This is a genomic window from Aggregatibacter kilianii, assembly GCF_003129965.1.
GTDB classification, from domain to species: domain Bacteria; phylum Pseudomonadota; class Gammaproteobacteria; order Enterobacterales; family Pasteurellaceae; genus Aggregatibacter; species Aggregatibacter kilianii_A.
Genome location: NZ_NRCJ01000018.1, coordinates 1 through 48,869 on the forward strand (window position 1 = coordinate 1; position 48,869 = coordinate 48,869).

General features: G+C 45.3%; 59 protein-coding genes and 1 tRNA gene. 15 read left to right on the forward strand and 45 right to left on the reverse strand.

The genetic code is table 11. The annotated features are described in order from the left end of the window. Window positions 1-30: 30 nt before the first annotated feature. The 27 genes from DK430_RS11685 to DK430_RS11800 form a co-directional block, all read right to left on the reverse strand. The gene (locus tag DK430_RS11685; RefSeq protein WP_109079237.1) at window positions 31-231 is read right to left on the reverse strand and encodes a hypothetical protein; all 201 of its coding nucleotides are present in this window, start codon (window positions 229-231) and stop codon (window positions 31-33) included. Further along, window positions 224-982, reverse strand: coding sequence for a hypothetical protein (locus tag DK430_RS11690; RefSeq protein WP_109079238.1), 759 nt, complete (start codon window positions 980-982; stop codon window positions 224-226). The genes DK430_RS11685 and DK430_RS11690 overlap by 8 nt, the downstream gene beginning before the upstream one ends. Before the next feature lie 11 nt (window positions 983-993). Next, entirely contained in the window at window positions 994-1,263 is a 270-nt protein-coding gene (locus DK430_RS11695) for a DNA helicase UvrD (protein WP_109079239.1), read from the reverse strand. Beyond that, entirely contained in the window at window positions 1,256-1,630 is a 375-nt protein-coding gene (locus DK430_RS11700; protein WP_109079240.1) for a hypothetical protein, read from the reverse strand. Before DK430_RS11700 ends, DK430_RS11695 begins: the two co-directional genes overlap by 8 nt. Then, on the reverse strand, window positions 1,627-2,049 hold the full coding sequence (locus tag DK430_RS11705) for a hypothetical protein (RefSeq protein WP_109079241.1): 423 nt from the start codon (window positions 2,047-2,049) through the stop codon (window positions 1,627-1,629). Before DK430_RS11705 ends, DK430_RS11700 begins: the two co-directional genes overlap by 4 nt. Next, entirely contained in the window at window positions 2,049-2,201 is a 153-nt protein-coding gene (locus tag DK430_RS13240) for a hypothetical protein (protein WP_162616847.1), read from the reverse strand. Before DK430_RS13240 ends, DK430_RS11705 begins: the two co-directional genes overlap by 1 nt. Window positions 2,202-2,208: 7 nt before the next feature. Next, window positions 2,209-2,562 (reverse strand): hypothetical protein, encoded by a 354-nt coding sequence (locus DK430_RS11710; RefSeq protein ID WP_162616848.1) that lies wholly within the window; start codon window positions 2,560-2,562, stop codon window positions 2,209-2,211. After that, window positions 2,559-3,179 (reverse strand): DUF4376 domain-containing protein, encoded by a 621-nt coding sequence (locus DK430_RS11715; protein WP_109079243.1) that lies wholly within the window; start codon window positions 3,177-3,179, stop codon window positions 2,559-2,561. The genes DK430_RS11710 and DK430_RS11715 overlap by 4 nt, the downstream gene beginning before the upstream one ends. Window positions 3,180-3,181: 2 nt before the next feature. Next, window positions 3,182-5,185 carry a phage tail-collar fiber domain-containing protein gene (locus DK430_RS11720; RefSeq protein WP_109079244.1) on the reverse strand — a complete coding sequence of 668 codons (2,004 nt, stop codon included), beginning with the start codon at window positions 5,183-5,185 and terminating at the stop codon, window positions 3,182-3,184. Between the two features lie 21 nt (window positions 5,186-5,206). Continuing rightward, on the reverse strand, window positions 5,207-5,731 hold the full coding sequence (locus DK430_RS11725; protein ID WP_109079245.1) for a phage tail protein: 525 nt from the start codon (window positions 5,729-5,731) through the stop codon (window positions 5,207-5,209). Then, window positions 5,728-6,897, reverse strand: coding sequence for a baseplate J/gp47 family protein (locus tag DK430_RS11730; RefSeq protein ID WP_109079246.1), 1,170 nt, complete (start codon window positions 6,895-6,897; stop codon window positions 5,728-5,730). The genes DK430_RS11725 and DK430_RS11730 overlap by 4 nt, the downstream gene beginning before the upstream one ends. Further along, a complete protein-coding gene (locus tag DK430_RS11735) occupies window positions 6,890-7,228 on the reverse strand; it encodes a DUF2590 family protein (protein WP_109079247.1) in 339 nt (112 codons plus the stop codon). Before DK430_RS11735 ends, DK430_RS11730 begins: the two co-directional genes overlap by 8 nt. A 3-nt stretch (window positions 7,229-7,231) precedes the next feature. Further along, the gene (locus tag DK430_RS11740; protein WP_109079248.1) at window positions 7,232-9,367 is read right to left on the reverse strand and encodes a phage tail tape measure protein; all 2,136 of its coding nucleotides are present in this window, start codon (window positions 9,365-9,367) and stop codon (window positions 7,232-7,234) included. A 23-nt stretch (window positions 9,368-9,390) separates the two neighbouring features. Beyond that, complete coding sequence (locus DK430_RS13425; protein WP_275425151.1) at window positions 9,391-9,513, reverse strand: DUF6890 family protein; 123 nt, start codon at window positions 9,511-9,513, stop codon at window positions 9,391-9,393. A 56-nt stretch (window positions 9,514-9,569) separates the two neighbouring features. Then, a complete protein-coding gene (locus tag DK430_RS11745; RefSeq protein ID WP_109079249.1) occupies window positions 9,570-9,881 on the reverse strand; it encodes a putative phage tail assembly chaperone in 312 nt (103 codons plus the stop codon). A gap of 21 nt (window positions 9,882-9,902) precedes the next feature. Then, window positions 9,903-10,109, reverse strand: a complete 207-nt coding sequence (gene lysC, locus DK430_RS13475; RefSeq protein WP_429696975.1) for an Rz1-like lysis system protein LysC — start codon at window positions 10,107-10,109, stop codon at window positions 9,903-9,905. Next, window positions 10,009-10,398, reverse strand: coding sequence for a hypothetical protein (locus DK430_RS11750; RefSeq protein WP_109079250.1), 390 nt, complete (start codon window positions 10,396-10,398; stop codon window positions 10,009-10,011). Before DK430_RS11750 ends, lysC begins: the two co-directional genes overlap by 101 nt. Further along, window positions 10,398-10,958 carry a lysozyme gene (locus DK430_RS11755; RefSeq protein ID WP_204352545.1) on the reverse strand — a complete coding sequence of 187 codons (561 nt, stop codon included), beginning with the start codon at window positions 10,956-10,958 and terminating at the stop codon, window positions 10,398-10,400. Before DK430_RS11755 ends, DK430_RS11750 begins: the two co-directional genes overlap by 1 nt. Next, entirely contained in the window at window positions 10,945-11,208 is a 264-nt protein-coding gene (locus DK430_RS11760; RefSeq protein WP_109079251.1) for an HP1 family phage holin, read from the reverse strand. Before DK430_RS11760 ends, DK430_RS11755 begins: the two co-directional genes overlap by 14 nt. 78 nt (window positions 11,209-11,286) lie before the next feature. After that, on the reverse strand, window positions 11,287-11,745 hold the full coding sequence (locus tag DK430_RS11765; protein ID WP_109079252.1) for a phage protein: 459 nt from the start codon (window positions 11,743-11,745) through the stop codon (window positions 11,287-11,289). A gap of 3 nt (window positions 11,746-11,748) precedes the next feature. Beyond that, complete coding sequence (locus DK430_RS11770) at window positions 11,749-12,882, reverse strand: DUF2586 domain-containing protein (protein WP_109079253.1); 1,134 nt, start codon at window positions 12,880-12,882, stop codon at window positions 11,749-11,751. 23 nt (window positions 12,883-12,905) lie between these two features. Next, window positions 12,906-13,628, reverse strand: coding sequence for a phage virion morphogenesis protein (locus DK430_RS11775; RefSeq protein ID WP_109079254.1), 723 nt, complete (start codon window positions 13,626-13,628; stop codon window positions 12,906-12,908). Next, window positions 13,597-14,109, reverse strand: coding sequence for a phage tail protein (locus DK430_RS11780; protein ID WP_109079255.1), 513 nt, complete (start codon window positions 14,107-14,109; stop codon window positions 13,597-13,599). The genes DK430_RS11775 and DK430_RS11780 overlap by 32 nt, the downstream gene beginning before the upstream one ends. Next, complete coding sequence (locus tag DK430_RS11785; protein ID WP_109079256.1) at window positions 14,097-14,549, reverse strand: head completion/stabilization protein; 453 nt, start codon at window positions 14,547-14,549, stop codon at window positions 14,097-14,099. Before DK430_RS11785 ends, DK430_RS11780 begins: the two co-directional genes overlap by 13 nt. Continuing rightward, the gene (locus DK430_RS11790) at window positions 14,542-15,396 is read right to left on the reverse strand and encodes a phage terminase small subunit (protein WP_109079257.1); all 855 of its coding nucleotides are present in this window, start codon (window positions 15,394-15,396) and stop codon (window positions 14,542-14,544) included. Before DK430_RS11790 ends, DK430_RS11785 begins: the two co-directional genes overlap by 8 nt. A 5-nt stretch (window positions 15,397-15,401) precedes the next feature. Beyond that, window positions 15,402-16,409, reverse strand: coding sequence for a phage major capsid protein, P2 family (locus DK430_RS11795; protein ID WP_109079258.1), 1,008 nt, complete (start codon window positions 16,407-16,409; stop codon window positions 15,402-15,404). Window positions 16,410-16,413: 4 nt separating this feature from the next. Continuing rightward, window positions 16,414-17,298, reverse strand: a complete 885-nt coding sequence (locus DK430_RS11800; protein WP_109079259.1) for a GPO family capsid scaffolding protein — start codon at window positions 17,296-17,298, stop codon at window positions 16,414-16,416. A 195-nt stretch (window positions 17,299-17,493) separates the two neighbouring features. On the opposite strand from DK430_RS11800, the gene DK430_RS11805 reads away from it, so the two are divergent. The 4 genes from DK430_RS11805 to DK430_RS11815 all read left to right on the forward strand — a co-directional run bounded on the left by DK430_RS11805 (window position 17,494) and on the right by DK430_RS11815 (window position 20,711). Further along, window positions 17,494-19,308, forward strand: coding sequence for a terminase large subunit domain-containing protein (locus DK430_RS11805; RefSeq protein WP_109079260.1), 1,815 nt, complete (start codon window positions 17,494-17,496; stop codon window positions 19,306-19,308). Beyond that, window positions 19,309-20,343 carry a phage portal protein gene (locus DK430_RS11810; protein WP_109079261.1) on the forward strand — a complete coding sequence of 345 codons (1,035 nt, stop codon included), beginning with the start codon at window positions 19,309-19,311 and terminating at the stop codon, window positions 20,341-20,343. Window positions 20,344-20,430: 87 nt separating this feature from the next. Further along, window positions 20,431-20,577, forward strand: coding sequence for a hypothetical protein (locus DK430_RS13385; RefSeq protein ID WP_239496820.1), 147 nt, complete (start codon window positions 20,431-20,433; stop codon window positions 20,575-20,577). Continuing rightward, complete coding sequence (locus tag DK430_RS11815; protein WP_239496819.1) at window positions 20,508-20,711, forward strand: ogr/Delta-like zinc finger family protein; 204 nt, start codon at window positions 20,508-20,510, stop codon at window positions 20,709-20,711. The genes DK430_RS13385 and DK430_RS11815 overlap by 70 nt, the downstream gene beginning before the upstream one ends. A 12-nt stretch (window positions 20,712-20,723) precedes the next feature. Here DK430_RS11815 and DK430_RS11820 read toward each other — a convergent pair whose 3' ends face one another. From DK430_RS11820 to DK430_RS11870, 12 genes are all read right to left on the reverse strand, one after another. Further along, entirely contained in the window at window positions 20,724-21,134 is a 411-nt protein-coding gene (locus DK430_RS11820) for a type II toxin-antitoxin system HicB family antitoxin (RefSeq protein WP_109079263.1), read from the reverse strand. Between the two features lie 60 nt (window positions 21,135-21,194). Continuing rightward, window positions 21,195-21,377, reverse strand: a complete 183-nt coding sequence (locus tag DK430_RS11825) for a type II toxin-antitoxin system HicA family toxin (RefSeq protein ID WP_109079264.1) — start codon at window positions 21,375-21,377, stop codon at window positions 21,195-21,197. A gap of 49 nt (window positions 21,378-21,426) precedes the next feature. Then, complete coding sequence (locus DK430_RS13430) at window positions 21,427-21,555, reverse strand: hypothetical protein (protein WP_275425152.1); 129 nt, start codon at window positions 21,553-21,555, stop codon at window positions 21,427-21,429. Further along, window positions 21,552-22,088: a phage N-6-adenine-methyltransferase gene (locus tag DK430_RS11830; RefSeq protein WP_109079265.1), complete on the reverse strand. Its 537-nt coding sequence runs from the start codon at window positions 22,086-22,088 to the stop codon at window positions 21,552-21,554. The genes DK430_RS13430 and DK430_RS11830 overlap by 4 nt, the downstream gene beginning before the upstream one ends. Continuing rightward, a complete protein-coding gene (locus DK430_RS11835) occupies window positions 22,081-22,374 on the reverse strand; it encodes a hypothetical protein (RefSeq protein WP_109079266.1) in 294 nt (97 codons plus the stop codon). Before DK430_RS11835 ends, DK430_RS11830 begins: the two co-directional genes overlap by 8 nt. A gap of 7 nt (window positions 22,375-22,381) precedes the next feature. Continuing rightward, window positions 22,382-24,643, reverse strand: coding sequence for a replication endonuclease (locus DK430_RS11840; RefSeq protein WP_239496818.1), 2,262 nt, complete (start codon window positions 24,641-24,643; stop codon window positions 22,382-22,384). Between the two features lie 47 nt (window positions 24,644-24,690). Continuing rightward, window positions 24,691-25,878 (reverse strand): YadA family autotransporter adhesin, encoded by a 1,188-nt coding sequence (locus DK430_RS11845; protein ID WP_109079267.1) that lies wholly within the window; start codon window positions 25,876-25,878, stop codon window positions 24,691-24,693. Between the two features lie 84 nt (window positions 25,879-25,962). Next, a complete protein-coding gene (locus DK430_RS11850) occupies window positions 25,963-26,364 on the reverse strand; it encodes a hypothetical protein (RefSeq protein ID WP_109079268.1) in 402 nt (133 codons plus the stop codon). A gap of 11 nt (window positions 26,365-26,375) precedes the next feature. Next, entirely contained in the window at window positions 26,376-26,594 is a 219-nt protein-coding gene (locus tag DK430_RS11855; RefSeq protein ID WP_109079269.1) for a hypothetical protein, read from the reverse strand. After that, window positions 26,575-26,988, reverse strand: coding sequence for a hypothetical protein (locus DK430_RS11860; protein WP_109079270.1), 414 nt, complete (start codon window positions 26,986-26,988; stop codon window positions 26,575-26,577). The genes DK430_RS11855 and DK430_RS11860 overlap by 20 nt, the downstream gene beginning before the upstream one ends. Window positions 26,989-26,998: 10 nt before the next feature. After that, window positions 26,999-27,370 carry a hypothetical protein gene (locus tag DK430_RS11865; protein ID WP_109079271.1) on the reverse strand — a complete coding sequence of 124 codons (372 nt, stop codon included), beginning with the start codon at window positions 27,368-27,370 and terminating at the stop codon, window positions 26,999-27,001. 58 nt (window positions 27,371-27,428) lie between these two features. After that, the gene (locus DK430_RS11870; protein WP_109079272.1) at window positions 27,429-27,641 is read right to left on the reverse strand and encodes a hypothetical protein; all 213 of its coding nucleotides are present in this window, start codon (window positions 27,639-27,641) and stop codon (window positions 27,429-27,431) included. A 102-nt stretch (window positions 27,642-27,743) separates the two neighbouring features. Here DK430_RS11870 and DK430_RS11875 point away from each other — a divergent pair, with 102 nt between their 5' ends. The 7 genes from DK430_RS11875 (at window position 27,744) to DK430_RS11905 (ending at window position 37,785) form a co-directional block, all read left to right on the forward strand. Beyond that, on the forward strand, window positions 27,744-28,334 hold the full coding sequence (locus tag DK430_RS11875) for a phage repressor protein CI (RefSeq protein WP_109079273.1): 591 nt from the start codon (window positions 27,744-27,746) through the stop codon (window positions 28,332-28,334). A 2-nt stretch (window positions 28,335-28,336) separates the two neighbouring features. Then, window positions 28,337-28,831, forward strand: a complete 495-nt coding sequence (locus DK430_RS11880; protein WP_109079274.1) for a hypothetical protein — start codon at window positions 28,337-28,339, stop codon at window positions 28,829-28,831. A gap of 8 nt (window positions 28,832-28,839) precedes the next feature. Then, a complete protein-coding gene (locus DK430_RS11885; protein ID WP_109079275.1) occupies window positions 28,840-29,871 on the forward strand; it encodes a site-specific integrase in 1,032 nt (343 codons plus the stop codon). 243 nt (window positions 29,872-30,114) lie between these two features. After that, window positions 30,115-30,190, forward strand: a tRNA-Lys gene (locus DK430_RS11890). Between the two features lie 595 nt (window positions 30,191-30,785). After that, window positions 30,786-35,090 (forward strand): DUF4332 domain-containing protein, encoded by a 4,305-nt coding sequence (locus DK430_RS11895; RefSeq protein WP_109079276.1) that lies wholly within the window; start codon window positions 30,786-30,788, stop codon window positions 35,088-35,090. A gap of 102 nt (window positions 35,091-35,192) precedes the next feature. Continuing rightward, window positions 35,193-35,492: a hypothetical protein gene (locus DK430_RS11900; RefSeq protein WP_109079277.1), complete on the forward strand. Its 300-nt coding sequence runs from the start codon at window positions 35,193-35,195 to the stop codon at window positions 35,490-35,492. Window positions 35,493-36,399: 907 nt separating this feature from the next. Next, window positions 36,400-37,785: a cytochrome-c peroxidase gene (locus DK430_RS11905; protein WP_109079278.1), complete on the forward strand. Its 1,386-nt coding sequence runs from the start codon at window positions 36,400-36,402 to the stop codon at window positions 37,783-37,785. An 87-nt stretch (window positions 37,786-37,872) separates the two neighbouring features. On the opposite strand, the gene rnd is transcribed toward DK430_RS11905, so the two are convergent. From rnd to yoaA, 5 genes are all read right to left on the reverse strand, one after another. Then, window positions 37,873-39,030 carry a ribonuclease D gene (rnd, locus tag DK430_RS11910; RefSeq protein WP_109079288.1) on the reverse strand — a complete coding sequence of 386 codons (1,158 nt, stop codon included), beginning with the start codon at window positions 39,028-39,030 and terminating at the stop codon, window positions 37,873-37,875. Between the two features lie 71 nt (window positions 39,031-39,101). After that, on the reverse strand, window positions 39,102-40,790 hold the full coding sequence (gene fadD / locus DK430_RS11915; protein WP_109079279.1) for a long-chain-fatty-acid--CoA ligase FadD: 1,689 nt from the start codon (window positions 40,788-40,790) through the stop codon (window positions 39,102-39,104). Between the two features lie 30 nt (window positions 40,791-40,820). Continuing rightward, window positions 40,821-41,378, reverse strand: coding sequence for a Slp family lipoprotein (locus DK430_RS11920; protein ID WP_109079280.1), 558 nt, complete (start codon window positions 41,376-41,378; stop codon window positions 40,821-40,823). Between the two features lie 108 nt (window positions 41,379-41,486). Continuing rightward, window positions 41,487-42,209, reverse strand: a complete 723-nt coding sequence (gene tsaB, locus DK430_RS11925; RefSeq protein ID WP_109079281.1) for a tRNA (adenosine(37)-N6)-threonylcarbamoyltransferase complex dimerization subunit type 1 TsaB — start codon at window positions 42,207-42,209, stop codon at window positions 41,487-41,489. A 2-nt stretch (window positions 42,210-42,211) separates the two neighbouring features. After that, a complete protein-coding gene (gene yoaA / locus DK430_RS11930; RefSeq protein WP_109079289.1) occupies window positions 42,212-44,158 on the reverse strand; it encodes a DNA repair helicase YoaA in 1,947 nt (648 codons plus the stop codon). Window positions 44,159-44,230: 72 nt separating this feature from the next. Here yoaA and DK430_RS11935 point away from each other — a divergent pair, with 72 nt between their 5' ends. Beyond that, window positions 44,231-45,052 carry a D-hexose-6-phosphate mutarotase gene (locus DK430_RS11935; protein ID WP_109079282.1) on the forward strand — a complete coding sequence of 274 codons (822 nt, stop codon included), beginning with the start codon at window positions 44,231-44,233 and terminating at the stop codon, window positions 45,050-45,052. A 416-nt stretch (window positions 45,053-45,468) separates the two neighbouring features. Here the strand turns inward: DK430_RS11935 and DK430_RS11940 are convergent, their stop codons facing one another. Continuing rightward, window positions 45,469-46,488: a LacI family DNA-binding transcriptional regulator gene (locus tag DK430_RS11940; RefSeq protein ID WP_109079283.1), complete on the reverse strand. Its 1,020-nt coding sequence runs from the start codon at window positions 46,486-46,488 to the stop codon at window positions 45,469-45,471. A gap of 184 nt (window positions 46,489-46,672) precedes the next feature. On the opposite strand from DK430_RS11940, the gene DK430_RS11945 reads away from it, so the two are divergent. The 3 genes from DK430_RS11945 to ulaA are packed head-to-tail and all read left to right on the forward strand — an operon-like array spanning window position 46,673 to window position 48,774. After that, on the forward strand, window positions 46,673-47,113 hold the full coding sequence (locus DK430_RS11945; RefSeq protein ID WP_109079284.1) for a PTS sugar transporter subunit IIA: 441 nt from the start codon (window positions 46,673-46,675) through the stop codon (window positions 47,111-47,113). 18 nt (window positions 47,114-47,131) lie between these two features. After that, on the forward strand, window positions 47,132-47,407 hold the full coding sequence (locus DK430_RS11950) for a PTS sugar transporter subunit IIB (protein ID WP_109079285.1): 276 nt from the start codon (window positions 47,132-47,134) through the stop codon (window positions 47,405-47,407). 8 nt (window positions 47,408-47,415) lie between these two features. After that, window positions 47,416-48,774: a PTS ascorbate transporter subunit IIC gene (gene ulaA, locus DK430_RS11955; RefSeq protein ID WP_109079286.1), complete on the forward strand. Its 1,359-nt coding sequence runs from the start codon at window positions 47,416-47,418 to the stop codon at window positions 48,772-48,774. The last annotated feature ends 95 nt before the right edge of the window (window positions 48,775-48,869 follow it).

Sequence of the window (48,869 nt, forward strand, 5' to 3'; positions counted from 1 at the left end):
AGGTTTGAAACGGCTTACGCCGTTTGTGCCTTATATCTCCGCCCTGAAGGACGGAGTTTTACGGCACGTTGGATAAATCGGCGTGCCGTTCAAAGCTAGTTGCACGCTTGGATTGCGTTTGTTTTCCTGCTCCTGCTGTTGGCGCTCGCGCTCTTGCTGTTGTCGTTCAAGTTCCCGCCATGCCTGCATATCTTTTTCGAATTGTTTTTCCATTTGGCTTTTTTCAGTCATTTAGCATCCCTTTTATTGCGCTCAGGTCGCTTCCGATGTACATCACGCAAGCCGTGAACACGTTTTGCGCACTCGGCACGTTGATTTTTATTTTTGTTTCGGCGATCTCCAGTAGATCGCTTGCGGAAAACGCCTGCACCGTCACGACGGTTTTTAGCAATGTATCAACCAGTTTTTTATTTTCCGCTTCTCGCTCCGCTTTCATTTTTAAAAGATTTTTAATCACGGCGGACGGGTCGCCCGTTTTAATCGCATTGGCGCCCGCAATGGCATTACGAAGCACCGATTGCATAATGCGCCCCGATCCCGGTGTAATGTCCGCGCCATTGCCAAAAGCGGGGCTTGCGATAGTCGGGGTTTTCGTCATCTTGGTTTGTTGTAAGTCCTTACTTGATTTTGCGTAATCATAAGCCTGTTTAAAACACGGCTCGGGCAAAAGCACCCGCACTTTATCTAAATCCGCAATAAATTGTTCGATGCTCGGGCTTGTCACCATGATCGCGATCACGTCCTGCATTCCGCGCGGGCGGTTCGGGTCGCCGTAGTCGATCAGCTTTGCCGCTAACGCTTTAACGGCGTTTTCCGGAGATAAATAGCGGTTTGATTTTTCTTCGATGCCGTGGGTCCAGTTATGCACCCCGATTTTTGTGCCGGAAACAGATAGCGAAAAAGGGGAAATGATCCCCCTTTGTGCGTCATCAAGTGTTTTTTTGGCTTGCGGGGAGAGTTTTAATAATTGTTTTTTCCACATAGCCGCCCCGATTAAATTTGTGAAAATTCCTGCGGGTATTGTCTGCGCGTCACTTCGCTTTCGTATGCTTCTCGGCAGTGATTGCGATCAAAGAATAACCCGTTAATCAGCCGATATAACACGCGCCAACGCTTGCGCGGGTGCGGGACTAACATTGCGCCGCGATATGTGCGGCTTGAAAGGGTTTCGTCCGCCGCACCGCCGATCAGTGCATTAAAAAGCTGGTCGATGGCAATCACCACATGATAGCCCCATGTTTTCAGTTTTGTTTTTTTAATCATTGCTTGATTCTCCGATGTAAATTGCTTCGTAATATAGCTCTTTCAAAAGTCCTTTATTCGCCACGTTTTTGACGTTCATACGGATTTTAAATCCTGTGCGCGTGAGGTCGTAAATATTAAACACAAATGATGTTTGCGTTAGTGCGTTAAAAATCGGGTGCAACCGCACCAGAATTTTTTCATTCGGGAAGTTGGTTTTGAATGGTATTTCTGCGCGGGTGAACGGGTAGCCGTTGGTAAAATCAATCAACGAAAACGGGACTGCGCCGATTTCCGATTGTTTTTTGTCATTGCTCGGCAGGGTTTCTTTTATTTTATGCACTTCCTGCGCCACTGCTTCGATTGCTTGTTGTATTGGGTGCGTCATTCTGCCGTTCCCGTGCTTAAAATTTTCGTAATGCGTTCCGGCAACGCGGAAAAATCCAATGCGTCAACGGCAGACTGCAAGCCTGCAAGTTTAGTTAAAATCGCTTGACTGGCTAAGTCGTCTTTTGAGAGTTCGGCGAGGATTTTTTTAATTTCTGCCGCGACTTCCTGCAATGAGTCGAGTTCTTCCGGTGCGCCGTTAATCCACGCTTTTAATTTTTCATCGATGATTTTGCCGACTTCATTTTTATCCACGCCCGCGCTTTGTGGTGCGGTCAGAATTTCATTCAGCGCGGCAACTAGGTTTGATTTTGTGCCTGTGTCTAATTGCGACAAGTCGCCGATCAGCTTGCGCGTTTCAAAAGCGTGTTGCGCTAGCTGTTCAAAGGCTTTTTCGATTAGTTCTTTCGATGTTTTCATTATTTTGTTCCATTTTCGAGCCAAAACGCCACTAAATCGGGCAGGCTTTCTGCTATTTTTATTTCTTCGTTGATGATCAGCTGTCGCCCGATTTCGACGTCAACGATTATCTGGGCGTCTATGATAATATCTATATCAATACATTCGCTCATACTCCCCTCACTCTATGATTGGGTCAAACTCAATCGCGCCTTGCAATACCGTTTTAAATTTGTTGTCCGCCGTGATTAAGTGCAAATTGTATTCGGCAACAATTTTCGGGATTTCCCGCGTCATTGCGCGGGTGATTGGTATTTTTGCTAAATTGCCGTCATAAATCATAATCCCGCCGTTTTCGGTGGTTAGTTTTAGCAACGGCTCCGCGTCGGATTGGTTGCGCTTGACGACAAATAGCAACTTGCACCCGGTTAAATCATACGGCGTACCGTTGCGGTATCTAACTCGCGCGGTTACATCTACGTCATTCCCGCGCGGCATGACTAGATTTCTTATTCGTGGTATGATTTCGGTCATTTTTCCGCGTCCTCGCTTATGGCTTCAGCGTATGTTTGCGCCCAACCGATTGACCAATCATAATTCATCGGGTCTTCCGCTTGCTCTAATAAGACTTTGTGCATATAGGCGTTTTCAAACATCTTTTCTTTTAATGTTTTCACCGCGTCCCACACCGCCTTAAATTCTTCAAAATTAATAGTTTTTGCGCTGTTGTCGGCACAAATTAGCGTGTAAGTGTTGTCTTTGCCGTTTAAGTCAAAATCCGCTTTGATTTCGACTAACGTCGCGCGCCCCTTTTCGTCGCTATCTACCCATTTGCCAATGGCGGCGACGTATGTTCCTCCGTTAACACATTGATCACGCTTGGCGTTGATTTTGGCGCGGATGATGGCGCGTTGCTCGGCTAAAAGTGCGGTCTGGTTTTTCTTTAAAAGCGTCCAGCGTTGCCCGTTCCACGTGTAAAACTCGTTTTCGGGTGCTTCAACAAGCGTCATCTTGCCGTTTTTCTCAACTAGCCGCTTAGTGTCTAAATCTACGTCGTCCGCAACGTCGATTTCATGATATGCGTCTTTATCTTCTGGTTCCGGATAAATTACATATTCGTTTGTGTTTTCTTTTTTAAAAAATACCTTCATTTTTAACCTCCCAATAAAATCACTTTGCGAATCTCAATACCCCGTTCAAATGTAATATGCGTCCCGTTGCGCGTAACGTACGATACGGCAGAATAGTCTTTGTCCGCGTTTTCGCCGCCATATTCAATCCCTCCTATAAATGAGCCGTTACAGTGGGCGATTGATATGGTGCTAGTTAAAAGTCTGCCGCGATACATATACATAACAACCATTATCCCGCTATTCGTTCCCGCGTCTATTGTTAATCCGTTTTGTGCACCCATCCAAATTAATTTTTCATTGCGCACATCGTCTAAAAATGCAATTACGCCAGCTCTATCTTGCATCCAGATTTCGTATTTATCCTCGATCCAAAATTTCCATTGTTTGTTAAATAGTTCAAAGCGAGCTAATTTCCCGTCATTTCTGTTTATGTTTATCCCCGCTAAATTATTGTCTCCCTCTTTTACAAAAACGTAATCTTTCCCCCCGTGATGGAAGAAATCTCTTATCCAACCATACCCTTTAGTCCATATCTCGCCGCCATGCGTAAGTGTAAATGTGTGTTCTCTTCGATCTTGTGCGTATGTTGTACCCGGGGGGGTCGTCCAGATTCTTAGTTCGTCGGCATATCCTCCCACATCAACCGCTTCAAGTGTTACTTGCGGGTGAGAACCGTCCCAATTAATAAAATCGACTGATGACGCGTGATATGATTTGCTTTTCACCGCTAAATTTGCATGATTTCTTTCAGCTCTAAAGTGAGGCGCGACAAGATCGCCAGTCATCCAGTCGCCTGATTTTGATACTTTTCTGTTTGCGTTGTTATTTGCCTCTTCTGCGGTATTTTGCGCTTTATCAGCGGCGTTTTTTGCTTCGACGCCCTTGTCATACGCCGTCTTCACCGCCACACTGGTCGCTACGTCGTCCGCGCTGTTGCTGTCGATTGCGTTCGATTTTTTGCTGTTCGGAATGTAATTTGTCAGATTCCGCGTGATCGCGTCGATAAAGGCTTTCAGGGTTTTGATTGCCTTCGGCGTGGCGGCTAAGTCCTCGGAGTCAGAATCATAACCGGAATACAATTTAGCGATCCCGCGTTTAATCAGGCTCGCCAACGGCAAACGGTGCGTATGTCCGCGCTTGTCGGCTTTGTTCGGCGTGGTGTCGTCCAAGTCTAGCGGGTTGATGCCCAAAAACGGCGACAACAATCGGCGGTCGGTTACGACGCCGTTGCGGTCAATGTCCGCCAAAATTTGCACATAGTGCGGGCGGTTTGCGGTGTCCGTGTAGTCCGCTTTGCTGACTTTTAAAAATTTGAGTTCGGTTTCATACGCGCCCGTGACGGTGCAATGATGCACCACGTCTAAATAAATTGAGCACGGCAAATTTGCGGCATTGATTGTTTCAAGTGCGGTCATATTGGCGCGCACACCCTCAACATACGCCACACCCGGTTCAATGGTGTAATCATTGCCGCTTTTTCTTTTAACTAAAAAGCTGTCATCAAAAAACACCGCGCGCCCGTATAAATCACGGTTGGTTAAGCGGATCTTTTCGTCGATTCCGTGCAAACGCACGGTAAAATCAATCTGCCACGTTTGCGCGGTCACATTGATATTTGTCAAGGCTTTCGCGCCCGTAAACTCCAGTAACACGTTGCGCGTGATGCTGTTGCCCTGCACGTTGTTTTTGTTGCGTGTTTTTTTGACTGGCGTCGTCTGGATTGCCACGGCAAGCATATTTTTCGACTTGTTCACCAAGCCAATAAAATTAAAATCAAAATCGCCGACTTCCGTTCCAATGGTGACGGAATACACCACGGCATTTTCATTAATGACGCCGCTTTGTGACACTGCCTGACGGTGCACAATGTGCGCCGCCTGCGGCATGGTTAAATGATTTTTTAAGTTATCGGCAGTCAAGCCGGGGATATTTGCAAAAACAAATTCATCAAAAACGACCGTGCTTTTCGCGGCTGTTTGCTGTGCGATGTATTGTTCAAATTGCGGAGTGATTAAACTTGCCATAAAACACCTTTTTAATTGTCATTATTGGTATTTGATATAAAAACTTTGATAGTCGTGCTCAAATTCGCCGTGGTGAATTGTCACTGTTTCCGCCGTGATCACGTCGAACGTATAGCGGCGACAAGTGCGCCCATATTTGCGGATAATTAAATTCAGTAAGTCGATATTTTTCGCCAGTTGCTTGTCGGTTAACCTGATTTTGATCACGTCCCAATTTTCTAAATCGAAACGTTCTTCCAACTCCACATAGCCAATGCCTAAACGATCAAAAATACGAATAAACCCCGCTTTGCTTCCGGCGTCCTTGGCGTTGATAAAGGCATATTTGACGCGCTTGCGGAAAAGCTCCAACGGCTCATTTTCGAACCGTTCGACGTCGCGCTGATACGCAATCAAATTCAAAATGCGCTCACTGCATTTTTCTTCGTCTAAAATTTCAAACGGAAATTTGACCGCACTTTGTACGTAGTCCCACCACTTGCCGAACAAGGCGGCGATTTTCGCAAGCTCGCCCTTATCCATCCAAAACGGTAATTTAATGATCATCGTTGCACGCTCACGGTTAAGCGCGAAATGCGCGGAATAGAAAGATCACTTTGAATATCCGTCTGCCCCCAAACAATCGAATCAATCTCATTGAATCGGTCGTGGATTTCCTCGCCCAATTTCGACCAAGAGAAACGGCTGAACGGGTAGGTTTTCGTCACGCTGTAATTATTGTTTTCGCGGAATGCACACCGAATCATATTTTCCACTGCCAGCACGATTTCCGCCTTGCGCGTGTCGCCGATGGCTTGCGACGGGCGGAAATACACACCGCACGTGATCACGTGTTGCGTTTCCGGCATCGCAAAGCAGATCAAATCATCGCCGTGCCCGTGGTTGCCCTCGGTTTGTACGTAATGATTCACTTTGTCGATAAAGGGCTGACTGGTCACGCCTGTGTCAAGTAATAAATACGCGTTGGCTGTGCCCGGTCCACGCGGGGCGTCATGTTTAAAATAAATGCGGTCAACGGATAAGCCCGCCACTTTGGCGATCATCCCTTTGTAAACGCTGTCAATGTGATGTTGCCCAACACTGGAAAACTGGGTGCGATAGCGTTCGCGTAATTCTTCGTTGCTTTCTCGGTCGGAACCCGGGGCGGTCAGCCAGTCGTCTTTGTTTTCAACGGATCGCACGCCCGCGATGTTTTCCGGTAAAATGCGGTAATAGCCCGCCGCCAAGTTATAATCCGCGCCCGCATTTTCCGCAATCACGGGCACAGGGGCGGAAAGCGTGCCTTTCGGAATCGGCGTATCTTGCGTCACAATCAGTCGAAAAATCACGTCGTTAATGCGTTCAGTTTGCACCACGGTTCCCGCTTTGATCGTTAATTCGGTAAGTTCGCTTTCTTTCGTGAAGTGGATCACGCCTTCCGCTTTAGTGGCTTGTTTAAAATCGATGCCCACTGCCCACGCGTGAAGCTGTAACCACTTTTCTTTTGCGGTTTTTACAAACAGATTCGGCAAGATTTCGCCGATTAAATGATCCGTAAGCCATTTCACGGGTTTAACCGCAATCGCGGTGATCAGTCGCCAAAACGGCGACATTTTGGATGTATTGGTAACAAGGTTTTCTTGCGCGGTTAATTCCTCGAATTTTTGACGGATCTGCACTTCTTCCACAGGCAAGCCCGTTTCAGCCAGCATTTGTTTAAAATCTTCAGCCATTTAATTGGATCCCCATGTTGTCAATTTTGCCGAAATCGTAAGTTTCGGCGGTCAAACGTAACCGCCCCTGACTTTCGTCATCAATAAAAATCGTGCCGGGAATCAGTCGTTCGTCTTCTTCTACCAGTAACACGATTTGCAAAATAATATCGCGCCGTAAAATGCGGCTTCTTTCAGCGATCAACAACGTCGCCAAGCCGCTTTCTAAAATGGCGTGCTTGATGTCCTGCGCGATGGAAACGCGGTTATCACAGATCATCGGCTGATTGCCGCTATCCAGTGTTAAATCCTCGCCATTAATCCACAGATCCAAATACCGTTTTTCAGCCATTTATCACCCCGCCGCCAGTTGTTGTTTATCGCGCAAATACTGTTCGAACTGTTGCGGATCGTTAGCGTTAATCGTGATTCCACCGTAAATCTTCAGAGATTTATCGGTGGTTTGATTTTGCGAAACGGTTTTGCTTATTGTGCCGGGTTGCATTTGCGTTAGTTTTGGTTGTGCCGATTGCGGCAATTGTAAAATTTGCCCGCTTTGCGGTTGGGCGGTCGCGCCATTCGCCAGATTCGGCAATGACATCGCCGCGCCTGCAATGCCCGCGACACCCTGCATTCCGCCTAGGCTTCCGCCTTGCGGTGTTTGCATGGTCGCGATAAGCGGGATCTCAATGCCGATTAAGCCGCTGATTTTGTTCGCTTGGGTAATTAACCAGTTGAGCATATCAATAAACATTTTTTTGATTCCGCCCGTCACAGTGTTAAAAATATCCAGTAAACCGCCGAACAGGGCGCCGAAAATCTGCACGGGGTCGCCGTTTTGCCACCCTTGAACCACGCCTTGCCATGTGCTAATCAGAATATCCGCGACGCTAACAAAAATATCTGCCACATTGGCGATCTGTGTCGCGATTAACTCAATGACGCCGATAATTAAATTCATCGCCGTGGACACCGCCACGCCAAGATCAACGCCGAATTGTTGGAAACTATATGCGGAAGTTGATGCGCCCGTGAATAACGCGATAATGCGCCCGATTGCCTCGCCCACTTTTTTGATCGCACCCCAAACAAGGTTAAATGCGTTAAATAGCGGATCGAACGACACGCCCACGGCTTTAAATCCCGCGATAAAGCCGCCGACGAAATCGGCAACCTGCGCGCGGAATTTGTAAATCAACACGCCAAGCCCCACAATTAACGCCACCACGGCGCCGATAGGACCCAAGATCGCACTAAAGGCGATACCGATTGCGGCAATAACGCCGCTCATTAATGTGATCGCGGCAGTCAGCCCCGTAAAGCCAAGCAATGCGCCCACCACATAGCCGATCCATCTTGCAATGTTTTTATAAGTGCGAAGCCATTTCACGAACTCTTGCCCCATATCGGCGATCCGGTTCGTAATCGGTTCAAGTTTTGCAAGAATCTGTGTGCCGATGGCGATTTTGATATTTTGGAAAATCGACTGGAAGCGCATCCAAGAATCCGTCACGGTTTTTGAAATTGCCATGGCTTCATCAAGGGATTTCATTCCGTCTATTTCATCAATATCGGTTTTTAACGTATCTAGTTTAGGTAAAAGTGTAGAAATCATTTCTACCGCGTCTTTTGTACCGAAGGCATCTTGTAATTCTTTCAATGCTTTCGACTTGCCTTTTAAGTCGCCGTACTTGCCTTTTATTTTTTCCAGAATATTCACAACCGGAAGCATTTTCCCTTGTGAATCCAGGAATGAAAGCCCTAATTTATCTTGCGCTTTGACGGCTGTTTTTAGGAATGCGGCGTATTTTGTCCCCGCAAGTCCGCCCTCGAACACATTTTGCAAGTTGCCGATTACGGCTAATTGCTCGGCGGATTTAATCCCGTGTGCTGTTGCTGACGATCCCAAATTAGTGTAAGCCTGCATCAGGGATTCGCCCGATGATTTGAATTTATTCGCGGTGACGGTGGCTTGTGCGGCGATTTGTTCGACCCACTTTTCTTTCCCGATTTTCGCGGCTTCATCGCCAAAAATGCCGTATAACTGGGAAATATACGAACCCATGGCTTTGACGTCGGAACCGGTGGCTTTGGCAAGAATATTCGAACTCTTAGAAAATGCGATTAGCTCGCTGTCGGTCAGCCCGTCGATTGCGCGGGCGATCTCGTTTGTGGAATTGACGACATCTGTCGCGGCGCCGCCGTAAGTTGCGCTAAAATCTAGGGCGAAATCGGTGATTTTGTTTAGCCCCGCTTCTTCTCTGCCCGTGGCTTTGATTTCGTTTAAAGCGCGGTTAAAGTCAATGGCGGGATCTAATGCGGCTTTGAGTGACGCGCCGGCGGCAACGACACCCGCCGCGCCGAAAGTAATTTTGCGCATGGCTTTTTCGCCACGGTTGCCCAAGTCATCAATAGACTTCATGACGCCCTTAAGGGGCGCGGAAATTTGATCCGTAAGGCTGATGATATACTCAAGTCCCTGAACTGCCATGCGTAAAACTCAAAAAAGAAAGGTTAAAAACATTTTGCGATGCCGCTTGCCACGGCGTCGGCTAAATTCTCAAAATACTGGTTATTTAACCAGATAGCGCGGGCAAGATTGATCTCGCTGTTGTCGTCGTGCGGTAAGTAGTGCATTCGAAGCGCAATAGCTTGTGATAAGCCGTTGCGCTTGATTGCTTCTACCCGCGACGTTAGTTTTTTACAGTGATTTCGATTTCCGGCACCAACACTTTATTGACGGTTCCGGCAATTTTTAGCGCAAGCCCCGGAACGTTGATGATGCTTAATAATTCATCACGTTGGGCGCGCTCAACGATTGCCAATAAATAATCTTTGATCGGCGTGATTTTGTTGCCTGATTCGATTTCGTTAATCATCGAATCGTATGCGGCGGCGTCTTTTGTGAATGTAAATTCAGCACCTTGAATTTCAATGGTGACGGTGCTTTTCGCGCCTGCGGTCAATTTTTCAAGTAATGATTGAGCGGTGTTTTTTTCGGTCATTTTGTAGTTTCCTTATTGTTTCTACTGGTTGTTAAAATCGGTAATGCATTTTTGCGTCGATTGCTGTGCGATTAAGCAAATATCAATCATATCCAACGCGTTATTTAAACTTTGTACTAATTGCCCGTTAGTGCGTGTGCGGGTTTTGATTGCCTTGCATTCGGTTGTTTGCGGGCAAATTAACCGCACTTTTGCCGGGGGCGGCGTTGCGTTGTTCGAACAGGCGATTAATGTCATCAGGCACGCGCTGACTAGTCCAAGTTTGATTTTGTTCATGTGTTAAAACCTCGTCTAATTGTGCTTGACGACTTTGCGCCAATTCGTTTAATTCGTTCAGTTGCGCCGATAATGCGGCGGCTTGTAACTGGTAATTCGCCAACATTGCCACATTTCGCGCGTTGGCTTGGCTGACACTGACTAACTCGGCGGATTTGGCTTGCAACTCGTTTTTGTAATGTTGCGAAAAGCCCATTACGACCCACAACAAGCCCAATAAAACGGCGATGATATAAGGCATTATTTATCCTCCAAACCAAGGCATAAGCGGCGTTCTTGTTCGCGACGGACGACCAAGCCTTTTAATACCCTGCCGCCTGCGCGGTTAAAATCCCCGATGCGTAAACACATCAAGTTAAACTGTTCCGCTTGCGCTAACTTATAAAGCGTGGTCGGCACGCGTTTTCCTTTCGCTTGGCTGTAAAACGTGCGGGCGTTTTCGCACCCGATGTTAAACACTAACGACGTCATTGCGTCGAACTGGTTTTGATTCAGCTTCGCGCCTTTAAAATACCTATTTACACAGGTTTCGGCGGTTTTCAGGTTACGCCGTAAATCAAGCACCACTTGTTCCATGGTGATTTTTTTATTTGGATCTACGCCGTGCGTATTGCCGACGCCGTTCGTCCATTTGTCCGCCGCGCATTTGTACGGGGTCAATGCACAATTTTCGGCGTTTGTGACCAATGCCACGCCCTTTTCACTGGTGCGGGTTTCTAAGCCCTCTGGGGCTTGCTGTGACACATACAACGCAATCACCGCGCCCACGGCACAATAAATCATCTTTTTACGCAAGCTCATTGACGGGCACTCCGTGTTTGACTGCGTCGATTTTTGCCATCAACATTCGATAGCTTGCTTCGCGTTCTTTTGCGATAATTTCGCGCTCTTTCACTTCCATTTCTTTTTTATATTTTTTGTAGGTGATCACGACGGAGATCGCGCCGAATAAAATACCTGCAAGGCTTGCCCAATCGCTCAACGCCAACCCCGAAAAAAACGCGACCACAGAACCGATAAACGGCACGGATTCTTGCAATCTGTGAAACATAATGATTCCTTGAAAAATAGTTAGAAAAACGACCGCACTTTATTATTATTGTTATCGGCGGTCGCTCCTCTAAAACCGCTAACCGATAAGATCGCGGGTGTCGCTTGCGGACAAGTACGGCACGCCGTTAATCTTGACGAAATCCGGGGACGTTACGAAATATTTGATTTTTTTCGTGGCTTTCGCACCGCCTTTCGGATCGATGTTGATAATATCGGTCAAAATCAGTTTATTGCCGAAAGATTCCACTTTGTCGCGCACGCCGCCGCGTTGGGCAAAGTACACGAAATCCGTTTCCGGGATGTCGCGGTAACTGCCCGCCGATGCGGCGACTTCGGATAATTTCGCGAAGTTTTTGGAATCCAGTTCGATTTCACCTTCTGCCATCACGTCGCCAGATACCCAACCGTCAGGGATTCCGCGTGTTTGTGCCACGGCGGAATTGTCGGTAATGCTTAAACTGACGCTTTCCGCGTGGATCGGCTCGCCCAACATATAAAAGTCGAACGACATTCCGCTGATTCTTTCTGTGCTCATTGATTAATCTCCCAAGGTTTCCAAATCTAAGAAAATGTTCACGGTGATTTCTTTCGGGCAATCGTACGGGCGAACTTTGATGTAAATCGCCACTTTGGTTTTTGATTTCCAAACGATTTCAATATCGCCCTCTTTCGGCGGCATACATTCGCCCGGGAAAGTTTTGCCCGCGATGGTCGCCGATTTGCTCATTTCGCGTAAAACCGCCGTGAAATAAGTCTTGTGATATTCTGTGCTTGCGCTTGTTGAGTTAAACGACCGATCGCCGATTTTTGCGATGGCTTGCAAGCGGATTCGGCGCGCGGCTTTGTCAACGATTCGCACATATTCGATCACTTGGTAATCACCGCCTTCGGCGTCTAATGTGCGACCGTCCGCCCAATAATAGCCGTCATAATCGGGATACCACATCGGAACGGAGTAACGCGCCATTTCTAACGCTTTCAAGTGCGCCAGTGTGATTTCCGCGCCGTCTTTGTCTTTCGGTTTTTCCGCACTGCCTAAATCCAACAATGCACCGGTTTGTACGCGGCACGGGGAATCCGCGATGGTGACCGCACGATTCGCCAAGCGCCCCGCAATAACGCCCGCTTCGTTGCCGAACAATGACGGCACTAACATGACGTGTTCGGCGACTAGGGTTTGTTGTAACGTGGTTAATTTCGCCACGTACTGATCCCATGTTTCGCCGTCCGATTGGTCGGTGTTAATCGGTTCAATGGCTTGGATAAAAAATGTTCTGCGTCCCAACTTCGCCAAAAGTTCGGCGTAAGTTTGCTGTAATTTATTGATTTTTTCTTTGTCGATGCCTGTCGTATAGGTATTGACACAATATTCAAAAGACGCGGTGCGATTGGCTTCCAGAACGACTTTTGGAAAATCATAATCATCCTGGCTTGCGATGTACGCATAAGCGAACCAGTTTTGTCCGGCGTTTAACATTGCCGCTTTGACGTGTTTTTTTAGTGAGCTGTCGGCAGTGCCGAAAACTTTATCTAAATCGCTGTCCGGTGTAAGTGCGGTTAGTTTTCCGACGTTTTCCGTGCCTACGCCGACGAATAACGCCAAGCGCTCGATTTCTTTCGTTTCGCCGCTCAAAAGATTGAGGGCGTTAATTTGGACTGATGGAAATGCCATTGATAAATCCTCGTTTATTTTTGTTATTGTTGACGGATTCCGTTTTCAAAGACTTTTAATAGTTCTTTGGTGACGATCTCGGCGTTGCGTTGTTCGCTTTCGTCCAAGAACGGACGCGCCGCCATTTTGTACGACTTCAACCCTCGGCGCGTGTTAATGCCTTGCTTTTTCTCAAGCATTCTGATGATTAATCCCGCTTGCCCCTGTGACATCGTGGATCGAATGCTTTTGCTTGTGGCTCTTTTGCGCTTCAACCTGCCATTTTTACCGCGCTTTGCGGTGGCTTCGGTGTAGCCCAATTCTTTCAACCGCTTCGCCTGTTTGGCTGTTGCGGGCTGTTTGTTTTGTTCAAGTAGTTTTTTTAATGCGGCTTTTTCTTTTGCCGTTTGCCCGGTGGGCACGGTTAAGCCTTTTTGATGCACTGCCCCGATTTCGCCGCCTGCGCGGTCGGCGTAGTGTAATCGCCCCGAATTGCCTTGATTCTCAACTTTTGAATTCAGGTATTTCGCGCGATATTTCAGCATTTTATTTTTTCGCGCGGATTTTTCTTGCCGCTTGCGTGGTTGCCACGCTTTGCCGTCCGGTGTGCGTTGGGCACTGACGTTCTTTTTCGCGCCGTCTTTCAGCCGCCATAAAACCTTTTGCATGACTTTTTGACGCTGTTGCGGACTTAACCGCAAATACATCAACGTGCGCTTAACGCGCGCCACGCTGTCAGATTTGGGCTGAAATGCTATTTGGGTCATTGATTACGTCCGTTTCGATCTCAATTTCCTGTGCGGTCAGAATTTCGATTTCGTCCAAGCGGTAGCTTGCGCCGTCGATTTCCAACCGTCCCGCCGAATCTTTGACGGCGGTGAGCGGCTCTTGAAACGCGATGGTAAACGTGAGATCCGCCAGTTCGTCGCTGATCATTTCAATGTCAAAATCTGTTTCATACTGATCCAATACGTCGCGCATTAGGTCGTTATCGTTAAGCCAGATTTGCACCCATGCCATTAAATAATCAGGGCGGATTTCCACAAACGGGAATTCGTTAAAAAACAGCACGGCGTCGTAACTGATATGCGCAATTTCTACGCCTTCGTCCGTGACCTGTTTTCCTTGATTAATCAATTTCCCGTTTTCAATCCAAGATTCGAAATTAGCTTGGTAGCGTTTCGGCAGTTTACCCAAGAGAAAATCAGTCAACTGTTGATAAAGCATTTTTCGCTTTAGATTAGCCATACCGATCCCCGTCGCTTGCCTTTTAGCGTGCGAATCGCGTGGGTTGCTTCCGCTAACAGGCTCTTTTGTTCGTCCGCATATTCGCGGTTAGTGTGAATTTCACGGCTCGAAAGCACGTTGAATTCCGGCAATAACTCGGCTTTGGCGCGCGCAAATACTGCTTTTTTATACAGTGTTTCCGCGTAATTTTCGCCGTTTATGCGGTCGGTGCTGATGTCCGCCGCGCGGTTAATGCCTTGTCCTTTGTAGTCTTGTTCTACGCCTTGCAAGTCGATATTCACGCCCTGCATGGCGGCGATTAATACCGATTTCAGCATTTCGTTCGGTATCTGCAACGGGATCGCCCGTTGCTTTTGAAACTCGGCGATCTCAATATCAGACCAAAAGCCGCTATTGCTGATCGTCGTGTCGTCATATTCTTGCGTTCTGCCGTTAAACATTCGCGCCCCCGTTCTTGCTTTCCGAATTTGCGGAAAGAGGGTCGGCACGAAGTTTTTCAACGACTAGCGAAAAATCAATTTCCTGCGTTTCCAAGCTAAGACCGACCTCTAGGGGGGAATCCGTTCCTGCGTCCTTGTATAATTTCGCAAGGCGCATTTGACACCGCTCAATGAGCGATTTAACACCCGCTTTCGGGTTAAGCTGGAATGCGCGGTTACACAATTTCACCGCTAATTCCAAGCGTTCGGGGTCGTCCATGCTCGCTGCATGGACTTTCCCTTGTTTGTTTCGTAACAGTAATGCGGCGGCTAATTTCAGCCATTTCGCCGTAACGGCTTCGTGAAGTTGCCACTGGGTCGCCACGTTTTGCAAAGTTTGCGAAAAATAGGGTTCGACTGAATAGCCTGCACTTGCTGTTTTGTCCGTCCAATCATAAATTTGATTAGCGACGAAAGTCGGTAACGTAGATTTAAAACGCTCCGGAAGCGATTGGTTCTGCTTGATAGCAAGATCAGCCAATCTAAGGGCAGTATCAAAATCACCGACATCGAAAGAATAAATAATGCAATAAGCCAAATAATCATTCTGATATACGATTCCTTTTGCCAGATAGTCATCAACAAACGGCAACCATTTCGGCAAAAATACGTTGCGTTTGTATTCCGCTTTTTGCTCAAAATTTGGGAACGCGCGCACTTTGTTGACGTCATTAGTCAATGCGATGCAAAGCACGTCGTAATCCGTGCCGTGCTGTTGCACGGTCGCGGATTGTGCCGCCGAATCGACCGCACTTTTTTCGATTTGCTGTAACGCCCGCATTTGCGCCTGAAATTCACGCATTCCCATTTTGATTAAGCCTCTTTATCCAGCTTCACTTTGCTGTGATCGATTGCCGTCATCAATCCTAAATCTTCAATGACGTAGCCTTCTTGTCGATAGTAGGAATTGACGATACCTTTTTTGTCTTCATCGTTTCGCAATGAGCGACGCACGCTTTTTGTTTGTGTATATACACTTAAATTTTTCAGCGTGGTGACAACTGCACCGCGTGCCGGGAAGTTCGGCGGGGTAATGGCGTTCATGCCGCCGAAAGATCCCATTAAGTTATGGGAACCTAACGCCGCTTTTTCGGTTGGGGTTAGTCCGTGTTGTTTTTGGATCAGCTTGGTTTCTTTGCTTACCAAGTCCGCACCCACTAAGAACACCAAATCATTTCGATCTCGGTGGCGTTGATGTAAGCCTTGTTTCAAGTCATACGCCAGATCGTCTAAGCTGGCATAGTCCGCACCATCGCCGAAAATTTTAATTTTGCCCGTGGTTGCGCCTTGGGTTAAAAAGTTTTCGGATTTTTGTTCGGCTAACAGTTTTAACCAACCTTTGTTTACGTCGGATAAGTCTGCTTTCACGGTGTCTTCCGCCACGGATTGACCGTGCCAGCCGATTTGCAAAATATCTAGTGCAATTTGCGTTTGCACAAATTCTGCGTACAGGATTTCTAAGCCGTCTTTGTGGCGGGCAAAATTGTCAAACATTTCCCATGGGATCAAAACGCCCGAATCGGTTTCGTTTAATTCATAGCCGAATTGGTCGTGGCTTAATGTTGCCAAATAACGACCTTGTTTTTTCCGTCCGGTAATGCCTTTTTCATTTGCACCAAGTAATTTTTTGCCTTTAATGTCGGTCACTTGGAACATATTAATTTGTTTCAGAAACTCTGAGCGTTGTTGGATGTTGTCGCCAAGTTCTGATGCTTGCGGCGGCTCAAGGCTAAAACTTTCACCGCGTAAAACAGATTCAACCGGAACTTTGTAATAACTAGCAACGGCAGCGGCGAATGCGTAATATTTCTGCATATCCATAGAATTAAATACCTTTAGTTAATTTAAACTCATGCGAACCGTCGGCGGCGGGTAAACCGTTCGGAATCGAGGTCGCTTCTTTTGTTAATGCGCTGAATTGTTCTTTCAGTGCATTGAAATCAGCTTGTAATTGATTAAATTTTTCTGCCGTTACGGTTTCACCTTCTTTTGGCTCTTTCGGTTCTTCCGGCACGCCTTCAGGTTTAGTTTGGGCGGAAAAATGGCTTTCAATTTTCGTACTCAAACTGTTGAATGCGCCGATCAGTTGTGAAAACTGCTCATTGGTCATTGTGGTTTCCTCTTTGTTATTGTTGTTATCGGATTTCGGGGTTTCTTCCGGCGCGGGTTTGCCCTCGGCGGAAAAAGAAAAGAATTGTTTAAACGCGGCGAATAGTGTGTTTTTCGCTTTTTCTTCTGCGTTCTCGGTGTCGCTCAATGCAAAATCGAATTTGACAAATTCGCCTGCCTGTGCGGTTTTTGGTAGGTTGTTGCTAAATAGCTCTAGTTTGGTTGTGCCAACGCTTGCCGGGGTGTCGGTAATACCCAAGCCGAATAAATAGCATTTTCCGGTATTGCGGAAATTCGGCATAATTTCGACGCTCGAAAATAGCCCCATGCCATAAGTATTCATATCAATTAAGCGGGCGTTAGGTGCGATGACAGCGTAAAGTTTCGTTTCGCCGCCTTCTTCTCTTGCTTCCAATTCCAACACTTCGCCCATGCTCATCCAACTACGATCATGATCGAACCATAACAACGCGGCATAGTATTCGCGATCGTAGGTATCCGCCATTTCGTGCAATTCTTGCGGCGTGATCTGGCGACCGTCCACCGTGTGCCCCGAAGTGGCGATACAAATAAAATCTGTTCTGAGTTTGCTATTTTTCATTGTTAAAAAATGCCTGTGGTTAATTAATTGCGGCTAGTTTTATGCAAAAAATCGCAAAAATCACGCACCTGAAATTGGATATATTCGGATATAGCGCGGAAATCCTGTATATCCGTCCATATCTCTTTTTGTGTGGGTTAAATCGTTGTTTTTAACTGACAAAATACGCCAAAAACAACAACACATAAGGCAAACATGACGGAATCAAAGCTAAGAATTAGAAAAACAAAACGCTATGACGACGAAGTGATCTATGCGGCAAAATTTTTGTATTTGAAACAGTACACGCCGAAAGAGATTGCGGCGGAATTGGGGCTGAACAGTGCACGCCCCGTTTATTATTGGGCGGAAAAATATCAATGGCGCAATTTGGTCAGCGAAAGCGGGATCGAAGAATTGATCACGGTGCGCATTATTACGCTGACGGAACGGGAAAATAAAAGCGATCAGGAAATCAAGGAACTGGAAGCCCTGATCGATAAAGATCTGCAATATAAAAAGCAACGGGCGGCGACGGTTGCCAAGGCGAAAAGTGCGGTCGAAATGCGCGACGTTTCGGCTGGCGGTTCCGGCGGATTTGCCGACAGCGGCGACGGGCAGGAACGCAAGCGTAAAGGCAACGTAAAAAATGACATTTCGCACATCACGCCCGAAATGTGTCAGCCGTTTATCGATAGTCTGTTCGGCTATCAAAAGCACTTGCGCAACAACAAGCACCACGACATCCGCAATCTTTTAAAATCGCGCCAGATCGGGGCAACCTATTATTTCAGCTTTGAAGCCTTGGAAGACGCGATTTTCACGGGCGACAATCAGATCTTTTTGTCTGCGTCGAAACGCCAAGCGGAAATCTTTAAAACGTACATCATCAAAATGGCTCGGCAATACTTTAACGTTGAGTTAAAAGGCAATCCGATCATTTTGAGCAACGGCGCGGAACTGCATTTTTTATCGACCAACAAAAACACTTCGCAAGGTAATAGCGGGCACGTTTACGGCGACGAATACGCATGGTTACGGGATTTTCAACGTTTCAATGATGTGGCGTCGGCGATGGCAACGCACGCGAAATGGCGGGAAACGTACTTTACTACGCCATCGTCTAAATTTCATGAATCTTATGCGTTCTGGTCGGGCGAAAGCTGGAAAGAAGGCGATCCGAAACGTAAAAACGTGATTTTCCCGACATTCGACGAAATGCGCGACGGCGGGCGGTTGTGCCCGGATGGGCAGTGGCGATACGTCGTGACAATCGAAGACGCACTAAAAGGCGGCGCGGATACCCTCTTTAATATCGAAAAACTGAAACTGCGCTATAACAAATACGCGTTTAATCAGCTTTATATGTGTGTATGGATAGACGACGCGGATTCCATTTTCACTATCAAAGAACTGCTAAAATGTAGCGTGGACGCTACAAAATGGAAAGATTTTGACCCCAAAGCCGATCGCCCGTTTGGCAATCGTGAAGTATGGGGCGGGTATGACCCGGCGCAAACAGGGGACGGCGCAAGTTTTGTTATCGTCGCTCCGCCCGCTATTGAAGGCGAAATTTATCGCGTGTTGGCGCGGTATCAGTGGAACGGCTTATCTTATCGTTATCAAGCGAATCAAATTAAGCAACTGTTTGAAAAATACAATATGACTTACATCGGCATAGACGCGACAGGGGTCGGGCTTGCGGTGTATGAAAACATCAAAGAATTTGCGCGGCGTGCGGCGACGCCAATCGTCTATAACCCCGATAGTAAATCCGAAATGGTGCTAAAAGTGCATGATTTGGTTGAGCATAACCGCCTGCAATGGGATCAAAATGAACTCGACATTGTGCCTAGTTTTTTGATGATTAAGCACCAATCCACAAAATCAGGCAATACGATGACATTTACCGCCGAACGCACCGTAAAAACGCAACACGCCGATGTATTTTTTGCAATCTGCAACGCGATTAATCGCAAATCTTTAACCGACAAACCACGCCGACAAGGGCGCGGATGGAGAATAAACTAAATGAAAAAAGCAAGCCAAAAACCGAAAAATCCTGATGCCAAAAGTTTTTCCATCATTCCGATTCACGACCGCACTTTTTCCATTAGTCCCGCGCCTGCGCTGGACTATATGGGGGTCAGTTACGATACACAATATAACTGCTATATGCCGCCGATTAATCGCTATGCGCTCGCCCGTTTGCCGCATCAAAACGCGCAACACGGCGGCATTTTGCATAGTCGTTCGAACATGGTTAGCGCGGGCTATTTGGGCGGAAAAGCCCTCTCCCGCATGGATATGCGCGCGCTATGCCTTAATCTGATTCAGTTCGGCGACGTGGGGCTGTTAAAAATCCGCAACGGCTTTGGGCAAGTGGTGCGCCTGCACGTGCTTTCGTCCCTTTATTTGCGCCGTAAACGCGACGGTGGTTATTCCTATTTGATGAAAAAAAGCCTGTACGATTCGGCGCAAGAAATCTACGAATACGCGGAAAAAGACATTATTTTTATTAAGTTATACGACCCGATGCAACAAATTTACGGCTCCCCCGACTACGTGGGCGGCATTCAATCGGCGTTACTCAATTCTGACGCCACCGTGTTTCGCCGTCGTTATTTTAGCAACGGCGCGCACATGGGCTTTATTTTGTATTCGACCGACCCCGACTTGACGGAGGAAATGGAAGACGAGATCGCTAAAAAGATCGCTGATTCGAAGGGCGTCGGAAACTTTAAATCCATGTTTGTCAACATTGCGGGCGGACACCCGGACGGGTTGAAAGTGATCCCGATTGGCGACACTGGCACGAAAGACGAATTTGCCAACATTAAAAACATTTCGGCGCAAGACGTGCTAACCGCCCACCGATTCCCGCCCGGCTTAGGCGGCATTATCCCGACCAACACGGGCGGACTGGGCGACCCGCTGAAATATCGCGAAACGTATCAAAACGACGAAATTCAGCCATTACAAGAGATTATCGCCGAAACCATCAACAACGATCCGGAAATCGGCGCGGGGCTGAAAGTCAAGTTCAAAAGCGCGGAAAATGTTTAAAAAATGTTGCTTAAAAATTGGGTGGTGATATGTATTTATATACAGATCTTTGATAAAATTTATCCCACATAATAACAAGGGGAATCAATGACAAAATGGCAAGAACAACAGATATTTATTGCAAAATCTGTAAACAAAAAGCAGTTATCAGACGTACTGAACGGATCCACAGTGAATTTAGTCGGTTGTATTGCGATTGTCGAAATCCCGCTTGCCGTCATAAATTTGTCATGAATCTCGAATTTAGTCACTCTACATCGTCCAGTTTAATGACAAAAGATCAGCTTTTAGCACTGACATTAAGCCAACTTTCGGAAGACGACAAAGACAAAATCAGGAAATTATTGAATGAAGAAAAAGCCGCGTAATAGCGGCTTTTTTTATGCGGTTAATAGTGCATTTGTAGCGGCTTTCGCCAAAAAGTTACTGCGGTTTTTATATTCCGGATGACTTGCCACATAACGATCAATGCGGCTAATTAATAATTTAGGCAGTGTCACGTTGATTTTTTCCGCTTTGCCCATTAATTGCGTTAAATCTACATCGACAAGCGCAAAAGTAAAACCTGCATATTCTTCTTCATTTCCGACATAGCTTTCTAAATCGCTTGGCAGTGGCACTTCCTCACCGTCTTCAATTAATCCTTCGATGTGAAATGCAATTGCTTCTTGTGCGTTTCTAAAGGCTTCCTCTAAGGTATCGCCCGCTGAAAAACAACCGGGTATATCTGGCACAATCACGCCGTAAGCGTGATCCTGATCGCCTTTTTCGATTCCGACTGGGTATAGCATTATATATCTCCGTTATAAATTAAAACTTTAATCTATTTTTATATCTTTAATCAAGGGGGCTTATTTAAGCCCCGCTTGTTTTAATATTGAATTTACTGTTTTTATCGGTAAATCCTTTCGCGGGTGCGGGACTGTAACCCGTCCCGCTTTGGTTTCATGTTTGAACTGATGATGACTGCCTTTTGTTGCCACAAGAAACCAACCGTCTTTTTTGAGTTTTTTTATTACCGTTTCACTATCCACCTTTTTTAACCTCTTTTGTTTTAGTTGGGGTTATTATAACTCCGAAAAATTAAATTGCAAGCATTTTAGAGTTATTGGGGTTATTTTTTTCATCTTTTTTATTTTTATCCGGCAACGGTGGCAAGTCATAACCTCCCTTGCGATAGGGCGGGATGTGTTTAAAGGGTTGGTAAATCATGCCGCTTTTAACTCCATTTGTTGCACACCTTTTTCTTTCATCTCATGCAATGACACATAAGAGGATTTCAAACACCCGTAAGGGGTTTTCGGCTCAAACAATACCAACATTTGCGGCTTGTTGTTTTGGTCGGTTTCTTTTCCGGTGTCGCTATTGATAAACGGGATCCGTCCGTTGGTGATATACACGATTTCTTTCGCGTTACGGATGCACATATCAAACCATTTTGTAGAGGTATCCACATTCAGCAACATAACCACGGTTTTATTGTGTAGCACGCTTTGTTGTATGGCGCGCAACACAAAGGGCAACGGGTTACTATATGGCGGATTCATCCAGCAATATTTCCCGTTCCAGTCAGTTTTGAGGGTGTCTTGTTCCGGACTGATAAAGTTTTTCACTTTGGCATTATGCGGCAATGCGCAAGTGTCTAAATCAAAGCGGATTTGCCAATAAAATTCGGCATAGTGAAATCCCCATAATGGCGTAGCCCATAAGTCTTTTATGTTTTTTGGTGTGTTGGATTTAATCATTTTCTGTTACCCACTGATTCAATTTTTGAAAAGATATGAAGTAGTGCTGTTTATTATGTTGCGTATTGTTTTCACAAAATGCTAACCACGCCTTTAATTCACCTTTAATTTGTTTTTTTGTTGTGTTATCTAAACAATGCCAATATTTCTTAATTAAAACGACGCTTCTTCCCACTTGATAATTTTTTGATTTTAATCCCCGGCGAAACAACGCTAATAAAAATTCGTTTAATTCTTTTCGCTCAATCAAAACAAATTGGGCTAATTCATCAATATAAAATTCCATATTTCCCCTAGCTTATGCTTAAATTTCTCAAATTCGACAAATGCGACGGTTCTCCGATTTGGTCTAAAATCAGGGGTTCGCGCTTGATTGTCATAATCGGTTCATCGTTGATGATTTCGATGCTTCTTATCCGGTCTAAAACTAACTTATTATTGTTTATTAAATAATCAATTTGTTCCGGTTGCGGTCTAAAATGCGTCGGCTCCAACAATGATTTTATTTTTTTTGTCAGTTCCGCCCGTTTTTCGGCGGTTACAGTTACTGACACAAGTCCAAGGCGGGCGATGCCCGCTTTTTTATTAGCCTCGCCCCGCTCGGTTGGGCGCTTTTTAATCGTCCATTTCTTGATCCGGCTAATGACTGATTTAAAACTGATTACATTTTTTACCCCCTTAATTTTCTTTTGCATTTCGCCGAAGCGATTTTCCTTTGTTTGTTCATAATCTAATTTGATGGCTTGATCTTTACGGCTTGCCAAGGCGCCGCCTTGGATTTGCAAATAGCTCGCAAAGCACGGCGTATCGGCACAGATTCGCGCTTTTTCGATCAGCTCGTCGTCACATTGCCCGGCAACTAAACGGCGTAATTCACGCCAAACGGACACAGACGCGCCGCCGTAAAATTGGAATTGACGGATGCCCCACAGGCTCGCCCATGCGCGCACGCGTTTCGCGTTATCACGCAAGGAAAGATTCGGGTTTTCGTCGGATTTTTCATCTTTCAGCGCAAAGCCGTCGATGTTTTTCGAAATGTATTTCGCGATGTAAGCGGTGGCACTGCCTTTCGATTTGTCGCATTCTTCCACTTTACAACGGTGTTTTTTTGCGCCCTGTTCGTCGCCGTCGATTTCCAGCGCTTTAATTTTGAATAATCTGATGGCTTCCGCTTTGTGTTCGGATTTGACGTAAACCAATAAATGCCAGTGCGGCGTTGCGTCGTGATGCGGTTCAGCGACGCGCATTCCGTACATTTTGATGTCGCGTTTGGCTAATAACGCGCGGTATTGTTGCCAGACGGTGTTTAAGTAGGCTTGCGTTTCGCGCGGGCTGTTGCCCTGCCATTTTTTATTGTTCTCGCCGTGGCTGTGGGTAGCATGAAATGACGATGGTGCAGTAAGTGTTAAAAATAGGGCTTCGTTGCCGTTTTCTTCCGCCCACTCTTCCAAACCGCGCAAGCGCAACATCATTTCTTGACGGCGCAAAGCGGGGTTAGACGATGATTTCAAAAACATATCAAATAGTTCGGCTTGTTCTTCCGGGTTATCCACGTTTTCGACGATCATCGCTTTTAGATAGTCGTAATTTTTCTTGATTTGGTTTTGCCAGTTGATGAAGCCTTGATATGACACATAACTATTTGCCTGTTTGCGCACTTCGCCGCACGCAATGGCGATATGCTCAATAATGCGCTTTTGCGTGGTTTTCATCGTGTAAAACCAATATTTTTCATCGGCAACTTTGCATAGTGCGACGTCGATGCGCTCCATCTTGATTTTTTTATCTTCGCAATAGCGCGCCCAATGCGGGATCTCAAACCCGATGGCTTCACAGGCTAGCCCGCATTGTTTATATAGCTTCATGATGATGCTATCGGATTGCACTTTGTCGTATTGCTTGCCGTCTTTTGCGTACACCTCGATAAAATCCTGTTGCTTAAGCTGAAATGCGTATGCCAACTCATACGCCATGCTTTTTAATTTCGCTTCGGTCAATAAATAAAACGGAAAATTGGCGTCCTGCGCCTGTTTCTTGCCGTACTTGTCAAAAAGTGCGGTCGTTTTTTGGGTTAAATGATTGCCCGCGTGTTCGGCGCGGGTCGGCACGGTAACAAAACGCTGTTGCTGTGCGATTTCGGTTTTTAAATCAAGCAACCAGTTCGGTGAGGATTTAAACGCATGAAGAAATGAAACGTTGATTTTGTAACGGCTGAAAACCTTTTTTAAACGAATATTTAGCGTTTCGCGTAGCCATAAGTTCGCGGCGCGTTGTTGCACGTTGCCCGCCTGAAACGCTATGGAGCCATCGTCTTTAATGCTGTGATATTGTTTTAAATAAAGTTTTCGGAAATGCTCGCGCTGACGCTCGCGCGGCAGTTGGGCTATGACTTTCTCAACATAGCTATAGCTATTCGGCACGGTGTCGAATAGCTCAAGTTGTAATTCGGTTTTGCGATCAGAATCGGCAAAAGCGCGGTATTTTTTTACCGCACTTTGTGCAATCACCGGCGCCGCTTCCGGCGCGGATTCTTGTTTTAAGATTGCTTGATTCATGATCTGCCCTAATGATTAGCCGCACTTTTTATCGTGCGGCGTGCTGATTAATATTGATAAGTGATTCCCGCGCCTGCGCCCACTTCGTTTTGAGTGCCGAAAGACACAGACAAGCTACTAATCCATTTCGTGTTTTCGCTCATGTGTGAATAGCGGATGGCGGCGGCGTGTTGCCCTGCGTATGTGCCTATACCTGCGCCAATAGCAGATCTCCCGCTATGGGTGGCGTGTGGGATATTTGCAACGGCAAGCGCGGACGCCGTTCCGGCGGAAGCGCGTTTGCGGTTTTTCGCGACGTCTTTCGCCACGTTATCAATGCGCTGATTTGTGTTTGCTAAGCCTGCGTTTAAGCGCTCATTTGTGCGGGCGATGGCTTGCGCGTTGCGTTCTGCTTTTGCACTGGTGGCACTGATGGCGCGCTGATTGGTGTTGATTTGGTTCGCGTTGGCGCGGATTTGGCTTTTATTGGCTTCGATGTTGTCGGCGTTGGTCGATACCTGCCCCGCAACGGCGAATAACTGGCTTCCGTTAATGCCGTCCGTGCTGTCGGCTGTGATTCTGCCTGCGGCAAGGTTGGTTAATGTGCGTTTTGTGTCTGCGTTGCCGACGGATACCGTCGCGACGGGTTTCGCGCCTGCAAAGCCGCTATAACTAATATTGCCCACGGTTGCGCCCGCTGTGCCGACGGCTTGGGCGGTTGCGCTATTACTGCCGATTGCCACGGCATACGCGTCGTTTGCGGTTGCACCGCGTCCGATTGCGGTCGCCATGCGGGCGGTGGTGTTGGCTAATGTGCCGACGGACGTGCCGCTGTATGCGCTCACGCTTGCGCCGTCGCCGATTGCCGTGCCTGTGTCGGCGGTCACTTTACTTTGTACGCCAACCGCCGTCGCGTAGTTAGCCTGCGCTTTGGCACTGTTGCCGATCACGGTGTTTAAGTCGCCTTTTGATGTGCCTAAAATGCTAACTGTGGCATTGCCGTCCACTTGCGCGACAATGCCGACGGATGTCGAACCGTTGACGACCGTATGATCGCCAATAGCAACAGCACGATAACCTTTTGATTTTGTATAGTTGCCAATTGCGACGGCTTGGCTTCCGTTTGCATTGGCATACGTGCCGATGGCGACGCTGTTTTCACCCGTTGCGCTTGCGCCTGTGTCTAGATTGATAGACGCGTGAGCGGTGTTAAGTGCGGCAAAAACGGCAACCGCGATTAATGTTAATTTTTTCATTTGGATCCCCTCTGAATTAGTTTTGTTAATGATAAATTTACTTAATATGAATTAAATTCATGTTAGTGACTAAAAAAAGGATTTTTACTCATCTAACGCCTGGGCTTTTTGCTTTGCGCCCTGTACTTCGTCACAAATGGCTTTGTGTCGAATCAGCACATCTTCGATAGTTGCTACTCGCTCGTCCTGTAGTTCGATACTGCAAATAAAACTCAAGATTTCTTCGAAGCTTGTCGATTGTTTGATTTGATAACGCTCGGCTTCTTTTAGTCGGTACACCACAAAACAACCGTCGATAACGCCTAATTGATATTGCTGTGTGATTTCGATTAAGTGCATTTCTTGCATTTTGATTTCCTCTTTTTCTGCTTTTAACACCCGTAGGGACTTGATAAATAACGCGCCGATAAGGCAACAACTTAGCGCTAAGCCGACGATAAACAACACGACGACAACGCCGAATAACAAAGTTAAGATTTCCCACATATCCGCCGCCTTTAATGAATCGCTTGTTTGGATTGTGCAATGCGGACTAAATCATTCAAACGGGCGATTTGCTCCCGCGCCTTGATGTCTTTTTTTACCCAAAAATCGCGGCGCATTGGGTCGCGGCGGGCAAAGGTTAAATAAACTTCGTGGCTGTCTTTCCAGTAAAAGATCGCCTGCTTGCAAACGTTGACGTTAATGCGGTCTTTTCTAATAAGTTGATTTTGCATAATTCACCTCTTTATCAATTTGTTTAAAATTGGCTTTTGTTAGCACAGGCGGAAATTCGTTTGCGATTTCACGAATTTTCTTTACCGCTTCGGCGATTTTGTCTTGTCCTTCCGGGGTGTAATCACCTAATTTTCGCCCCTTTGAATACGGGTCCAGTAAATCACTTGTGCGTATGTCCGCATAAGCTAAAATCACGTCTTTTTTCTCTTTTGCCATTTTGTTAAAAACGCGTTCCACTTCGTTTTTACTCTGATTCAATTTGTGCCAGATTTCCGCACAATGCTTTCTTGCAATTGCCGCCAGTAACTCTTGATATTCTTCGCTCATTAAGTGAGCGATATATTCCGGCGCGTTTTTGTTGATTTTGGTTATTCGGTGATTGGCATATAACATAAGCGCCACCTTACTTGCTTCTGCCGTATTTTCTGATGTATGCTAATCGGTAAATTTTTTCCCCGAATTCCACAAGGTCATCAAATGAGCGATCAGAATCAAAATAACCCATTACCGCCTGAAGAATTTCTAAATCAGCTGGCTCTTCAAACGGCGTTACAAGATAGGCTATTGGGCTGTCTATGCCGTGTTGTTGCAAGATTTCCTGAATTGACTTCCCAACTTGAGAATGAACTTCTCGCGGAAGTTGACGATATTGCGAAAACACATCCCGAATCTGCTGACCTCGCGGAATCGTATTTTGCGAAGTTGCTTGCGCCGATTGGGCGCGAATGAATAGATTTAAGTTGTTGATGATGACGTTGATTTCTTGATTTCTCATTTTTCCACCCCTAGAAAAACACTTTTGAAACTGACCGCACTTTTTATCGTGCGGTTTTTTATTGTTGCGCCGACGCTTCACGCGCCAAGGCGATCATGTTGATAAAAATCTTTTCTTTTTTACTTTCCCGTGGGCGGGTCGGTAAAACTCCTTTTTGCACCAAGTCGCGCACTGCTTTGACGGATATGCCATTACGGCGGGCGTATTCCTCGGCTGGCAGATACGGACTATCTACCTGTATATATATACAAATTGAATTTTGAGTTTCCATCTTGTAACATTCCTATGAACGAATATGAACGAATATGAACAATCTGTCATTTGACACAAATATAATGCTTTGTGTTGAATGAGTTGTCAATATGGTGATTTTATGTCTTTTGACACAAAAATAGAATTTGAAGGCGGGAAAGAAGTTATTTCTCGGATCATGAAAGCGTATGGATTTGCAAACCGTAAGCTACTTGCGGAACATTTAGGAATGCCGCATAGCACCTTTGGGACATGGGCTTCACGCAATTTCTTTCCCGCTGAACTTGTAATACGTTGCGTTAAAGAAACGGGCGCGCGACTGGATTATGTAGCATACGGAGAAGAACCGATTTTCGATAATTCGCTTGATATGAAATATTTTCATGCAATCAAGCTAGAAAATGGCAAACCTTTCATAATGGAGAATAAACCCTTTATTCTCACATACTTACCAAATTTAGATAGCCGCGCGGCTTACGACAAAATTTCTTGCGTGATTGAAGATAACCGCACTTATTTCATCAATAATGACTTTGGCGACCTGATCGACGGAGATTATTTCGTAATCGTGGAAAACTCCCATTTATTGCGTTACATCACTGTTCTACCCGGCGGGAAAGTGCGGTTAGACGGCGGGAAATTTTCGTTTGAGTGCGACGCGGGGGATATTGAGATCGTAGGCAAGGTTATTTTAAAAATGGAGAAGTGCTAAGAATGAAAAAATTAATCAAATATGCTTGCATATGGTTCCTTCTTAATCTTTTCACTATCGGACCAATATCAAGACTCATTAGCGCCAATCAAAGCGATAATGTGGGCGGTGCTATTATATTAATCAATACAATAGCCCTTTTTATAATTATTAAATTCAAGTCTAAATTTACTGCGTTTTCCAAGATAAAAGAAAAGGTTCAAGATAACGAAATTGAACCCGCTGAAATTAAGCCCCCTCTAATCCCGAAAGGTGATACTGTAAAATTTGAATATGAAACAGATACCAGTAGTGAAACTAAATTCTTTTCCGGGAAATTGATAGATATTGAATTTGATTCTGATCAAGAATGGGGAACGCACGCCATTTTGATCGGCGAAACTGCCAAAGGCACTGTAAAGAAATTTAAAGATTATGATCTTTTGGGTGATGTCGTCTATAAAGGCAAAAAATACTCCAGTTTTGAAGATCTTTATTCCAAAATAAACAATGATTAATTCTTAAAATGGCAGTTCGGCGTGACAAAACAAAAGGCAATAAATGGCTTGCGGAGTTCTACAAAGACGGCAAGCGCGTTCGCAAGTGGTTTTTAACCAAGGGCGAAGCCCTGCGTTTCTTCAATCAGCATAAATATGCTTCCGTTCAATTTTCCGATTCCGAAACGGTTTCCGTGTCTCTTGATGCGGACAAAACCGCCGCCCCGCCGTTAAGTTTTTTCGTGCAAGAATGGTTCGATTTGCACGGGCAAACGCTCAACGATGGCGCCGCACGATTGGAAAAGCTAAAAAACCTGTGCGCCCACCTTGGCGACCCGCCCGCCGCCGAATTTCGCCGCGAAGATTTCGCCGATTACCGAAAATTACGCCTTGCCGGGAAATTTTCCAAAGATCCGAATCGCCCACCGAAAGAAGCCACAATCAACCGCGAACACGCCTATTTGCGGGCGGTTTTTAACGAATTGAAGCGGCTCGGCAAGTGGGAAAGCGAAAACCCGTTAGAGGGAATAAGTGAATTTCGGGAAAAGGAAATCGAACTGGCGTATTTAACCGCCGACGAAATCCGCCGACTGCTTGCGGAGTGCGATAATTCGCGCAATCGTGATTTGGGGTTGATTACGCGAATCTGCTTGGCAACCGGTGCGCGGTGGAGCGAAGCGGAGCAGTTAAAACAATCTCAAGTTATCCCTTACAAAATCACCTACATTAACACCAAAAGCAACCGCAACCGCACGATCCCGATCAGTCGTGAACTCTATGATATGTTGCCCAAACGACGCGGGCGACTTTTCGGCGACGCTTACGAAGCCTTTGAAAATGCCGTGGATCGCGCTTGTATTGATTTACCAAAAGGACAACTTACCCACGTTCTGCGGCATACGTTCGCAAGTCATTTTATGATGAACGGGGGAAATATCTTAGTACTGAAAGAAATTTTAGGACACTCTACGATCGAAATGACAATGCGCTATTCTCATTTTGCCCCTTCGCACTTAGAAAGTGCGGTCAGTTTAAATCCGTTGGCTGTTAAAAGGGATTAGTTCACAAAATCCCTTGGCTTTTAGTGGCTTTCCCTGTGGCTGTTCCGCTTTATATTCGGTTGTATTCGTTCTTATTCGTCTATTCATTTCCGCGTAAAATCATTAACTTATTGATTCTCAAAATATTAAAAAGGTATTTAAAATCCCTCGCCTTTCGAGGCGTGCCAGTTCAAGTCTGGCCTCGGGCACCATTTAATAATACCTTTCTTATTAAATAGTTACCCTCCAAAGACAAATGCACACGGGTCGTTAGCTCAGTCGGTAGAGCAGCGGACTTTTAATCCGTTGGTCGAAGGTTCGAATCCTTCACGACCCACCAACTTCCAAATCAAATATCTAAAAACTTTTCACATACCCGCTAAGTAGCGATGCAGAGTAAAATAATCTCATTTTTGCATATAGCTTAGAATGTTTATTTCAAAAATATTCAACGTTATACGTTATACCTCTTGTGTAATCTAAGGCATGATAAGCAAAATAGTCTAGATAATTTGATCTAAAACAATAAAAACAGAAATAATACTTGACTCACTTGACAGCATTCTTTATTAGGCTTATTAGTATCCTACATAGAGGTAAGTCTATTCGACAATTAAAGCATCAATTAAACGGATTCAATAATTGATTAAACTTTCGAAATGACTTACGCCATTCTTTATCTAAATATAAACCTTTAAGCAAAATATAAATCCACTTATCTAACTCAATCAAATATCAACGTTTTCTGACTCACTTTGAAAAATGGAAGATTTCACCATAAAAAGGGAGAGAGATATGATAACAACATCAGCTTTATAGAATATTTGTGAATAATTACCCCACCTATTATCTACACTTCAGAAGTCAGTAGCGTGGCAGTTTGTGTCTGCCAAAAGTGTAACTTATACAATAAAGATAAAGAATAGGAGCACAAAATGAATCTTCAAGCGAATCAAACAACAAAACTGAATGCCTCAGAATTAGCGGCCTTGCATCGTAAAATGAATAATTGGCGAGGTCAGAAAAATAAGTTGATGGTATCAGATTTGAAACCCAAAGTTTTGGATAAAAAAATTAAAGATCCGGAACAAAAACTCTCCCGTAAAGAATTAAATCTACTTGTGGCCTATTTTGAAGCGATTGAAAAGGGCATCACAATTGATATTCCCGGCATAACGCCCACTGATCTTAAATTTGAGCAAATACTCTTTGATTCATATAGAACCGTGAATGCGCTTATCAAAGAATATGACAAACAGATCACACCAAAATCTTCACTTATTCCAATAAAAGGAATCAGTAAAATATTGCAGGCTAAATTGCGTGAATTATATATTTACGACGTTGCCGCCCTGCTCTCGCGTGGGAGAACACAAAAAGATCGGGATAGCCTCGCCTCAAAATTAAAAGTTGATGTTAGTGAAGTGGAATCTTGGGTAAAACAAGCGGATCTTTGGCGTGTTTCCGGAATGACCACCGATATTGCTTATTTACTTGTTATCAGCGGGGTGCGCTGTGTTGAAGATTTAGCGAGAGTTGATGCCAAGAAAATTTTTCCGATTATTAAAGGAATTTCTGCGGTACAAACAGATTTTCAAGCCCCATCCTCTAAAGAAGAGATCCACCAGCTTATTAAAAATGCGCAAGATTTAGTCATCTATTCAGTTCGTAGTGAAAATTTAAGATTGCGCTCATTACCTGATTCTTTGGTAAATGCCATTAATACAATCAAAAATAGTGGTGATCCTAACAACATGGATATGCAGGGTGTTGTTGAGTATATCCAAAACGATATGCTTTCTTCCTTAGCAGAATCTGACGGAAATAATTGGTATCAGGAGTTAGGCGAAGTACCATTACATCTGTTTAAAAATGATAAAAACATTTCTGAAATTGAGTTTATGACGACCGGTAAGGTCATTAAAAAAGGGCTTGATTTCCTTGATGATGTGCAATACTCCCTACCTTTACCAAACACACTAAGCGGAACCGTCTATATCAGAAGAAAAGACAGCACTGAGAAAAGAACGTTTGCCGGAGCAGAAGTTGAAATCAGCGGTATTGTCAGCCCAACCGAAGATCTAAAAGACTTAAATAAAAAATTATGTGCGGTAACGGATAGCCAAGGTAAATTTATTATCGCCTTGCCGGACAAATACAGCATTAAAGAAATTGTCACCATTTCTATTTCTCAAGGTCCGAAAAAGCAAGAGTTCGTTAAAAATGCGAGTGAAATTTTAGATTCCGTAAAAGAGCGTAAAAAATTAGATGACTTCTATCAACTAGATGCGCTAGGTGATGAAATTGATAAATTGACATTATTAATTGAACAAACGGAAAAAGAACAGCAGAAATTAATTGAACAAGCCGAAGGAAAACAAAAGAAATGGAATGACAAATCCTATAGTCAAAAATTGACTAGTTATCACCAAAAACTCGACGAATTGTCGAATAATTACGATAAGGCTGAAGCCAAACTGTTAAAAGAATGTGATGCCTTAACGGTTAAGATGGCGTTTGATAAGTTTCTCGCCTCCTGTAAATCGCTAAATGCTAACTTAGAGGGAACAAATAACAATGCTCAAGAAGATGAAGGTTTTGTCATTATTGAAGAATTATTTAACGGTCAACGACTGGATTTAGAAACAGCTTTACCTAAAGTAAAACTGATGGGAAATGATGAGCATGTTATCCGTCTTGCAACGGATACTGCGCCGTCCAAAACCTATCGTTACAGTATGTTACAACGACTTGTTGAGCCAAATATTTCTTCGTTAAATGGGCGGAAAAAATTAACCGCACCTGTTAGCATAATGAATTTCAAAGAGGCCTTATATACCACCCCGGATAGATATCCGCAGGCAACCTCATTGGGTATCGGTTATGTGCTGAATATGCACCAAGCATGGATACCGGATGGTTTTTCATTGGGTTCACTACTCTATTCGCTAGTTTTAGCTCCGGGTGAAGAACAGCGGCTGGTTGTTCGCGAGAATAAACAAAGCTATTCCATCATGAATGATTCGGAAAGTTCCGAGATGGGAAGAGAAAGCTACGAGCAAGGTCAATCTGATGACACTTTGGCTGCCTTTAATAATGCTATCGACCAAATGTCGAATGGATATTCCGATTATAACTACAATGCCTCAAGCGGGTCTTTTGGCGGCTCGCTTTTTGGCGGTATTTTTGGTACCGGTATGGGAATCGGATTGGGTTTATCAGGAGGGTATTCCCGAACCCAAGGGTATGGCTCATCCTCCGCCGGTCAACGTAATTCCCACAATGAAGTTTCAAATGCTGCACAAACTTTTCAACGCAATATTAAAAGTGCATCAAATCGAATTTCACAAGCGAAACGCATTAGCGTATCCATGGGAACAAGTGAAACCTCTAATTATGTTGCAACCAAAATTATCGCTAACCACAACCATTCACATACAATGACCGTGCAGTATTGGGAGGTGATGAGACGTTATAAATTGGAAAGCTGTATCGATAGTGTCGATTTAGTGCTCTTTGTACCGTTGCAATTGATTCACTTCTTACCTTCAGGAGAAAATTATCAATTAATGGAGGTGCATTCCTCGACCTTTAACAAAACTCGATTTAGCCAACGTTATGGTATGTTATTAAAATATGAACCGGCGCTACGCTATGCCCTGCCATACCGTTATCGTAGAGGTTTGGAGCTGGTTAAGAAATATGCGGCATATCCACAATGGTCACTGGAAAATATCAATGATGATTCGCGCACCTTAGCCTTAACCTTTAGTGGCAATTTCCTCACATTTGATGATTTATCTGTCACACTGCGCCTAAAAAATGGTCGAGGTACTGTTGCCGGTGAAATCGTTCACTATCCTCGAGCCAATATTCAGATTTTGGATATTTATGAAGGCAATAAAAGAAATTGCAGTACACGAAATGAAGTGCGACAAGCCATTCGAGATGAACGCAATAAACAAGGTTCGGTTAAGGTCACCGTCTTATTTCACCTACCGTCTGATTTTGTTGATGATGATTTGGATTACATCCGCATTAAGCATTCTATTGAGCCATTAAATTACACGCTGGAACATCATGGCGAATTAACGAAGGCAGAATCCAAAGCTTATGAGCTATACCTCGACCGAATTCTTGATTTGGCTAAAGATAATGATAATAGTCAACACGATAGAAGGGAGATCGCACACTACAAATCCTCTTTACCGGAAGCGTATGTTACGCCTCAGATTACCCTCTCTCCGGGACATTTGAGAGCATTAGGCAATCCGACAATCCATAGCGTATCAGTTAATATGGAAAGCACCTCTAGAATTCAGGCAACACTGTCATATAGTGAGTTGAACTATTCCACCTATATTAAACTCTCAACGGAAGAAAAAACGCTACGTTATTCAGAGTTCCAATTAATGGAAGAAACACTACAACATATAGCTTCAGAAACCTTGCGTTACTCACAAGCCGTATGGCAATCATTGAGTAGTGATGAACGTACTATGTTATTGGAGCAGTACACTATCGATATGAATTTTGACGAACTTCAAGATTCAGACCAAAGTAAAAAGGAAAAAATAGATATACCTTTACTGAACTGCGTTAATGTTAAAAAACTTCTCGGTTTTTATGGTAACTGCATGCTATTGCCGTTTACGTATCCACAAAGCCTGGCTAAACGGTTGGGTAAAACAGCAGGGGAAATACAAGACGCTCTATATCGCTATCACACCAATAATTTCCGCGTTCCGACCACGATCGTGTCTTTGCCAACCGACGGTATGATTGGAGAAGCGGTGTTGGGCGAAACCAATGTCAGCGAAGAAATTGATTTAACCCGTTTCTGGAACTGGCAAGACTCCCCAATTGATAAGATGGATATCAATAACCATTACTTAAACGACAAAGATTATTTATCGGAGAAAACAGTCAAAGATGATTTAACAGAGAAAACCGTCAAAGATAAGAATGCATTAGGATTGCAAAGTGCACCGGAAGCGGCAACGCCTATGGAAACAAGTGTACTTTCATCCTTAATTAGCAGGCAATCTCCTGAATTCACTGATAGAGCAACGTTTGCAGAATTAAAAGAGTTATTGAATGCCAGTATGGAAAACGCCAAATCAGGGCGAGACAAGGTGATTGAAACCTCTGCAGAACTTGCTAAAGCAGCATTGGATTATGCCGGTAAAGTTAATGGAGGGGAGGGTGCAACCTCAAAAGAGAATAAATCTTCAAAGTAAAATGCTAGCTCATAACAGTGAAAATACGTTTAGCTATGATGTTTTTTGATGGTAGAAAATCTTATCAAGAACACCGAGCTATCCGAAATAAAGGAGTTTAAAATGAATATTGATAATGTGGTATTAAAAATCTTAGAGAGCGAGATATCGCCGGAGATGCAAGAACTTAAGAAATTAATTTTAAGAAGAATTGCGACCGAGGCGGACATTAAACCGTCGCGAATACCGGCGCCGTTAAATATCACCCAAATCGGGGGATATATTAACTTGATGATGAAATTAGATAAGCAACAACAAAAAAGAATTTTAGAGACGCAACAGCAAAAAACGGAGTATCAGTCTATGCTGGAGCAAACTCTAGCCTCTATTCTTGGTCTTCCAATGCAAACGTCGAAAGAGTAAATCGCTTTGGTATCGTGAACTTAAACGGCGGATAAACATTGTTCTTCTGCGAGCAATGAATATTTGTCGAATAAGTCACAAGGTATCCGTAGCCTTTAACGAGAGGTGCTTTTGGCATCGGTCTGCAATGGGTGAAAAATGTATCGTTAACACGAAAGAATCGGCAATGCGAAAGGTAATGGAACTCGGTCTCTGATCCAGATTAGGGCTCGAGGAAAACACTATCCTAGGATGGAAAGGCAAGTGAACGAGTAATCTACTCTAGCCAAGCCGGAATCAAGAAGGAAAACATTTGACCGCAAGTGATGAAGCTCGGTCGGTAAAGATCCCGCGATAGGGCGTCGACTGACACCTACCGGGAAGATAAACCCGACCTGAGGACAAAACAAACGGAAGGATGAATTTCTTGGAGAGGAAAGTAAGGCGACAGAAGGTGAAAGGGAACGCGTCAAGGCGGAATCTCAGGATTTAAGGAACGAAAGTTTCAGCTGCCGGAGAACGGTAGCAATTACACGCATCACCGGATACGTCCCATTTGTGGCGTTCTGCTTTTAGCAAAAAGCAAGAATGAACGGAAAGGCTTAGGCAAGGTCAACTTGGCAATCAGGTCTGGCATTGTTGGATGGGCATTACTCCTAACGTATTGGAATACCATGAATTCACCTTCGGGTGAACCTGAACCGCGTCGAATTCGGCGCGGTTCTCTTTTTTAGCAAGTGCACGATTTTCAGATTCTCAGCCTTTTCACAAGATCAAACATAGACTTTCTATCCACCTCTTTTTAATTACTAAAAGCAATTTCACCCATTGTTTTTGCAAATTAACTTTATTGATTTAAATCATATAGTTCCCGCTATTTTTCACCGATAATCCACTCCCCTTTTATTTTTAGTGTTGGAGAATGATTATGAAAAAATTTGTACTTAAAGCGGCGGTTGTCGCGATTGTCGGTTATTTAGGGGTTGTCGGGTATGTTCATCAGTATGATAAAGGGCAAATGGAGAAATTACTTGCCGAAGGCAACTACTCCACCGAACAACAAAAAATCGCCAAAGTCTTTTTTAACAACGGCTGTCAATATTGCCATACGCCAAGTGCCGAATTACCGTTTTACGCCCATGTTCCGCTGGTGGATTCCATGCTGCAAAATGACATCAAAGAAGGCAACCGTGTATTCCTGTTAAATAAGTTGCTGGACGGATTAAAAGATCCAAGCAAATTATCGGAAGTGGATTTGGCAAAACTTGAACGCGTCATCGAAAATGATGAAATGCCAATTGCAAAATTCCTGCATATTCACTGGGGAAGTCGCCCTGATGAAGATGAAAAAACCACCGTGTTAAACTGGATTCGTGAACAACGCAAAGCCTTTTTACCGGCAAATACCGAAGGCACGGACAATCACCGTCTGGTGCAACCGATTCCGGATGAAATTATGACGGATGCCGCGAAAGTTGCCCTCGGACATAAACTTTTTATGGACGGACGCTTATCCGGCGACGGCACAATTCAATGCCACACCTGCCACCAATTAGACAAAGGCGGCGTTGACCGCTTAGATGTTTCCACCGGTATTGAAGGCAAAAAAGGCGGCATCAACGCGCCGACCGTCTTCAATGCGGCATTTAACTTCGTCCAATTCTGGGACGGACGTGCCACAGATTTAGCCGACCAAGCCGGCGGACCACCGACTAACCCGGTTGAAATGGGCTCCCACTCTTGGGATGACATTGTGGCAAGATTTGAACTGGACGAAGACTTCAAACAAGAATTCTTAAAAATTTATCCGCAAATCAGCAAAGAAACCTTAACCAACGCTATCGGCGAATATGAAAAAACCTTAATCACCCCAAACAGCGATTTCGACCGCTACTTAAAAGGTGATAAAACCGCGCTAACGGCACAGCAAATCAAAGGTTACGAGCTGTTTAAACAATACAAATGCGACACCTGCCACACCGGCGTCAACATGGGCGGACAATCTTACGAATACCTAGGCATTTACGGAGATTACTTCAAAGATCGCGGCACACCACTCACTGATGCAGACCAAGGTCGCTTCGCACAAACGCAAGATCCGTATGATATGCACCGCTTTAAAGTGCCGTCATTGCGTAATATCGCCTTGACTGCGCCTTATATGCACGATGCCTCGGCAAAAGATTTGAAAGAAGCCGTTCGAATCATGTTGAAATATCAAAGCAATGCCAAACCGCAACAACAAGAAGTGGACGATATTACCTCATTCTTGGAAAGCCTCACGGGCGAGTTTGAAGGTAAGAAATTGCAATAATCAAGGCTAACAAAAAGTGCGGTCGTTTTTTGAAGCGTTTTAAAAACGCCGAAAAAACTCACCGCACTCTTCACTTATCCGTAACCGCTATTCATCAAAGGTTTTCAACGCCGTAAATAACTTCTCCCCAAACGGCTTGCGCCAACCCGTCAGCAATTCCGGCTGTTCCTCTTCAACACCTTTTGACCAATACCACTTCATCAAACTTTCCAAGCTACGTTTAGAGGCAATCAGTTCTTTCGGCAAATTAGGCGGCGTGATTTGGACTAAATGCTGTTGCAGAGCTTTCAATGTCGTTTTATAACGCGGATCATCGGCAAGGCGTTGAATGGGCTGCGGGTAATCTTCAGGCGCAATACGCTTCACCTGATCAATAATTTGCAATAATTTTTTGCCGTGAATTCGCACTTCTGCGGTGCTTAAACCAAGCTCCAATAAAGTTGAGGTGTGCTTCGGATTGTTTTTTGCCACCAGCCATAAATTTTCCGCGCGCACCACAAAATTCAACGCGAGATCACGCTTCATGGCTTCTTCCATACGCCATTTAGCCAACAGCTTTAAACGCATGAGTTCCTGCCGATTTAATTTCCACGCATTCGGAATGGCGAAATAAGCGCTGTCGGGCTCTTTCGTTGCCTGCGCCCGTTTGTTCAACAAAAATTCACATTCATTTTCCACCGCACTTTTCCACTCGGTTTGCGCAAGCTGTGCCTGCATTTGTTCATATAAAGGCAGCAAATACCACACATCCGCAGCTGCATATTGCAACTGATTGTCCGATAACGGACGCGCCAGCCAATCGGTGCGGGACGCGCCTTTGTCGATTTCAAGCTGAAAATAATGTTGCACCAAGGCAGCAAAGCCAGAGGAGCCGGCAAAACCGAGAAAATGCGCCATCACTTGCGTATCGTACATCGGACGCGGCAACTGTTGAAAATAATGCTGAAATACTTCCAGATCTTCACCGCAGGCATGGAGAATTTTGACGACATTGGCATCGGCAAGTAATGCGACAAAAGGCGAAAAATCCTGAATCGGCAAGGGATCGATTAAAGCGACCTGATCGCCGAAATAAAGCTGAATTAAACCCAGTTTCGGATACAGGGTACGGACCCGCACAAATTCGGTGTCTAAAGCGACCGCACTTTGCTCTCGTGCCGCTCGGCATACGCGCGCCAATTCGGCATCATCGGTCACCACATAAAAGTGCGGTGGATTTTTAACTTCTTTTTTAAGTTGAGGCATATGAAATAATAAGAGAATGTCGCGGGACATTCTCTTTTCCTTATAAATAAAACAATTGTTTAAGTGATGAATTAATTCGCCGGGCGTTTGGCAACTTCTTCGTCACGTAACACGCGACGCAAAATTTTACCCACATTGCTCTTTGGCAATTCCTCGCGAAACTCAATATCTTTCGGGATTTTATAGCCGGTTAAATGTGCGCGGCAATGTTTGCGCAACTCGTCACGGGTCAGACTTTCATCTTTTTTCACCACAAAAATTTTGATGGTTTCGCCGGAAACCTCATTTGGCACGCCGATGGCAACTACTTCGGAAACCTTGTTATTCAGCATCACCACATCTTCGATTTCATTCGGATAAACATTAAAACCGGACACCAGAATCATGTCTTTTTTGCGATCCACAATGCGCAGGCTGTAACTTTCGTCCATGATGACAATATCGCCGGTTGCCATCCAGCCGTCTTTAATCACTTCAGAAGTGGCTTCCGGGCGTTGCCAATAACCTTGCATGACCTGCTCGCCTTTCACCCACAACTCACCCGCTTCGCCGATTATCGCATCAGAACCGTCTTCTTTAATAATTTTAACATCCGTATTCGGCACCGGCACGCCGATACTGCCGTTATGTTTCACCACGTTGATCGGGCAAGCGGCAATTAACGGCGAACATTCCGTCATGCCATAGCCTTCAATAATGCTGCAACCGGTCAACTCATGCCAACGGGTCGCCACCGATTGTTGAATCGCCATCCCGCCGCCAACGGAAAGTTTCAGCGCGGAGAAATTCACCTCTTTGAAATTTTCGTTATTTAACAAGGCGTTAAATAAGGTATTCACGCCGGTAATTGCCACAAATCGATGTTTTCGCAGTTCTTTCACAAAACCGTTAATGTCGCGCGGATTGGTAATCAATACGGCGGTTACACCTAACTCAATGAATAATAAGCAGTTTACCGTGAGAGCAAAGACATGATAAAGCGGCAACGCAAGGATCGCCAAACGTTCACGACCACGATCGCCCACAAAGGGATAGGCAATCCATTTGGCTTGGAATACGTTCACGATAATATTGCCGTGGGACAGCATCGCGCCTTTCGCCACGCCCGTGGTGCCGCCGGTGTATTGCAAAAACGCCAAATCGTCCCGTTCTATTTGCGGACGCACATATTGACGATGTTTCCCTACGCTCAACACTTCACGGAACGTCACCGCATTCGGCAACTTATATTTCGGCACCAGCTTTTTCACATATTTCACCACGAAATTCACCAAAGTGCGCTTACCGAAAGACAGCTGATCGCCCATACGGGTTAAAATCACATGCTTCACGGCAGTGTTGAACACCACTTTCTCTAAGGTGGAAGCAAAATTCGATACCACCACAATGGCTTTCGCGCCGCTGTCTTGAAGCTGATGTTCCAGCTCACGCGGGGTGTAAAGCGGGTTCACGTTGACCACCACCAAACCGGCACGCAATATGCCGAACAACGCAATGGGATATTGCAATAAATTCGGCATCATTAACGCCACACGATCGCCGCGCTCCAGTTTCAATTCATTCTGCAAATACGCGGCGAAGGCGCGGCTGCGCTCTTCCAGTTTACGGAACGTCAATACCTTGCCCATATTGATATACGCCGCGCGATCAGGATGCTCACGCACCGCTTTTTCAAACATATCCAAAATCGAATCGTATTCCGAGGTGTCTAGCTGACGCTCCGCGCCTTCGGGATAATTTTTAAACCAAGGTTTTTCCATTGTCGTTCCTTAAAAATGTTTTTATTTGAATTAGTATAAATTGTAACGCACACGCGGTTCCGCCCAGAAAAAGCGGGAAGAAAATCCCCAACCGTAAGGGTAAAACGGCGAGTAGTCATAAATATCGTCAGGGTCGTAATAATATTCTTTCACCAACTTCCAAATGCGATATTGTTCCGCTTTCACCACCGGATAACTGTACTCCGCCTGATCAATCTTGCCCTGCTCTTTGCCGCTCAATATACCGCCGACGGTCACATACTGATCTTTCAGATTCTCCGGATCAACAAAACCGTTTAAATAGGCGATAAATCGTCCATCGGCATAGCCGTCCACAATAGGCTTGGCGGAAAAATAGGATACCGATTGATTCAGCACCTCAATTTTGGTTTTATCTTTCAACGCCTTGGCAGAAACCACTTTACCGCCCAAACGCACTTTCATGCAGTTGCAATCATAGTCCTGCGCCTGTACGTTTTTTAAATTTAACGCCTCAAACTGTTTGGCTTCCAGCCCTGGCGGCGCCGACACGCAGCCCGTTAAAACCAGAGAAAGTGCGGTCAATATTAGCAATGTTTTTTTGTTCATTTTAATTCTCCTATGGAAAGATCATTAAAATTGATAAAACAGAAGGGGCGACCTCCCCCCTCAGCCTTCGGCGGCTCCCCCCGTAAACGGGCGGGAGCGAAGTTTTATCTATTCCCGTCCCGGTAATTTTTTCCAGGTAACTTCGTTACGCAAATAAATGGGTTCGATTTCCAACGGGCTAATGGTTTTGCCGGAAAACCATTTAGGCAGTGCCAAATCCAACATATAGAACGCAGAAGGCAACGTGATTTCCGTAGATTTGCCAAGATTCGCCTCGCTTAATTCGGGATATGCCGCCCAGCCTGTTCCCACCAACACGGCGTTATCATGCTGTTGTTGCGCCACCTGTTCCAACACCTCTGAGGGGCTACACACCTGTTCGGCAATGGTCGGCTGCCAATCTAAAAACGTGCCGAAATCCGACCGCACTTTTTGCGCCTGCCATTGAGCGAAATACACTTCATTCATGCGCGCATCGATGGCGGCAAGCACGTTTTCCGCCTGATATTGAATATACGCCGCTTGTGCCATAGCGGCTAAATTGGACACCGGAATCACCGGTAAATCCGCGCCGAATGCCAAGCCTTGCGCAATGCCTGCACCGATTCGCACGCCAGTGAAGCTACCCGGACCGCGCCCGAACACTAAGCCGTCCACTTGGTGCAATTTAATGCCTGCCTGCGCCAGAATTTCATCCACCATAGGCAAAATATGTTTAGTGTGTTCGCGCTGGGCGAACTGTTCCAAATGCGTTTTTTCACCGCCGCGTAACAAAGCGACAGAACAAGCCTCTGTTGCCGTATCTAAAGCCAATAATGTGACATTTTTCATGGTTATTTTAATGCTTCTTTCTTGTCTGAATTCATGGTTGTGAGGAATTGTACCACTTTGTGCAAATCCCGCGTACGTTTAAAATTCGGCAAACTGCGCAAAAAGGTTTCGCCATAAGGACGCATCACCAAACGATTATCGCAAATAATCACCGCGCCGCGATCGGTCACGTCCCGAATTAAACGCCCCACGCCTTGTTTTAAGGTAATCACCGCCTCGGGAATTTGAATATCATTGAAAGGATCGCCACCCTGCAAGCGACAATCTTCAATGCGCGCTTTCAGCAACGGCTCATCCGGCGCGGTAAACGGCAGTTTATCGATAATCACCAAGGACAGCGCGTCGCCCCGCACATCCACGCCCTCCCAAAAGCTCGACGTCGCCACCAGCACGCTATGCGACTGCGAAATAAATTGTTCCAGTAACGTGCCTTTCGCCGTTTCGCCCTGCAACAGAATGGTCAGTTCGCTGTTTTCACGAAAATATTCCGCCAAGCTTCGCATCATGGCGTAAGAGGTGCACAGCACAAAACACCGCCCTTGGTTGGCTTCAATAATCGGCAACAACATTTTGCCTAACTGACTGAAAGTGCTACTGTGATTGGTCGCCGGCAGATAACGGGGTACACAAAGCAGGGATTGTTCCGCATAATTAAACGGGCTCGGCAGAATTTTCTGCGCCGCATTCTGAATGCCCAAACGCTGACAAAAATGCTCAAAGGTGCCACCCACTTCCAATGTAGCGGAAGTAAAAATCCAAGCGCATTTTTGCTTCGCCATTTGCTCGCCGAATTTATCCGCCACGGTGAGCGGCGTAATATGCAACCCGAATTGACGACCGATACATTCAAACCAGTAACAATAGCCGGTAATTTCCGTTTCCGTCAGGCGTTTAAGCAAATTTTGTAACTGGGCGATCCGCTCGAAAATGCTGTCCAAAGTTTGCGAACGCCCTAAACCGAGCTTCACCACCTCGGCGGTGAAATTGAGCTTTTCCAATAAAAAATCAAAGGCTTTTTTGACCGCACTTTGTTGCAACATTTGTCGCCAGTTACCACGCAAATTGCCGTCGCCCAGCAATAAACGAAAATCCTGTACGATTTTTAACAGCTGATCCGATGCCACACCAAGCTGTTTCATGTCTTTTACTTCAGTGCGGTAAGTGATTTGAATATCTTTACACAAATCAAACAGTTGGCGTGATGTGACCGATTGTCCGAAATATTGGCTGGCGATGTCGGGCAGTTGGTGCGCTTCGTCGAATACGATGACTTCCGCGTTGGGAATCAATTCGCCGAAGCCGTTTTCCTTCACCGCCATGTCGGCAAAAAACAAATGATGGTTGACCACCACTAAATCCGCATTAAGCGCTTTTTTACGCGCCAATGCCACATAACAATCGGCATAATTGGGGCAATCGCTGCCAAGACAACTTTCGGCGGTGCTGGTTAATTGCGGCAGGATCGGACTGTCTTCGGCAATTTCGATACATTCGGACAAGTCCCCAGTTTTCGTCGCGTTACGCCATTTGCGTACTTTGGATAAATCATGCAACACGCTGCGATCGCCTAGCACACCTTGGGCAATCACCTGTTCCAGCCGTTCCAGACATAAATAATTGGCGCGCCCTTTTAACAAGGCGATTTTGCCGCTATAACCGAGGGCTTTTTGAATGGCGGGCAGATCGCGATTGAACAGCTGATCCTGCAAATTTTTGGAACCGGTAGAAATGATGGTTTTCTTTTTCGCCAATAACGCCGGCGCCAAATAAGCAAAGGTTTTACCCGTGCCTGTCCCCGCCTCCACCACTAACAGGCTGTGCTGTTCAATGGCTTTGCCCACCGCCGTCGCCATGTCAAGTTGTTCCGCACGAGGACGAAAGCCCTTGATGTGCGCGCTCAATACGCCATCCCGGGAAAATACCTTGCTAATTTGTTCCGAATACGCCATTATTTTTTTCATCTGTTAAAAAGTCGGCACAGTATAGCAGATTTCCCTTCTTTCTGAATCAACAAGGACTAGATGATGAACATTCAATTACAACAACAAATCACGCCCGAACTGAGCTTATATGCCTATAACGAGATTCCCGTTTTGCATTTACGACACGCCGTCGGCTCGGCAAAAATCGCCTTGCAGGGCGCGCATTTATTCAGCTGGCAACCGGCACACAGTAAACAGGACATACTGTGGCTAAGTGAAATCGAACCTTTTGAAACGGGCACGGCAATTCGCGGCGGCATTCCTATTTGCTATCCTTGGTTTAACAATGCCGGCACGCCCGCGCACGGTTTCGCCCGCATCAGCCTGTGGCAATTAAGCGACTATGCCATTCACGCCGATAAAGTGCGGTTAGTTTTTTCGCTGTTTTCCGCACAACATATCGTGCTGGCAAAAGTAGAAATGATCTTCGGCGAACACTGCGACTTGCGCTTTACCCATTACGGCGAAACCGGCATGGAAAAAGTGCAACTGGCATTACACAGTTATTTCAACATCGGCAACATCGCCAACACCGACATTGCCAATCTGCCTACGGAATGCTTCAACGCCCTCTCCCGTCAAACGGAAAGTGTCCCGTCAGCGCGTCGCATCGCCGAAAACGTGGATTGCGTTTATACCGCCCCTCAACATCCAACGGAAATTCATGACCGCGACAATCAACGCACCATTTTTGTGGAACACCAAAATGCAAGTGACGTGGTGCTCTGGAATCCATGGCACAAAGCCACCGGCAACATGACGGAAAACGGCTATCAAACCATGGTGTGCGTGGAAACCGCGCGAATCAACCGTTATCTTGAAGCGGGCGAAACGGTGGCGGTGAGATTGGGGGTGAAATAGTTTATTCTTTGTAATAACTTCCCCTCGCCCGTGTACGGGAGAGGGTGGAGAAAATCCGAAGGATTTTCGGAGGGAGAGGGGAAAACGCGAGCAAAATCGACCGCACTTTTCCCCCTCTCTCTGACTACAAGTGCTAAACGCACTTTCCGTCGGTCTCTCTCCCGCAAGCGGGCGAGAGGAAAAATATAAAAAATTACTACCCGATAGCGCCAGCGTCCACGCTGGTGCTTATTTGATCCAAGCGTATACGCTTGAACCATCAGAGGTTTCGAACAGGTATAGTTAGAAAACACAGCGTCATCAGAAGCCATAAAAAGTGCGGTGCTTTTTCAGTGTGTTTTTTCATTTCAAAACGCCTGAAAAACCCACCGCACTTTTTTGTCCCCACTGTTAATTTTTACTGCAATGGACAACAATTATACGCTGTTTCGTACGACCAAATGGGTCGGTAACTGAATGAATTTGGTATCTTTTCCCTCATCTTCGCTTTGCAATAATTCCACCAATTTCTTCCCTGCCGTTTCACCTAATTCACGATAAGGAATGTGAATTGTGGTTAAGCGCGGATAAGAAACCGCTCCGACCTCCAAATCGCCTAACCCCGCCACTGCAATATCTCTCGGGATAATCAAATGATGACGTAATGCCTCATAAATGGCTCCGCAAGCTAATTCATCGGAAAGAAAAACAAAAGCGTCTATCTTCCCCCAAGCAGATAATGCTTCGCTTAATAATTGCGTTCCCGTAGTAAAAGAGATCTCATCGGCACTATGCAACATCAAATGCGAACTTAGCCCCTGTGCCAATAATGCCGTATGCCAACTGTCCAGATACTGCTGAAAGATGGCGGAATTTTGTCGGGCGGACAATAGCGCTATTTCGCTATATCCTTTTTCCGCTAAAAAACCGATTAGTTGTTGCATGGCCAGTCGACAATCGACACCGATATTTAAGCCGAGCGGTTTTTTTTGTTTAACTCCCACCTCAATACATAAAATTCCGCTATTTTGAATCCATTGCGCTTCTTCTTCAGGGCATTGAAAATTGAGCAATACTATCGCTTGCGGTGATTGTTTCATCAGTTCCCTTAACCAATATTTATCGTCCGACATTAATATCATCACCTGAACATCAAGAGTTCTAAGCTGCTTTTGTAAGGCGGACAGAATCAAAATATTTTCTTTTGACGAAATGGAAGAAGTGACAATAACCACATTACGCGAAGTTGCCGAAGCAAGATCGCGCGCGGCCGCATTAGGAATATATCCCAATTCCCGAATTGCTTCTTCAATTTTTAATCTGACTTTTTCCGACACGATTTCCGGGGTGCGCAATGCCCTTGAAACCGTCATTTTCCCTACACCGACCCTTTTTGCCACATCTTCTAAAGTGACTTTTCCTGTTGTGCGTCGGCTTCGAGCATTCGTAGAAACCATAATTTGTTTTCCTTAATTATTTTCTTTTTTACTTAATTTATCCTAAAAAAACACTTTTTTAAATTTTTTATAAAAAAATGTGAGCGGTATCACAAAACATAAAAAAACCAATTGATACCGCTAACATTTGAGGATAACGTTGATTCAGCAATAAACCAAAGCAATTTTAAAAAGGAGTGTTCCTATGCTGAAAGATTATTTACCGACCGCACATATTCAACTTATCGAGCAGATTGAAGATTGGCAAAAAGCCGTTCAATTATGTGCAGAGCCTTTATTAAATGAAGGGTTGATCGAGACACGCTATATCGCCCGTATTTTTCAATTGCATCAGGAAATCGGACCTTATTTTGTGATAGCGCCCCAAATTGCCATGCCGCACGCCAGACCTGAAGACGGCGCTAATGCACAGGCACTTTCACTACTGGTTGTTAAGCAAGGAGTGGATTTTCAATCTGAAAATGACCCCGTCAATTTAATCATCTTACTGGCAGCCAAAAACAACGACTCGCATATCGAAATGTTGTCCGCGGTTGCCGAATTACTGTCCGATGATAAAGCCGTGCAGTCGATGATTCGGGCTGACAATACCACACAAATCGAAAATATCATTTCACATTACTAACTCACAGGAGAATTCATTATGAAAATTATGGCAGTATGCGGTTCAGGTTTAGGTAGCAGCTTTATGATGGAAATGAACGTCAAAAAAGCATTGAAGAAAATCGGCGTAGAAGCAGAAGTAAATCACACCGATTTAAGCTCGGTCACGGCTGATGATGCGGATCTGTTTGTGATGGCTAGTGATATTGCGGCAAGCAGCAGTATTCCCGCAGAACGAATCATCACTATTACCAATATGGTTAGCGTGGCAGAATTTGAAGAAAAATTAACGGGTTACTTTAACCGTAAGCAATAGGGGGAACTATGGAATCCTTACTCTTCTTTATTCTCGATATTCTTAAAGTGCCGGCCGTGCTCGTCGGGATTATTGCCCTAATCGGCTTAATTGCACAGAAAAAATCACTGTCGGATACTGTTAAAGGTACGGTAAAAACCATTCTCGGCTTTTTGGTATTAAGCGGTGGCGCCACTGTGTTGCTCAGCTCACTCAGCCCATTAGGCGATATGTTTAAATACGCCTTTAATGTGCAGGGCATTATCCCCAATAATGAGGCTATTGTTTCCGTTGCATTGGAAAAATTCGGTACGGCGACTGCGCTGATTATGGCGTTCGGCATGGTCTCCAATATTGTGGTTGCCCGTTTTACCCGTTTAAAATTTATCTTTCTAACGGGACATCACACCTTTTATATGGCTTGTATGATCGCCGTTATCTTAACCGTTGCGGGATTTGAGGGGGTGCAACTGGTATTTGTCGGGGCGTTAACCCTCGGTTTAATTATGGCATTTTTCCCTGCATTGGTTCATCGTTATATGAAAAAGGTAACGGACAGCGATAATGTCGCGTTGGGACATTTCGGCTCATTGGCTTACGCCCTCTCAGGGTTTGTCGGTGAAATCGCGGGGAAAAACTCTAAATCAACCGAAGAAATGGATCTACCGAAAAATTTGAGTTTCTTACGCGACAGTTCTATTTCGATCTCGCTGACCATGATGGTTATTTACTTTGTACTGGCTATTTCATCCGGTGGCGAATATGTTAGCCAACACTTTAGCGGCGGGCAGCATTATTTGGTTTATGCCATTATTCAATCCATCACCTTTGCGGCCGGCGTGTTTATTATCCTACAAGGCGTTCGATTGGTATTGGCGGAAATCGTACCGGCGTTTACGGGATTTTCTGAAAAATTAGTTCCGAATGCACGCCCGGCATTGGATTGCCCTATCGTATTTCCTTATGCGCCCAATGCGGTATTAATCGGTTTTCTGTTTAGTTTTATAGGAGGGCTTGTCAGTCTTGCTATCTTGGGCGTACTTAACTGGACACTCATCCTGCCGGGTGTTGTTCCGCACTTTTTCTGCGGTGCAACCGCCGGGGTATTAGGCAACGCCATGGGAGGCCGTCGCGGAGCTATGCTCGGTGCGTTCGCACACGGCATTTTGATTACCTTCCTTCCCGTATTCCTGTTACCGGTACTCGGTTCGTTAGGATTTGCCAATACGACATTCTCCGATGCGGATTTCGGCGGCGTAGGTATCTTACTGGGATATATGGCAAAACATTTTAGCCCGAATGTTATTACCGCCGTCATCGTATTAATCTTCGTTTCACTGGTTGCCTATAACTATCTGGCTAAAAAATCTAATAGCAATAAAGAGTAATACTGAATTGAAGCAATATTGACATCCTCCCCGCCCTAAAGGACGGGGATTCCTACTAGCTCCCCCGCTTTGCGTGGGCTACTCTCGGTGGGTTC

Coding starts and splice junctions, on each gene's coding strand:
- DK430_RS11685 (WP_109079237.1), bottom strand. CDS start 231: ATGACTGAAAAAAGCCAAATGGAAAAACAATTCGAAAAAGATATGCAG.
- DK430_RS11690 (WP_109079238.1), bottom strand. CDS start 982: ATGTGGAAAAAACAATTATTAAAACTCTCCCCGCAAGCCAAAAAAACA.
- DK430_RS11695 (WP_109079239.1), bottom strand. CDS start 1,263: ATGATTAAAAAAACAAAACTGAAAACATGGGGCTATCATGTGGTGATT.
- DK430_RS11700 (WP_109079240.1), bottom strand. CDS start 1,630: ATGACGCACCCAATACAACAAGCAATCGAAGCAGTGGCGCAGGAAGTG.
- DK430_RS11705 (WP_109079241.1), bottom strand. CDS start 2,049: ATGAAAACATCGAAAGAACTAATCGAAAAAGCCTTTGAACAGCTAGCG.
- DK430_RS13240 (WP_162616847.1), bottom strand. CDS start 2,201: ATGAGCGAATGTATTGATATAGATATTATCATAGACGCCCAGATAATC.
- DK430_RS11710 (WP_162616848.1), bottom strand. CDS start 2,562: ATGACCGAAATCATACCACGAATAAGAAATCTAGTCATGCCGCGCGGG.
- DK430_RS11715 (WP_109079243.1), bottom strand. CDS start 3,179: ATGAAGGTATTTTTTAAAAAAGAAAACACAAACGAATATGTAATTTAT.
- DK430_RS11720 (WP_109079244.1), bottom strand. CDS start 5,185: ATGGCAAGTTTAATCACTCCGCAATTTGAACAATACATCGCACAGCAA.
- DK430_RS11725 (WP_109079245.1), bottom strand. CDS start 5,731: ATGATCATTAAATTACCGTTTTGGATGGATAAGGGCGAGCTTGCGAAA.
- DK430_RS11730 (WP_109079246.1), bottom strand. CDS start 6,897: ATGGCTGAAGATTTTAAACAAATGCTGGCTGAAACGGGCTTGCCTGTG.
- DK430_RS11735 (WP_109079247.1), bottom strand. CDS start 7,228: ATGGCTGAAAAACGGTATTTGGATCTGTGGATTAATGGCGAGGATTTA.
- DK430_RS11740 (WP_109079248.1), bottom strand. CDS start 9,367: ATGGCAGTTCAGGGACTTGAGTATATCATCAGCCTTACGGATCAAATT.
- DK430_RS13425 (WP_275425151.1), bottom strand. CDS start 9,513: ATGCACTACTTACCGCACGACGACAACAGCGAGATCAATCTTGCCCGC.
- DK430_RS11745 (WP_109079249.1), bottom strand. CDS start 9,881: ATGACCGAAAAAAACACCGCTCAATCATTACTTGAAAAATTGACCGCA.
- DK430_RS11750 (WP_109079250.1), bottom strand. CDS start 10,398: ATGCCTTATATCATCGCCGTTTTATTGGGCTTGTTGTGGGTCGTAATG.
- DK430_RS11755 (WP_204352545.1), bottom strand. CDS start 10,958: ATGAGCTTGCGTAAAAAGATGATTTATTGTGCCGTGGGCGCGGTGATT.
- DK430_RS11760 (WP_109079251.1), bottom strand. CDS start 11,208: ATGTTTCACAGATTGCAAGAATCCGTGCCGTTTATCGGTTCTGTGGTC.
- DK430_RS11765 (WP_109079252.1), bottom strand. CDS start 11,745: ATGAGCACAGAAAGAATCAGCGGAATGTCGTTCGACTTTTATATGTTG.
- DK430_RS11770 (WP_109079253.1), bottom strand. CDS start 12,882: ATGGCATTTCCATCAGTCCAAATTAACGCCCTCAATCTTTTGAGCGGC.
- DK430_RS11775 (WP_109079254.1), bottom strand. CDS start 13,628: ATGACCCAAATAGCATTTCAGCCCAAATCTGACAGCGTGGCGCGCGTT.
- DK430_RS11780 (WP_109079255.1), bottom strand. CDS start 14,109: ATGGCTAATCTAAAGCGAAAAATGCTTTATCAACAGTTGACTGATTTT.
- DK430_RS11785 (WP_109079256.1), bottom strand. CDS start 14,549: ATGTTTAACGGCAGAACGCAAGAATATGACGACACGACGATCAGCAAT.
- DK430_RS11790 (WP_109079257.1), bottom strand. CDS start 15,396: ATGGGAATGCGTGAATTTCAGGCGCAAATGCGGGCGTTACAGCAAATC.
- DK430_RS11795 (WP_109079258.1), bottom strand. CDS start 16,409: ATGGATATGCAGAAATATTACGCATTCGCCGCTGCCGTTGCTAGTTAT.
- DK430_RS11800 (WP_109079259.1), bottom strand. CDS start 17,298: ATGAAAAATAGCAAACTCAGAACAGATTTTATTTGTATCGCCACTTCG.
- DK430_RS11805 (WP_109079260.1), top strand. CDS start 17,494: ATGACGGAATCAAAGCTAAGAATTAGAAAAACAAAACGCTATGACGAC.
- DK430_RS11810 (WP_109079261.1), top strand. CDS start 19,309: ATGAAAAAAGCAAGCCAAAAACCGAAAAATCCTGATGCCAAAAGTTTT.
- DK430_RS13385 (WP_239496820.1), top strand. CDS start 20,431: ATGACAAAATGGCAAGAACAACAGATATTTATTGCAAAATCTGTAAAC.
- DK430_RS11820 (WP_109079263.1), bottom strand. CDS start 21,134: ATGCTATACCCAGTCGGAATCGAAAAAGGCGATCAGGATCACGCTTAC.
- DK430_RS13430 (WP_275425152.1), bottom strand. CDS start 21,555: ATGATTTACCAACCCTTTAAACACATCCCGCCCTATCGCAAGGGAGGT.
- DK430_RS11830 (WP_109079265.1), bottom strand. CDS start 22,088: ATGATTAAATCCAACACACCAAAAAACATAAAAGACTTATGGGCTACG.
- DK430_RS11835 (WP_109079266.1), bottom strand. CDS start 22,374: ATGGAATTTTATATTGATGAATTAGCCCAATTTGTTTTGATTGAGCGA.
- DK430_RS11840 (WP_239496818.1), bottom strand. CDS start 24,643: ATGAATCAAGCAATCTTAAAACAAGAATCCGCGCCGGAAGCGGCGCCG.
- DK430_RS11845 (WP_109079267.1), bottom strand. CDS start 25,878: ATGAAAAAATTAACATTAATCGCGGTTGCCGTTTTTGCCGCACTTAAC.
- DK430_RS11850 (WP_109079268.1), bottom strand. CDS start 26,364: ATGTGGGAAATCTTAACTTTGTTATTCGGCGTTGTCGTCGTGTTGTTT.
- DK430_RS11855 (WP_109079269.1), bottom strand. CDS start 26,594: ATGCAAAATCAACTTATTAGAAAAGACCGCATTAACGTCAACGTTTGC.
- DK430_RS11860 (WP_109079270.1), bottom strand. CDS start 26,988: ATGTTATATGCCAATCACCGAATAACCAAAATCAACAAAAACGCGCCG.
- DK430_RS11865 (WP_109079271.1), bottom strand. CDS start 27,370: ATGAGAAATCAAGAAATCAACGTCATCATCAACAACTTAAATCTATTC.
- DK430_RS11870 (WP_109079272.1), bottom strand. CDS start 27,641: ATGGAAACTCAAAATTCAATTTGTATATATATACAGGTAGATAGTCCG.
- DK430_RS11875 (WP_109079273.1), top strand. CDS start 27,744: ATGTCTTTTGACACAAAAATAGAATTTGAAGGCGGGAAAGAAGTTATT.
- DK430_RS11880 (WP_109079274.1), top strand. CDS start 28,337: ATGAAAAAATTAATCAAATATGCTTGCATATGGTTCCTTCTTAATCTT.
- DK430_RS11885 (WP_109079275.1), top strand. CDS start 28,840: ATGGCAGTTCGGCGTGACAAAACAAAAGGCAATAAATGGCTTGCGGAG.
- DK430_RS11895 (WP_109079276.1), top strand. CDS start 30,786: ATGAATCTTCAAGCGAATCAAACAACAAAACTGAATGCCTCAGAATTA.
- DK430_RS11900 (WP_109079277.1), top strand. CDS start 35,193: ATGAATATTGATAATGTGGTATTAAAAATCTTAGAGAGCGAGATATCG.
- DK430_RS11905 (WP_109079278.1), top strand. CDS start 36,400: ATGAAAAAATTTGTACTTAAAGCGGCGGTTGTCGCGATTGTCGGTTAT.
- rnd (WP_109079288.1), bottom strand. CDS start 39,030: ATGCCTCAACTTAAAAAAGAAGTTAAAAATCCACCGCACTTTTATGTG.
- fadD (WP_109079279.1), bottom strand. CDS start 40,790: ATGGAAAAACCTTGGTTTAAAAATTATCCCGAAGGCGCGGAGCGTCAG.
- DK430_RS11920 (WP_109079280.1), bottom strand. CDS start 41,378: ATGAACAAAAAAACATTGCTAATATTGACCGCACTTTCTCTGGTTTTA.
- tsaB (WP_109079281.1), bottom strand. CDS start 42,209: ATGAAAAATGTCACATTATTGGCTTTAGATACGGCAACAGAGGCTTGT.
- yoaA (WP_109079289.1), bottom strand. CDS start 44,158: ATGGCGTATTCGGAACAAATTAGCAAGGTATTTTCCCGGGATGGCGTA.
- DK430_RS11935 (WP_109079282.1), top strand. CDS start 44,231: ATGATGAACATTCAATTACAACAACAAATCACGCCCGAACTGAGCTTA.
- DK430_RS11940 (WP_109079283.1), bottom strand. CDS start 46,488: ATGGTTTCTACGAATGCTCGAAGCCGACGCACAACAGGAAAAGTCACT.
- DK430_RS11945 (WP_109079284.1), top strand. CDS start 46,673: ATGCTGAAAGATTATTTACCGACCGCACATATTCAACTTATCGAGCAG.
- DK430_RS11950 (WP_109079285.1), top strand. CDS start 47,132: ATGAAAATTATGGCAGTATGCGGTTCAGGTTTAGGTAGCAGCTTTATG.
- ulaA (WP_109079286.1), top strand. CDS start 47,416: ATGGAATCCTTACTCTTCTTTATTCTCGATATTCTTAAAGTGCCGGCC.